The organism is Anabaena sphaerica FACHB-251, from assembly GCF_014696825.1.
Classification (GTDB): domain Bacteria; phylum Cyanobacteriota; class Cyanobacteriia; order Cyanobacteriales; family Nostocaceae; genus RDYJ01.
This window is the reverse complement of record NZ_JACJQU010000015.1, coordinates 57,672-115,342: the sequence shown is the minus strand read 5'-3', so window position 1 is coordinate 115,342 and position 57,671 is coordinate 57,672. Positions and strand designations below refer to the sequence as shown.

The 57,671-nt window shown below is 39.0% G+C and carries 47 protein-coding genes, 1 other RNA gene and 2 pseudogenes (2 of these 50 cut by a window edge); 31 read left to right on the top strand and 19 right to left on the bottom strand.

The genetic code is table 11. The features are described 5' to 3' along the window. The 10 genes from H6G06_RS20480 to H6G06_RS20435 form a co-directional block, all read left to right on the top strand. Positions 1 to 207 carry the 3' portion of a hypothetical protein gene (locus H6G06_RS20480; protein WP_190563509.1) on the top strand. Its footprint begins 273 nt before the window's first position, so the window shows 207 of its 480 coding nt (coding positions 274-480); its start codon lies beyond the left edge, outside the window; its stop codon occupies positions 205 to 207. A 69-nt stretch (positions 208 to 276) separates the two neighbouring features. Next, positions 277 to 936 (top strand): DUF1361 domain-containing protein, encoded by a 660-nt coding sequence (locus H6G06_RS20475; RefSeq protein ID WP_190563459.1) that lies wholly within the window; start codon positions 277 to 279, stop codon positions 934 to 936. Positions 937 to 1,395: 459 nt separating this feature from the next. Then, complete coding sequence (locus H6G06_RS20470) at positions 1,396 to 2,565, top strand: baeRF3 domain-containing protein (protein WP_190563457.1); 1,170 nt, start codon at positions 1,396 to 1,398, stop codon at positions 2,563 to 2,565. A gap of 478 nt (positions 2,566 to 3,043) precedes the next feature. Then, positions 3,044 to 5,635: a two-partner secretion domain-containing protein gene (locus tag H6G06_RS20465; RefSeq protein ID WP_190563456.1), complete on the top strand. Its 2,592-nt coding sequence runs from the start codon at positions 3,044 to 3,046 to the stop codon at positions 5,633 to 5,635. A 7-nt stretch (positions 5,636 to 5,642) separates the two neighbouring features. Further along, a complete protein-coding gene (locus H6G06_RS20460) occupies positions 5,643 to 8,201 on the top strand; it encodes a CHAT domain-containing protein (protein ID WP_190563455.1) in 2,559 nt (852 codons plus the stop codon). 318 nt (positions 8,202 to 8,519) lie between these two features. Beyond that, positions 8,520 to 8,753: a hypothetical protein gene (locus H6G06_RS20455; protein ID WP_190563511.1), complete on the top strand. Its 234-nt coding sequence runs from the start codon at positions 8,520 to 8,522 to the stop codon at positions 8,751 to 8,753. Beyond that, positions 8,641 to 9,696 (top strand): permease, encoded by a 1,056-nt coding sequence (locus H6G06_RS20450; protein WP_338422969.1) that lies wholly within the window; start codon positions 8,641 to 8,643, stop codon positions 9,694 to 9,696. Before H6G06_RS20455 ends, H6G06_RS20450 begins: the two co-directional genes overlap by 113 nt. 60 nt (positions 9,697 to 9,756) lie before the next feature. Further along, complete coding sequence (locus tag H6G06_RS20445) at positions 9,757 to 10,533, top strand: TIGR03943 family putative permease subunit (protein WP_190563454.1); 777 nt, start codon at positions 9,757 to 9,759, stop codon at positions 10,531 to 10,533. A 229-nt stretch (positions 10,534 to 10,762) separates the two neighbouring features. Next, a complete protein-coding gene (locus tag H6G06_RS20440) occupies positions 10,763 to 12,262 on the top strand; it encodes an Ig-like domain-containing domain (protein WP_190563453.1) in 1,500 nt (499 codons plus the stop codon). A 501-nt stretch (positions 12,263 to 12,763) separates the two neighbouring features. Next, entirely contained in the window at positions 12,764 to 14,401 is a 1,638-nt protein-coding gene (locus tag H6G06_RS20435; RefSeq protein WP_190563505.1) for a hypothetical protein, read from the top strand. Between the two features lie 14 nt (positions 14,402 to 14,415). On the opposite strand, the gene H6G06_RS20430 is transcribed toward H6G06_RS20435, so the two are convergent. After that, the gene (locus H6G06_RS20430) at positions 14,416 to 16,476 is read right to left on the bottom strand and encodes an NAD(P)/FAD-dependent oxidoreductase (RefSeq protein WP_190563452.1); all 2,061 of its coding nucleotides are present in this window, start codon (positions 16,474 to 16,476) and stop codon (positions 14,416 to 14,418) included. A 160-nt stretch (positions 16,477 to 16,636) separates the two neighbouring features. Between H6G06_RS20430 and H6G06_RS20425 the strand changes: the two genes are divergently transcribed. Continuing rightward, positions 16,637 to 16,870 (top strand): hypothetical protein, encoded by a 234-nt coding sequence (locus H6G06_RS20425; RefSeq protein ID WP_190563451.1) that lies wholly within the window; start codon positions 16,637 to 16,639, stop codon positions 16,868 to 16,870. 694 nt (positions 16,871 to 17,564) lie between these two features. Here H6G06_RS20425 and H6G06_RS20420 read toward each other — a convergent pair. Beyond that, positions 17,565 to 19,052 carry a glycosyl hydrolase family 57 gene (locus tag H6G06_RS20420; RefSeq protein WP_190563449.1) on the bottom strand — a complete coding sequence of 496 codons (1,488 nt, stop codon included), beginning with the start codon at positions 19,050 to 19,052 and terminating at the stop codon, positions 17,565 to 17,567. A 54-nt stretch (positions 19,053 to 19,106) separates the two neighbouring features. Between H6G06_RS20420 and H6G06_RS20415 the strand changes: the two genes are divergently transcribed. Beyond that, positions 19,107 to 19,685: a hypothetical protein gene (locus H6G06_RS20415; protein ID WP_190563447.1), complete on the top strand. Its 579-nt coding sequence runs from the start codon at positions 19,107 to 19,109 to the stop codon at positions 19,683 to 19,685. A 79-nt stretch (positions 19,686 to 19,764) separates the two neighbouring features. Continuing rightward, the gene (locus H6G06_RS20410) at positions 19,765 to 20,046 is read left to right on the top strand and encodes an AbrB/MazE/SpoVT family DNA-binding domain-containing protein (RefSeq protein ID WP_190563445.1); all 282 of its coding nucleotides are present in this window, start codon (positions 19,765 to 19,767) and stop codon (positions 20,044 to 20,046) included. Between the two features lie 258 nt (positions 20,047 to 20,304). Here the strand turns inward: H6G06_RS20410 and H6G06_RS20405 are convergent, their stop codons facing one another. Then, positions 20,305 to 20,637, bottom strand: a complete 333-nt coding sequence (locus H6G06_RS20405) for a DUF4258 domain-containing protein (protein WP_190563443.1) — start codon at positions 20,635 to 20,637, stop codon at positions 20,305 to 20,307. A gap of 593 nt (positions 20,638 to 21,230) precedes the next feature. After that, the gene (locus H6G06_RS20400; RefSeq protein WP_190563441.1) at positions 21,231 to 22,103 is read right to left on the bottom strand and encodes an SDR family NAD(P)-dependent oxidoreductase; all 873 of its coding nucleotides are present in this window, start codon (positions 22,101 to 22,103) and stop codon (positions 21,231 to 21,233) included. Between the two features lie 76 nt (positions 22,104 to 22,179). Between H6G06_RS20400 and H6G06_RS20395 the strand changes: the two genes are divergently transcribed. Next, positions 22,180 to 22,374, top strand: a complete 195-nt coding sequence (locus H6G06_RS20395; RefSeq protein WP_190563439.1) for a hypothetical protein — start codon at positions 22,180 to 22,182, stop codon at positions 22,372 to 22,374. Positions 22,375 to 22,629: 255 nt separating this feature from the next. On the opposite strand, the gene H6G06_RS20390 is transcribed toward H6G06_RS20395, so the two are convergent. Together H6G06_RS20390 and H6G06_RS20385 are read right to left on the bottom strand one after the other, a co-directional pair. Then, positions 22,630 to 23,274 (bottom strand): RloB family protein, encoded by a 645-nt coding sequence (locus H6G06_RS20390; protein WP_190563437.1) that lies wholly within the window; start codon positions 23,272 to 23,274, stop codon positions 22,630 to 22,632. Next, entirely contained in the window at positions 23,259 to 24,581 is a 1,323-nt protein-coding gene (locus H6G06_RS20385; protein WP_190563435.1) for an AAA family ATPase, read from the bottom strand. The genes H6G06_RS20390 and H6G06_RS20385 overlap by 16 nt, the downstream gene beginning before the upstream one ends. A gap of 221 nt (positions 24,582 to 24,802) precedes the next feature. Between H6G06_RS20385 and H6G06_RS20380 the strand changes: the two genes are divergently transcribed. After that, on the top strand, positions 24,803 to 26,707 hold the full coding sequence (locus H6G06_RS20380; RefSeq protein ID WP_190563433.1) for a GTPase family protein: 1,905 nt from the start codon (positions 24,803 to 24,805) through the stop codon (positions 26,705 to 26,707). Between the two features lie 153 nt (positions 26,708 to 26,860). Here the strand turns inward: H6G06_RS20380 and H6G06_RS20375 are convergent. Both H6G06_RS20375 and H6G06_RS20370 read right to left on the bottom strand, forming a co-directional pair. Next, positions 26,861 to 27,280: pseudogene (locus H6G06_RS20375) on the bottom strand (DUF29 family protein). Positions 27,281 to 27,378: 98 nt separating this feature from the next. Then, positions 27,379 to 27,702, bottom strand: a complete 324-nt coding sequence (locus H6G06_RS20370) for a slr1957 family protein (protein WP_190563432.1) — start codon at positions 27,700 to 27,702, stop codon at positions 27,379 to 27,381. A gap of 415 nt (positions 27,703 to 28,117) precedes the next feature. On the opposite strand from H6G06_RS20370, the gene H6G06_RS20365 reads away from it, so the two are divergent. The 3 genes from H6G06_RS20365 to ssrS all read left to right on the top strand — a co-directional run bounded on the left by H6G06_RS20365 (position 28,118) and on the right by ssrS (position 30,054). Then, on the top strand, positions 28,118 to 28,609 hold the full coding sequence (locus H6G06_RS20365) for a pentapeptide repeat-containing protein (RefSeq protein WP_190563503.1): 492 nt from the start codon (positions 28,118 to 28,120) through the stop codon (positions 28,607 to 28,609). Next, a complete protein-coding gene (locus H6G06_RS20360) occupies positions 28,606 to 29,799 on the top strand; it encodes a 5-(carboxyamino)imidazole ribonucleotide synthase (RefSeq protein WP_190563501.1) in 1,194 nt (397 codons plus the stop codon). Before H6G06_RS20365 ends, H6G06_RS20360 begins: the two co-directional genes overlap by 4 nt. A gap of 71 nt (positions 29,800 to 29,870) precedes the next feature. Further along, positions 29,871 to 30,054: non-coding RNA, 6S RNA (ssrS, locus tag H6G06_RS20355), on the top strand. Positions 30,055 to 30,124: 70 nt separating this feature from the next. On the opposite strand, the gene rsmH is transcribed toward ssrS, so the two are convergent. The 4 genes from rsmH to H6G06_RS20335 all read right to left on the bottom strand — a co-directional run bounded on the left by rsmH (position 30,125) and on the right by H6G06_RS20335 (position 35,020). Further along, positions 30,125 to 31,021: a 16S rRNA (cytosine(1402)-N(4))-methyltransferase RsmH gene (rsmH, locus tag H6G06_RS20350; protein WP_190563430.1), complete on the bottom strand. Its 897-nt coding sequence runs from the start codon at positions 31,019 to 31,021 to the stop codon at positions 30,125 to 30,127. Positions 31,022 to 31,099: 78 nt separating this feature from the next. After that, complete coding sequence (locus tag H6G06_RS20345; RefSeq protein ID WP_338422967.1) at positions 31,100 to 31,504, bottom strand: HNH endonuclease; 405 nt, start codon at positions 31,502 to 31,504, stop codon at positions 31,100 to 31,102. Positions 31,505 to 31,506: 2 nt separating this feature from the next. Beyond that, complete coding sequence (locus tag H6G06_RS20340) at positions 31,507 to 31,737, bottom strand: hypothetical protein (protein ID WP_190563428.1); 231 nt, start codon at positions 31,735 to 31,737, stop codon at positions 31,507 to 31,509. Positions 31,738 to 31,819: 82 nt separating this feature from the next. Then, entirely contained in the window at positions 31,820 to 35,020 is a 3,201-nt protein-coding gene (locus tag H6G06_RS20335) for a type ISP restriction/modification enzyme (RefSeq protein ID WP_190563426.1), read from the bottom strand. Between the two features lie 398 nt (positions 35,021 to 35,418). On the opposite strand from H6G06_RS20335, the gene H6G06_RS20330 reads away from it, so the two are divergent. The 4 genes from H6G06_RS20330 (at position 35,419) to H6G06_RS20315 (ending at position 40,349) form a co-directional block, all read left to right on the top strand. Continuing rightward, on the top strand, positions 35,419 to 36,603 hold the full coding sequence (locus H6G06_RS20330) for an NAD(P)H-quinone oxidoreductase subunit H (protein WP_190563424.1): 1,185 nt from the start codon (positions 35,419 to 35,421) through the stop codon (positions 36,601 to 36,603). Positions 36,604 to 37,263: 660 nt separating this feature from the next. Beyond that, entirely contained in the window at positions 37,264 to 37,812 is a 549-nt protein-coding gene (locus H6G06_RS20325; RefSeq protein WP_338422968.1) for a GAF domain-containing protein, read from the top strand. Positions 37,813 to 37,839: 27 nt separating this feature from the next. Beyond that, the gene (locus tag H6G06_RS20320) at positions 37,840 to 39,045 is read left to right on the top strand and encodes a class I SAM-dependent methyltransferase (protein ID WP_190563422.1); all 1,206 of its coding nucleotides are present in this window, start codon (positions 37,840 to 37,842) and stop codon (positions 39,043 to 39,045) included. A gap of 425 nt (positions 39,046 to 39,470) precedes the next feature. Further along, entirely contained in the window at positions 39,471 to 40,349 is an 879-nt protein-coding gene (locus H6G06_RS20315; protein WP_190563420.1) for an NAD(P)-dependent oxidoreductase, read from the top strand. Positions 40,350 to 40,405: 56 nt separating this feature from the next. Here the strand turns inward: H6G06_RS20315 and H6G06_RS20310 are convergent, their stop codons facing one another. The 3 genes and pseudogenes from H6G06_RS20310 to H6G06_RS20300 all read right to left on the bottom strand — a co-directional run bounded on the left by H6G06_RS20310 (position 40,406) and on the right by H6G06_RS20300 (position 43,720). Further along, the gene (locus H6G06_RS20310) at positions 40,406 to 40,933 is read right to left on the bottom strand and encodes a single-stranded DNA-binding protein (RefSeq protein WP_190563418.1); all 528 of its coding nucleotides are present in this window, start codon (positions 40,931 to 40,933) and stop codon (positions 40,406 to 40,408) included. A gap of 412 nt (positions 40,934 to 41,345) precedes the next feature. Continuing rightward, positions 41,346 to 42,179, bottom strand: a pseudogene (locus H6G06_RS20305) (capsular polysaccharide synthesis protein); the annotation flags it as partial. Positions 42,180 to 42,505: 326 nt separating this feature from the next. Further along, positions 42,506 to 43,720, bottom strand: a complete 1,215-nt coding sequence (locus H6G06_RS20300) for an FAD-dependent oxidoreductase (protein ID WP_190563414.1) — start codon at positions 43,718 to 43,720, stop codon at positions 42,506 to 42,508. A 793-nt stretch (positions 43,721 to 44,513) separates the two neighbouring features. Between H6G06_RS20300 and H6G06_RS20295 the strand changes: the two genes are divergently transcribed. Continuing rightward, positions 44,514 to 45,422 carry a hypothetical protein gene (locus H6G06_RS20295; RefSeq protein WP_190563412.1) on the top strand — a complete coding sequence of 303 codons (909 nt, stop codon included), beginning with the start codon at positions 44,514 to 44,516 and terminating at the stop codon, positions 45,420 to 45,422. A gap of 70 nt (positions 45,423 to 45,492) precedes the next feature. Further along, a complete protein-coding gene (locus tag H6G06_RS20290) occupies positions 45,493 to 46,485 on the top strand; it encodes a pentapeptide repeat-containing protein (RefSeq protein ID WP_190563410.1) in 993 nt (330 codons plus the stop codon). 67 nt (positions 46,486 to 46,552) lie between these two features. Here H6G06_RS20290 and H6G06_RS20285 read toward each other — a convergent pair whose 3' ends face one another. From H6G06_RS20285 to H6G06_RS20275, 3 genes are all read right to left on the bottom strand, one after another. Next, positions 46,553 to 47,893, bottom strand: coding sequence for a TldD/PmbA family protein (locus H6G06_RS20285; protein WP_190563408.1), 1,341 nt, complete (start codon positions 47,891 to 47,893; stop codon positions 46,553 to 46,555). Positions 47,894 to 48,076: 183 nt separating this feature from the next. Continuing rightward, positions 48,077 to 49,549: a TldD/PmbA family protein gene (locus tag H6G06_RS20280; RefSeq protein ID WP_190563406.1), complete on the bottom strand. Its 1,473-nt coding sequence runs from the start codon at positions 49,547 to 49,549 to the stop codon at positions 48,077 to 48,079. Between the two features lie 569 nt (positions 49,550 to 50,118). After that, the gene (locus H6G06_RS20275) at positions 50,119 to 50,613 is read right to left on the bottom strand and encodes a MarR family winged helix-turn-helix transcriptional regulator (protein WP_190563404.1); all 495 of its coding nucleotides are present in this window, start codon (positions 50,611 to 50,613) and stop codon (positions 50,119 to 50,121) included. Between the two features lie 111 nt (positions 50,614 to 50,724). On the opposite strand from H6G06_RS20275, the gene H6G06_RS20270 reads away from it, so the two are divergent. The 4 genes from H6G06_RS20270 to H6G06_RS20255 all read left to right on the top strand — a co-directional run bounded on the left by H6G06_RS20270 (position 50,725) and on the right by H6G06_RS20255 (position 52,991). Continuing rightward, on the top strand, positions 50,725 to 51,216 hold the full coding sequence (locus tag H6G06_RS20270) for a DMT family transporter (RefSeq protein ID WP_190563402.1): 492 nt from the start codon (positions 50,725 to 50,727) through the stop codon (positions 51,214 to 51,216). A gap of 20 nt (positions 51,217 to 51,236) precedes the next feature. Then, positions 51,237 to 51,710, top strand: coding sequence for a DMT family transporter (locus tag H6G06_RS20265; RefSeq protein ID WP_190563400.1), 474 nt, complete (start codon positions 51,237 to 51,239; stop codon positions 51,708 to 51,710). 100 nt (positions 51,711 to 51,810) lie between these two features. Next, complete coding sequence (locus H6G06_RS20260; protein ID WP_190563398.1) at positions 51,811 to 52,356, top strand: DUF1349 domain-containing protein; 546 nt, start codon at positions 51,811 to 51,813, stop codon at positions 52,354 to 52,356. 2 nt (positions 52,357 to 52,358) lie between these two features. Beyond that, positions 52,359 to 52,991, top strand: coding sequence for a uridine kinase family protein (locus H6G06_RS20255; protein WP_190563396.1), 633 nt, complete (start codon positions 52,359 to 52,361; stop codon positions 52,989 to 52,991). 252 nt (positions 52,992 to 53,243) lie between these two features. Here H6G06_RS20255 and cimA read toward each other — a convergent pair whose 3' ends face one another. After that, positions 53,244 to 54,863: a citramalate synthase gene (gene cimA, locus H6G06_RS20250; RefSeq protein WP_190563394.1), complete on the bottom strand. Its 1,620-nt coding sequence runs from the start codon at positions 54,861 to 54,863 to the stop codon at positions 53,244 to 53,246. Between the two features lie 163 nt (positions 54,864 to 55,026). Between cimA and H6G06_RS20245 the strand changes: the two genes are divergently transcribed. The 3 genes from H6G06_RS20245 to thiO all read left to right on the top strand — a co-directional run. After that, positions 55,027 to 55,365: a 2Fe-2S iron-sulfur cluster-binding protein gene (locus H6G06_RS20245; RefSeq protein ID WP_190563392.1), complete on the top strand. Its 339-nt coding sequence runs from the start codon at positions 55,027 to 55,029 to the stop codon at positions 55,363 to 55,365. Positions 55,366 to 55,381: 16 nt separating this feature from the next. Next, positions 55,382 to 55,837 carry a hypothetical protein gene (locus H6G06_RS20240; RefSeq protein ID WP_190563390.1) on the top strand — a complete coding sequence of 152 codons (456 nt, stop codon included), beginning with the start codon at positions 55,382 to 55,384 and terminating at the stop codon, positions 55,835 to 55,837. A gap of 169 nt (positions 55,838 to 56,006) precedes the next feature. Next, positions 56,007 to 57,671, top strand: partial view of a glycine oxidase ThiO gene (gene thiO, locus H6G06_RS27875; RefSeq protein WP_190563388.1) — the 5' portion only. Its footprint extends 339 nt past the window's final position; the window shows 1,665 of its 2,004 coding nt (coding positions 1-1,665); the start codon lies at positions 56,007 to 56,009; its stop codon lies off the right edge, out of view.

The following is a 57,671-nucleotide window of genomic DNA, read 5'->3' as shown; positions in this document are numbered from 1 at the left end:
TTTGATAATCTTAGTCAAGCGATCGCTACAGCAGGTCAGGCTCTGGGTACAACTAAAACAGCAGAAGCTTCCTCATCTGGGATAGAAAAAATCCGAAAAGCGAGAACAGACATAGATTCATCACTGACAGCAGCAGCTAAATCTGCTGGTAAAGAATCAGATGCTTTCGGGAATCAACTGAACAAGTACTGTAGTAAAACCCAATAAACATAATACCCATATCCCTAACTTCTCAAAGAAGTCGGGGATCTATAAATCCAATAACACTTATTGCGTATGAAAGCAGAATTAATTGAAGTGATAGCCAAAGTTACCCACTTATTACAAATCAATATACGGTGGATGACTTGGAACTTATTTCTGGCTTTTATTCCTTTGGCTTTGAGTGTTTGGCTGTTTCGCACTCAACGCGGACGCTCTTGGGTTTGGTGGCTTGGCTTCTTAGTGTTCTATGCCTTTTTACCTAATGCCCCTTATTTATTAACTGATGTCATTCACTTAATCGATGATATCCGCAATATTCAATCGGTGTGGATGATTACATTAGTATTACTTCCTGTTTATTTGGTAGTAATTTTAGCTGGATTTGAAGCTTATGTAGTCTCCCTCATCAATTTAGGTCACTACTTGCACCGTATTGGTAAGAGTAAATGGATTTTAAGTATTGAATTGATAACTCATGCTCTCAACGCCATAGGTATTTATTGGGGTCGTTTCTTGCGTTTTAACAGTTGGGATTTTATTACTCAGCCAGATGCAATACTGACTAGAGGTGTTGAAGAACTTCTTGGTAAACAACCCTTGGTAATTATAGCTATTACCTTTGTGATTCTTTGCGGGTTGTACTGGCTGATGAAACGAGTGACTTTGGGTTTTGTAAATAAAGATATCAATTCACAACCCAATCATTCTCATATCCATGATCATGGATCATAGACATAAACAAAATGTAAATGTGCTTTCTCCAGAACCATTGTAGAGACTTTCCATGTAACCTCTCCATATTATTTTTCACCACATATCAAATTACTAACATCATTAAGTCGGGTATGATGCCCGATGCACAATATATAGCAGGAGTCAGGAGTCAGGAGTCAGGAGTAAAATCCTTTTGTAGTGGGAGTTTCATTATCAATTGATGTCCTAACCACCCTGTCCATGGCTATATTTATCAAAACTCTATCTAAAGAAGGGAATAACACGGGCATAATTTCTTATCAAAAGAAAGATGCAAGTCTACCGCGTCAGAGGTTGAAATAAACATACAGCAGATTGCAGATCCATGAGGTACAGAATCTAAATTGAAACCTATACACAAAGCCAGTTTTACTCCTGACTCCTGACTCCTGACTCCTGCTGTATATTCTCCAAACTTTTGAACGTGGAACGAATAATATGGCATTGTTATCAATTGATGAACTCAAAACTTTAGTAGAAAATCCCCAATCCCCATCTGTATCTGTATATATGCCTACACAAAAAGCAGGGGCAGAAATTCGACAAAATCCCATTCGCTTTAAAAATTTAATTCGCGAGGCAGAACAACGCTTGGAAGCAATGGGGATAAGACACACTGAGGCGGTAAATTTTCTCCAGCCAGCCATGGAACTGGATAGGGGTAATTTTTGGGAACACCAAGATCAGGGATTGGTAATTTTTATTTCCCCTAATCTATTTCGTTACTATTGTTTACCAGTTGAATTTCCGGAACTAGTTGTTGTTAACGAGCAATTTCACATCAAGCCGTTACTAAATCTTATTAACAATGATGGAAAATTTTATGTCTTGGCTTTGAGTCAGAAAGATGTTAAATTTTTTGCAGGCACAGGGTATAGCTTGAATGAAGTGCAAGTGGAAAATATGCCACCAAATTTAGAAGCGGCTCTTTTAGAAGATAACATTCAAAAAGGGGTACAACATCGCATTGCTACATCTAAAGGGGGAACCGCTAATCCTTTTCAACACCCCGGTTCAGTTCACGGTCAAGGAAGTCCTGATCAAGATAAGCATCAAACAGATATTTTACAATTCTGTTACGCTGTTGATGAAGCATTGCATGAGAAATTAAGGGATGAAAAAGCGCCTTTAGTGTTAGCAGGAGTAGAGTATCTTTTCCCAATTTATCAAGAAGCAAATACCTATCCTCATTTGTTAGAAGAAACCATCAATGGTAATCCAGAAATTATCAATCTCGAACAATTACATGATGAGGCTTGGCGAATTGTTTCTCCTTCATTCCAGCAAGACAAAAAGGCCGCAATAGAACTTTATCAACAATTAGCAGGTGAAGGTACTGGAAAGGCTGCTAGTGATATTAAAGAAATTATTCCGGCGGCTTACTATCACCGAGTTGATTCTTTATTTGTCTCATTAGATGAACAGAAATGGGGAAAATTTGATCCTGAAAATACGACTGTGGATTTACACCCAGAGCCAGAACCAGATGATCAAGATATGTTGGATTTTGCAGCTGTTCATACACTATTAAATGGTGGCAGAGTTTATACACTTGAATCGGAAGAAATGCCCAATGGGTCAACAGTGACAGCAATTTTTAGATATTAATTACACATCCCCAATTTCTTTGAGAAGTTGGGGAGCTATCTACCGTGGTTGCGTGAAATTAAAAACCGTGATTAATTGCTTTGGTGAAAGGGCAAAGAAATACCAAAGCGGTGTTAGTAGATTTAGATACTCGTAAACCTATCGCCATAGTGAAAACAAGAAGGATATAATATAGCTGTAGCTAGGATAATTAGGACATGATTAGTCCTTGAAACCAAAAAATAACAAGGGTTTTACTCTTGCATGAGAGCAATATTGCCTCTTGCCTTCTGCTATAAATACGCGAAGTATTGATAGGTTGGGGTATACGGATAATATTGAGCTAATCAACCTGTACAACTGTATAAGTCGATTGGGCTTGAATCTATCTAAAAATAGAAGCAAATTTGCAAGATAGAATTGAGCAAGAGAGTGAATGGACAATTGTTGATTCTACAGATGTTTCGTGGATTCTTACTAATGAACAAGCGACTAATTAATGGCTTTCAACAACACCTTTGTAGAGCCAATGAATAACCAAACTAAAGTCACTAATAAATCTACCTTTTCATTTTTAATCTTGTATTTTATAACATTGCTGATTTCCCCCTTCTTTACCAAAAAAGCTACAGCCCAAATACTTCCTGACAATACCCTTCCAAATAACTCTCAAGTACAACCAGGTTGCCAAGTCTGTCAAATTAACGGTGGTACAGTTAGAGATTCAAATCTATTTCACAGCTTCAAAGAATTTTCTATATCCACAAACGGACAAGCCATATTTAATAACGGCTTAGAAATTCAAAACATCCTGATCAGAGTTACAGGTAACAATATTTCTTATATTGATGGTTTAATTCGTGCTAATGGTAGTGCCAACCTGTTTTTTATTAACCCCAACGGGATTGTATTTGGTAACAATGCCACTTTAAACATTAATGGTTCATTTGTAGCGAGTACAGCGAACAGCATCAAATTTGCAGATGGTACACAGTTTAGTAACAAAGCTGCTCAAAGCACACCCCTATTAACTATTACTACTCCTATCGGCTTGCAATTTGGCACTAATCAGGGAAAAATTCAGGTACAGGCTAAAAATGGATTACAAATACAACCAAATCAAACCTTAGCTTTAGTCGGTGGTGATATCAACTTAGAAGGTGCAATAATCAAAACAAATGGAGGCAGATTAGAATTAGGTAGTGTGAAAGAAACAAGTTTAGTAAAACTTACATCTACCAATCAAATATTTTCCTTAAATTATGATGGCATCAATAAATTTGGCAACATTCAACTGACTGCTAAAACCGATGTTGATACCAGTGGCATCGGAGGGGGAGAGATACAGATACAAACTGGTAATCTGCGAATAAGTGAAGGGTCGCGCATCACATCTTCTACCAGGGGATCACTACCAGGAGGTAATATAACAGTTAATGCCACTGATACTCTAGAAATTATTGGTACTGGTGAATTTGAGGAAAAATCGGCAAAAATTCTTGATCCCAGCCCTGAAATTTATCAAGGTCTAGATGGTTTTTTTATCTTAAGTAGTGGTGCTAGAATTAGCGGAGACCTGAACATCAATACAGATAAATTGATCCTCAAAAATGGAGCTATTATAATGGTTTCTGTTTTTGAACAGGGTAAGGGAGGCGATATAAATGTTAGTGCCTCTAATTCAGTAGAAGTAAGTGAATCTTTATTGGTAACAGCAAATCCGCTGGCAAGAGTTGGAGATGCTGGTAACATCAGTATTAAAACAGGAAATTTGCTTCTTCAGAAGCGTGGGATTATTGCCAGTACTTCTTTCGGTACGGGGAAAGCTGGTGATATTAGCATTTATGCTTCTGAATCACTAGAGCTAACTCCTGGTCAATCTTTTTTGCAACCAAGTATTGATAAACTTATCAACACTAATATCAACTCTTCTACCTTGAGTAGTGGCAAGGCTGGTAATGTAGAAATAAATACCAGAGAATTAACTTTAAGGGATAAGACTAATATATCAGCCTCCACTTTTGGCTCTGGGAATGGGGGAAATTTGACAGTCAATGCTTCTGATATACAACTATTTGGTACTGATAGTCATGTATTATCTAGTGGCTTTTTTGCCAGTTCTGGTTTACGTGCAACTGGGTCGGCAGGAGATATAAAAGTTAGCACTAGTACCCTGCACATCCTAGATCACGCTACAATCACTGTGGAGGCTTTAGGAACTGGAAATGCTGGGAGTCTGAGCTTAAAGGCTGATTCTATCCTCATGGAAAACTTTGCTACTATTACTGGTAATAGCCGCAGCAATACCACTGGTCTTAATCAAGAACAGGCTAGTATTAATTTGAACTCTCAAGCTTTGATTATGCGTAATGGCAGCAAAATCACTACTAATGCTACTGGTAACAATATCATTGGTGGCAATATCACTATTAATACTGCTGTTTTAGCAGCTTTAGAAAACAGTGATATTACTGCCAATTCTACTGATTTTCGTGGTGGTCAGGTGAAAATTACTGCTCAAGGTATCTTTGGTACACAGTTTCGAGATCAGGTGACTCCAGAAAGTGATATTACTGCGACTGGAGCCAGTGCAGAGTTTAGTGGTACGGTAGAAATTAACCAGTTGTCAGCTGACCCCAATCAAGGCTCAATAAATCTCTCCACAAGTGTAATTGATACTGATAATCAGGTTGCCCAGAGATGTGGTGCTGGTAGCAAATTCGCCAATCAAGAAAATAAATTTACAATAATTGGTCGTGGTGGATTACCATCTAATCCCAATGATTTACTGACGGGGATAACAGCATTAGTTGATTTAGTAGAACTAGTGCCAGAAGCGAGGACTGAAGAAAGCAAGCTCTATCAGCTTTTTTCACAGGATAGTTATTTTCATCATGCGGCACTAGTGCCTAGTCACGAAAGTAACAAAGATATGCAACCTGTAAGTGTTACTAGCAATCTGCCGACAGAAATTGTAGAAGCGCAAGGATGGGTTGTTGATGTCAAGGGACAAGTTCACTTGGTTGCTCAAGCTGCTAATGTTTTACCCCATAGTCCGATTTTAGCTGAGACGGCTTGTTCTACACGTTGATGCAGATATGATTATCAAGAACGTAATATCTAAGTATTGTTGTTTAGGATTATTAACCCTGGTATTGATAGTCTTACAGGTTAACTGGAATCTTCCTATTTCCATACAAACACCCGTATTCGCTGCTGTCACTACAGAAACCACTTCCCCTACTTCCTTAGTACAAGCTGGAAAACAACACTACCAAGCAGAACAATTTACAGAAGCGATCGCACTCTGGCAACAGGCATCAGAGATATTTGGACAAAAAGGCGATACAGTCAACCAAGCAGTGGTCTTGTGTAATTTAGCCTTAGCATATCAGCAATTAGGAAAATTAAAACCAGCACATCAGTTCATATCTCAAAGTATAAATTTGCTAAGTAGAGGTGCGATTTCCCCAAGCACTTTAGCACAAGCTTTGAATATTCAGGGAAGTCTGCAAATGTCTCAGGGAGAGGCAGAAGAAGCACTTACCACCTGGGAAAAAGCCACAGATAACTATCAAAAATTAGGAGATGAAACAGGAGTCAATCGCAGCTTACTTAACCAAACTCAAGCTTTGCGAGTATTGGGATTATATCCCCGTGCGAGGAAGATTTTAGAACAGGTAAATCAAAACTTGCAATCACAACCAGACTCTGTATTAAAAGCATCTAGTTTGTTAAACTTGGGTGATACTTTGCGGGTTGTGGGTGACGGGGAAAAATCCCAAGAAGTTTTACAACAAAGTTTAGCGATCGCTAAAAAATTCAACTCATCACCAGAGATTACTCTGGCATTCTTGAGTTTAGGTAACACTGCCTTTTCTCAACAGCAAAATCAACTAGCTTATAATTATTATCAACAAGCAATTACTACATCTACTTCACCTACTATAAAACTCCAAGCTCAACTCAATCAATTACATCTGTTATTAGACACTAAAAAATCGACCGAAGTTAAAGTTTTAATTCCTCAAATTCAACCCCAGTTAGAGAAATTACCCCCCAGTCGCACCAGCATATATGCACAAGTAAAGTTTGCTCAAGGCTTGCAAAAAGCTGGAGAAAAACAACTTGCGGCTCAAATTCTTGCTACAGCTATCCAACAAGCTAAAAATATAGATGACAACAAGGCAGAATCTTACGCCCTTGGTTATTTGGGTAAACTTTACGAACAAAATCAACAATGGAATGAAGCACAAAGACTAACTGAACAAGCATTAATTTTAGCACAAAGCAGCAACGCGGCTGAAATTAGCTATCTTTGGCAATGGCAACTAGGAAGGATTTTCCAAGCTATCGGTAACTCAGAAAAAGCCATTGATGCATATAACCAATCAGTAAAAACTTTAGCTTACATCCGTAAAGATTTAGTTGCAGGAAATAACAATCTACTATTTTCTTTCCAAGAAAGTATAGAACCAATTTATCGAGAGTTAGTTAGTTTACTACTACAACCTCAAAAAAGCAAAAATGTAAAAGATATTAGCCAGACAAATCTGCTCAAAGCCCGCGATTTAATTGAATCCTTGAAAGTTGCCGAATTGGATAATTACTTTCAAGAAGATTGTCTGAGTGGGAAGATATCTAAAGTTGAGCAGTTAGATCCGCAAGCTGCAATTATTTATCCGATTATTTTGAGAGATCGCTTAGAGGTGATCCTATCTCTCACCAATCAACCTATACGCCACTATACTACTAATATTCTTCAGTCAAAACTAGAAAATATTTTGCTGCAAATGCGATCATCCCTCAGACCAAATTTAGGGAAGCAAAAACGTTTAGCGATCGCCCAAAAACTATACAATTTACTCATCCGCCCCACAGAAGCAGACTTAGCAGCCAATAACACCAAAACTTTAGTATTTGTCCTCGATGGCGTGATGAAAAATCTGCCAATGGCAGCATTATATGATGGAAAAGAATATCTGATAGAAAAATACAGTCTAGCTCAAACACCAGGGCTACAACTACTTTCCCCCCAACCAATACAAAAACAACCTCTGAAAATCCTGATTGGTGGCATCAGCGAAGCCAGACAAGGTTTTTCTCCATTACCAGGCGTAGGTTTAGAAGTCAAAGGTATCACCTCAGAAATTCCTACTCAAATCCTATTTAATCAAACATTCACCAGTACAGATATTCAAAATCTCATCCGTGCAACTCCCTTTCCCATAGTCCATCTCGCTACTCACGGTCAATTTAGTTCCAATGCACAAGACACCTTTATTCTCACCTGGGATAATCGTCTTAACGTCAAAGAATTAGGTGAATTACTGCAAAATAGAGAACAAGATAGCAATAATCCCATTGAATTACTAGTTCTGAGCGCCTGTCAAACTGCCAAAGGAGACAACCGCGCCCCACTAGGAATAGCAGGTGTAGCCGTTCGCTCAGGCGCACGTAGCACTTTGGCAACACTATGGTCTGTAGATGATGCTTCCGCAGCTGAGTTCATGGTCGAATTTTACCGCCAACTCGTCCAGTTTAAAGTCACCAAAGCTGAAGCCATACGCCTTGCTCAAATAAAACTACTAAAACAACCAGAATACAGTAATCCTTTCTATTGGGCACCATTTGTACTCTTGGGAAATTGGCTTTAATCAGTTATCATTTATCGCCGTTCTGTCACCTGTTACCTAACTTTCAGGCTTTGAGTAGGTTTGAGTAGGTTTAGTTGAGCAGTTAAGATGTAGCCAGGATAATTAGGACATGATTAGTCCTTGAAACCAAAGAATAACAAGGCTTTTACTCTTGCATGAGAGCAAGATCGCCTCTTGCCTTCTGCTATAAGATGTAGAGTTTGGGGATGATATTGACACTCTCCTGGCTAAAGATCTTCCCACAAGCGTCTTACTAGAGAGGAGTGATTGATCTAGCCCATGGGAACTATCTGTGAGAATCAGTTCATCTAAGGCATAATGATGTTTACTTTTCCCGCTTTGCTTTTGATCCCCGGTGGATCACCATTTGATCTGCATTTGGATAAAATGACTAGGCATAACCCTAAAACTCAAAACCGCTTCCTCCTGCGACATGATGATAAATCAACTGAACAATGGTTTTACCCTATTTCTGAGTCTGCTAGTAGAGGCAATGCCTTTTTTGCTGCTAGGGGTGTTATTCTCCAGTGTGCTGTTATTTTTTATCGATGAGCGCAAATTGGTAAAGATAATGCCCAAAAATCCCCTACTGGGGGCTTTATTTGGCAGTATGATTGGCTTTTTGTTTCCCGTGTGCGAGTGTGGTAACGTGCCTGTGGCGCGGCGGTTATTGATGCAGGGAGTACCCACACCAGTGGCAATTGGCTTTTTACTAGCAGCACCGACAATTAACCCAATTGTGATTTGGGCAACTTGGACAGCATTTCGAGATCAACCAGAAATAGTAGTGTTAAGAGTCGTATTGTCCTTAGCGATCGCTACGATTATCGGTTTTGCTTTCAGCTTTCAACAGGACCTAAGTCCTTTCTTGCAACCTGCTATAACTCGTTATCTTAAATTTAACCCCCCAGCTAAACCAGAACCTAAACGCAAGGGCAGACTTTACCAGGTAGAAGAAGAAGCAGCGGTTAATACTCTTTTACAATCAGGAACTTATATTCTCGGTGGCAAATCAGGTATATCCACAAGGATAGGTGGAAATTTAACCCAGACAGATAGCACAACTTCCAGCCAAAATAAACCTTTTGCAGATAAACTCCGTCTAGTATTGGATAATATCATCCAGGAATTACGAGAATTAGGGGGTGTGATGGTGATAGGAAGTGCGATTGCTGCGGCAATTCAAGTCTTAGCTCCTCGTGAACTCATCCTCAGTTTAGGTGCAGGTCCCATCACCTCAATTCTTGCCATGTTGGTACTAGCCGCAGTAGTATCTATCTGTTCCACCGTCGATGCTTTCTTTGCCCTATCTTTCGCTTCAACCTTTACCGGTGGTTCTTTGTTAGCATTTCTAGTATTTGGTCCAATGATTGACATCAAAGGTGTTGGTTTGATGTTATCAATTTTTAAACCTAAAGCTCTATTTTATCTATTTGCTTTAGCCGGACAATTGACACTTTTATTTACCTTATTTTTGAATATGCACGTCATGTAATTTTGGTAAATTCTCAGTTATCTCGGACAACTTATAACTGACATAATGACTTAATAAATAATGACTTCAATCCCAAATTCAAAACCCAAAAAAGCAAATATATTACTCCCCTGGCTAGATGTCTTGGCCATTACAGCTTGGGGAGTTTTAATGCTGAAATACTGGCTCACAGGCAAACTGAATTTATTGATTCACCCTGATTACTTTTGGTTAGTAATTTTGGGTGCTATTGGTTTGCTAATTATTGGTTTTTTCAAGGGCTTACAACTGTGGCAAAAACGCCGTCGCTATGAAGTACCGAGTAACCAGCAGCATATAAATCTATTTCCCCCTGGTTGGGGTAGTGCTTTACTGTTAACCACAGCAATTTTAGGATTTATAATTACTCCTCGTGTATTTTCCTCTCAAACAGCACTGGATCGGGGTGTAACCGAGTTACTGGGAGCAACACGCACTCAACCCCAGTCTTTTCGTGCTACTGTGCGCCCAGAGGAGCGATCGCTCATAGATTGGGTACGCACACTCAACGTTTATCCAGAACCCGACGCTTATACAGGGCAAAAAGTCAAAGTCCAGGGATTTGTCATCCATCCCCCAGAACTAGATAAAGACCATTTGGTATTAGCGCGATTTGTGATTACTTGTTGTGCCGCAGATGCCTATCCAACCGGATTACCTGTTCAACTTCCAGATAACCGCGATAAATACCCACCAGATACCTGGCTAGAAGTAGAAGGACAGATGATCACAGAAAACGTTGCCAATAAACGCCAACTGACTATCAAAGCTACCTCCCTGAAAAAAATTCCCCAACCCAAGAATCCATATAGTTATTAGGTGACAGGTGACAAGTGACAGGGAATAAATTGGTGTGTACTTCATTAGACTGGGAAACGCTATAAGTAGGTTGGCGTTAAAAATTGTCGTTATGACAAGGGAACAGGGAACAGGCAAGAAGTTTTGGGCAATTTTACTTTTCATTACATACTACTCTTCGAGAAGCCGCTCCGCGTCTACGCTTTTTCTCTTCCCACCTACTTAACTAATAACTAATGACAACTGACTAATGACAAAATCCTATAAATCTATCCAACCACTAGATCGTGTAGCGATCGCCCTAATGCTTGTATTGTGTTTGCTGATTGGGTTTATGATCTGGCAAGGTGATGCAGTTAAGCCCATTGTCCGCAATTTTAACTGGGAAAATCAACAGATCGGCGCTGAAGACACGGCTTTTACCCTCACCTTTAGTCGTCCAATGGACACCAAAAGCGTAGAGGATAATTTAAAAATCGATCCCCCTCTGGCAGGTAAAATCAGCTGGGCAGGACGACGGATGGTTTACACACTGCTAACACCAGCACCCTATGGCACAAATTATAAGGTCATGTTACAAGGAGCTAGAGATAAATTTTCCCAAACACAAGGAAAAAACAGGCTAATTCAAGCCTTTACAGGCAGCTTCTCCACTCGTAATCGTGCCTTACTTTACATAGGAGCTAATCAAGAAGAACAGGGAAAGTTAGTCATCTACAACTTAACGCAAGAACAAAAAAAGGTACTTACCCCCAAAGACCTCATTGTTATGGACTTTGAGCCATTTCCAGAGGGAGATAAAATATTGTTCTCTGCTCGCTCCTCTAAGAATCCAGACTTGCTTTCAGCCCAACTCTATACAGTGACAACAGGCATTGTTAGCAAAGTCGGTGAACAACCAGAACCAGCAGGTAAACTTGACCTGATCTTAGATAATAAAGACTATCAAAACCTAAAATTTGACTTATCCCCTGATGGGGAAACAATAGTTGTCCAAAGAGGAAAAAGAGATAATCCAGGCGACTTTGGGCTGTGGCATTTGTCAGCAACCAGGGATAGTTCAGGAGAAAAACCCACCCCAAAACGCTTGGAAAGCCAACCCGGAGGAGACTTTCTCATTACACCAGATAGTAAAGCCGTAGCAGTTGCCCAAGGACAAGGAACAGCAATTTTATCCCTACAAGGAGATACAACTAAACCCCTAGATTTTCTACCGCAATTTGGCTTAGTCCAAGCTTTTTCTAAAGATGGTTCACAAGCAGCGATGGTCAAATTTAATACTGATTACACGCGAGATTTATTCTTGGTTACAAACCAAGGTGTGCAGAAACAACTATTAAAAACAACAGGTTCAATTCTCGGTTGCAATTTTGATCCAGCCTCACCCACCCTCTACTGCTTACTCACACAGCTAGTATCACAAGAACAATATATAGAACAGCCTTATTTAGTGGCGATTAACCTCAAAACCCAAGAACAGAAACCACTGTTGATGTTACCTCCCGCTCAACGCAATGTGAAAATGAGTTTAGCACCCGACGGTTTAGCTATATTGTTAGACCAAGTAGTACCAGTAGGAAACACCACGGCACCACTACCAACCAACACCTTAAAAACTGATAATGGAGAGCCGATTGCTACTAGTAGTCTGTGGTTAATGCCTCTTTTACCCATCGCTGACCAAGCAAACCTAGAAATCAAGCCAGAACAACTTCCCTTAGTTGGCTTTCATCCCCACTGGCTACCGTGAATTGGGGAGCAGGGGTGCATGGGAGCAGGGGAGCAGGGGAGAAATCAATTAAAAATTAAAAACCTTTTGCCTTCTGCCTTCTGGCTCCTGCCTCAATCTTGTAAAATTTAATACATTTTTCCGGATAATCTCTACCAAATTGCAGTAGCTAAATGGATTGCGTCTGCATCATAATATTTTTTAGTAACTTAATATAACTTTTAATAAACTTCAAGTGGGTTCACACCCTCTACCCCTTGGAAGCAAAAAGACTACATCATATAGAAGGTTGACGCAGAAGAACCTAAAAATTAGAGGCAAAAAGAATTAGATTCTGTGAGCGTTCAACTTTTTTGGTTGTTGCCTCCTGCCTAGCTGCCTTCTTGTACTAGCCAGTCATGCTGAAAGAGAGTTAAACTTGGCTTCTAGAGGAAATGCTGATTCCCTCGCCATTGAATGCAGTTGCTCAATAATGCTGACATGAGCATTGCTGAATATTTTTATGCAGGTGGGTCAAGAGTGATGAATATAGCTGACACCTCAAACAACGGCACTGTGATTGAACCCCTAAATTTTGCAAATTCGCCTCAATCAGAGCAGGCGAATTGTCCCTTTTACTCAGTTCTGCACGATGAAAATATGTCCGTGACTAATTTACCACTCCTGAACCCAGCAGCCGATGTCTACGACGGGCTACACCTACAGCAGTGTGAATCCGCAGTTGTAGATAATGTAGATAACTCGAAAGAAAATACCCAAAAAGACTGGATTGCAGAACCTGACAGTGAGAAGCAAGCCCTGGTAGATTCAGAATTTCAGAAGTTGCTGACTTTGAATGAAGATTTACAAACAGCTAATAGTGATTTGTATGCCCAAGTTGAGCAGCTAAAACAAGAATTAGCTGAAGCAGAAAAGATTTTGCAATGGCAAAAAAAACGCTCCAGTGTCACTGATTCCATGCTGAATCAACAAACGCAGGAACTAGCAGCCGCTCAAGACCAAATACAGTCTCTTTTCCAGCAGTTAGAAACGGCTGTCCAGACTGTTCAAAGTCAGGAGATGTTCATTGAAACGCATAAATCACAGTTACAACTTAGCCAACAACGAATAGCCCAATTAGAACGGGAATGCACGCTGCTGCAAACTAACTATGGTGAACAATCCCAACAGTTATTACAATCAGAAAATACTTGTCGGGAATTGCGTACTAGACTAATACGGCAACAACGTCAGACTTTGCAATTTAAAGCAGCACTAGAAAAATGTCTAGATACTCCCGTACCGAACTATGACACTCTAGAGGATAGTGCCTATCATCCCCATGATGTAACTGGTGGACATACAAGATTTTCGAGAAAAGCTCGGTCTTTGTTTCCCCATGCACAGCCCATTAAGCCATGGTCAGCAGAAGCAGATTCCCTCAGTGATATTTGTAGCGATTTACGTCAACACGTAGATAATTCCTGGCTAGAACCCTCAACCCCATGCGCTGACACAAAAATTTACTCTACTCCCATTTCTGAACCTGCGGAAAACTCTTCAGATGTGAATGATACAGAAACGCCAACACAGTCAAGTCCCTCATTAGAAGTTGATGAATCTGCTGATGGTGTTGGAAATGTTTCCTATCCTGGGTCATCAAATTCAAATTTAGACCGGCAATTGGAAAACCTGATCGAAATGTTTTTTGCTTCCCAGGTTGCACCATCAACTCCACCAGCAGTCAATGATACAAAAACTAATCCGGCTGATGGGCTAATGTGGGAAACCTTAGCATCGAATCTTGAGGAAAATGAAACACTGGAAACAGTCATAGAACAGCAATTGGGATCGGAAAGTAATCCCCCCAATCCTAGCTGCGTTTTCCGGACAGCAGAGTTTACGCTTTCATCAAGCAATGAATCACCCATAAATGCGTCTTTGTCTTCTCCAGAAAAAGATCTCAATACTGCCGAAACTGGCGATTATTGGTCAGAATTGCCCATAGATCATTTCACTCCAGAACCATTAGGTGAATATCAGCTGGATCAGAAATCACCTTCACCATTGATTTATCCTCAGCGTCCACCCAAGGGAAGGAAATCTTTAGCATCGGTGGAACTACCAAATTTCCGCACCAAGGGTAATCAGTCAAAGGTTAATGGAGAAGAATCTAAATGACCACTGACCGCTGATTAATGACTAGTTTGAGTTATTGCTTTTGGGTTAACGGTAACTACTTGATGGCGCAATCGTGGTTTGCCAGTAGAAATGGCGTAATTGGTCGCCAAGAGGTTTAACCACAATCCTGGATAGCGGGGTTCTAGCCAAGCTTGGCTCCACTTCAGGCATAGAGGGAACCATTTACCCAGAAAAGCACTGACTAGGGCATGACTAGTAAAGTTGACATAATTACTCAACCACCGTACTAAATCCTTAAACCCAGCCATTTGCCAAATCCATATTAATAAGGCGGGATTTTTCCTAGCTGCTTTGAGTGCTAACCGATTAAAAGTTAACCAATCGCAGCGATCTTTAATGAAATTATCTGCGACTTCTGGAGGTTCATCTGCTAATAAGCCAAAGAAGGTATTAAGCATGGCGTTCACTCGTTGGGGTGGGATAAATTTCCCTGTGGGAACCATCATTCCTTTGGAGAAGAGCCACGTCACAGAAACGTTACTTTGGTAAGCACGAATTTTATTTAAGTGGCGGAAACTCAACAAGTCGTGTTTGAGAGCGGTGTTTAAAAGAGTGGTTAAACGTTCTAAGTTACGAACGAGGGAACCAAAACCGGTGAAAACAAGCGGAGATTGCAGGGAAGCAGCATCACCAATGGCGATTAATCTATCAAAGGCAATGGTGCGATCGCTACCACTTACACTAAAATGCCCTGGTATATAGCCAAATGTCGGTTTTTTCCACACTAGCTTGTCCATATCGCAGCGCCGATACTCTGGCAAAATCGTGAAAAAGTCCTCATACATCTCTAGTAAAGAACCGGGATTTTTAACATTCACCTCATGATAATGAAATAAATAAATTGTCAGTTCTTCCTCCACCCCAGGAAACAATTCCCAAATCAACTGTCTACCTCTCGAAATATCCCCATGACTGTAAAGAACATCCCCATACTGTGCATCCCATACACCAGGAGCAAATCCTTTATCTATAACTGCTCCCACGGTTGGACAAACACTATCAAAAGCCCGACCGCCATTTAATTGCCAAGCGATAGGAGAAGCAGTACCCATTGCATCCACCAGTAATCTTCCACTCACTTGCTGTTCATCACCAGTAGATAAACGTTTGACAGTAAGGGTAACTTGTGTGTTGCTGATATCCGCCCGGATAAATTCTGTCTCGTCCCAGATATCACCACCGGCAGCTTTGAGTTTTTCCCCGCATATTCGCAGCAACTTATCTGAATCTAAAGCGATATTTAGTACCGTTGGCGTGTGCAGAATTGGCGCTTTTAGTTGCGTCGGATTATTAGCATCAAAAAATTTATTGAAGCCGTCTTTATACTCTCTAGCAATAATGCTTTCTAACTCAGCAGTTGTCAGCAAACCCAGATTTACCAAAGTTTGAATTTCATCACGAGAAATATTCCATTCCCGGTTCATGCGTCCAAAGGGTAATCTTTCCACCAGCAGGACTTTATAACCCAATTTTGCCATGACTGCGGCATGAATTGAGCCTAAAGCCCCACCAATGTAAATCAGGTCATAGCTGTTCTCTGTTGTCTGTTGCTGGGTTTCTTCAAAAAACAGCACTTGACGGGGCTGCTGAGGATTTTTCACCCCTTCACGCCAACGTTGTTCCCACCAGTAAGCACGCTTAAGGTCATATTCCCCGTTGGGCATTTTCTGAAAATACTTGACAGTTAGGGGATAATAAGGTTCTAGCTCTGCGAAAATCGATTTTTGGGCATCAATCCTTGGTGGTTCTGGGTACTGATGAGGAAAGCGGCTGCGGATTCCTGTAGTTAGGCGTTGCAGAATTGAACCCTCATTAGCAAAGGGTCTATCCGCCCAACGGAACACTTTCAGGTAAGTAGTGCGCTGTACCGACCAAACAAATACAGAAAGTTCGTCTGGTAAACTTTCCGTGTTCGAGACAACAGGGTTTATCAAGCGAAACCCGTCTGCGGTAAGCAATTTTTCTCCATACCCAGGTGCAAAATCTACTTGTAGCCAGCTGCGGACAGCGCCACTATCGGTCGTAGGAATTTCTAAGTAAAGAATTTCTTTCATTTGCTGCTGACATCTCCCATTGATTTACTCACTAAGAATGATTTGACAAAGACAGAAAGTACGTTAGACTCCGCCCTATCAGTTGTTGAAGATTTAATTAAGAAATTTTAATAGTTTGTTAAATTTATTATTCATTTTGGAACTTTTGTAAACCTATGCCATGAATTATCCTATCCCAGACAGTCCCCAAGAAATTGCTGAACTCCGACAACAACCAGTGGATGAAGAAGTGGTAGCTGCGGTAATTGCCGGAGTAGTCAAGCTTGTGCGCGCTCAAGGTCAATCTCTAGAAGATTTAACTGCCCAGGTCTTAGAGGATGACCAGATGTTAGATCGACATCAGCGACGCTGGTTGAGTAAGTTGGTTGCCCAAGCGTGGGAAAGTTTCCCATAATCCTCTGAAGGCAGGAGGCAAGAAGGTCATTTTCACTATGCTGCATTAGTGCCAAAAACTTGAGCAGGATTCTATAAGTAAGTGGGCGTTAAAAATTGTCTTTGTGACAAGGGAATAGGGAACTCTTAACGGGGAACGGGGAAGAGGGTTTGGGTGAATTTACTTTTTGTTACATACTACTCTTCGAGAAGCAGCTACGCGTCTACGATTTTTTCCCCCCGACTTACTTAGTTGATTTTTAGGATGTACAGGATGATGTTTATAAATTGGTGGTGAGGGTTTTTTGGATGTGGGTGAAAATGATGATGTTGATGGTTGAAAATTTTACTATATATGCGCCCACAGATTCCCACTTATAACATAAGTGTATAATATATGTTACGCCTTGTCAAGTCTTGAAGTGAAGTTATAGCTGCGATCGCTGATGGTAAATTGAGCGTTAGGCAGTGTTAGTCTGTGGACTGGTTAGTGCCGACACTTCCAGGAGTTCAGTGAGCGTAGTCGAACTGGTGAAGCAGGAAGTAAACAAAGCTCAAAGTAGATTTGAGTAGGTTTTAGATAAGGGAACGACAATCAATAGCTTTTCTGACATCAATAAAGCTGACATTGATCCCACCCTACAAAGTAAGAGAAATGAAGCAGCTAGTACAGATAAAGGTGATCAAAAAGATTGTAGGGTGTGGGGAGGGAAGGATTAAAGCAAATTTTGTCCACGTTGGTAAATTTCCCTTGCATAATCGGTCCAAGCACCTTGTCCCCAATATCGAAAACAGCTTGTTTGCAGCAACAAGTTATGTAATAAATTTTGACGGTAGTGGGTTTGTCTGGTGACAGGTTCACCTGAGTTATTTGCCAATAATTGGTCAAACTTCTCATGAAATGAATTACTTAATTCATACATGGGAGATAAAACATTTTCATATCCTTGAACCCAACTAATATGATTAGTCCATGATGCGCCGTCAACATGGAAATTAGAGTTAGTTGTCTTGATTTCTTGAATGGCATTTTCAATAGCATCTGGTTGATGATTATCTGCGGAAATTCGCCGCCAAATTTGATGCTGTCCGCTTGGCTGACATTGGGGAAAGTCTTCAGATTGACAACCAGCATCTGCTAATAATTCTAGATATTCTGTACCACAGACACCGACAACGCCAGTTTTACCTCCCCCATTTTGCAGCATATCCCACCAAGCTTGTTTAAAGCCGTTGGGAAATTCATTCATCATCACACCACCGTTTTCACCATCACCTATTTGGCTAACAATTGGCGGTACTAAAACATTACCTATTTGTTGTTTAGATAAAGTTTTGGCTTCATAATATGGCTGCATTTGGGCAACTAATTTAGTATCTGATCCTTGGGTTTTAATCAAAGCTGTAATACTAATTGTTTCCCCTTGGGAATTACGAGCAATTAAACGATGCGGTAAATGTTTATAAGTCAGAGGTTCACCAGTAATTGTCTCTACAGTATGTTCTTGCACTAATAACCAAAGATAACCACATTCTTTGAGGGCTTTGATAAATGCAAATAAGGTGTCTGGATGATTTGGGAGGTGCATTTCTGGGGGTGAAAATCCTTTGACTCTTGCTAGTGCTTCCCATCCAAAAATTGCAGCAAAGTGATGTTGCCAAGCAATGATGTGTAGTTTAATATCGGCTATGGGTGTGGAAGGAATGACAGCATGACTCCACATTGTTCCTAACCATTCTACATAAGGCTGATAGGTGGGATCACAAGTGATACGTTTCAGATTTTCCAAGATGTCACTTCGTCCCATTTGCCCAAGTCCCCACAAAAGATTACCAGAATAATCCAACATGATGCGGGGATTACAACCTTGATGTACTAATTGGGGAATAAAATCTCCCATGCGACTGTAACAATAAGCAAAGGGTCCAGCGTTGTGGTTATCTCCTTCGTGCTGATGTTCAAACATATATTGCAGGTTGCTGATCAGTGAACCACCATGTCCAGCTGGTATAGTAGGCTGGTGCATATGCAGAGCGATCGCAAATACTGCTTTTACATCTGCTAATTTAATATTAGTTGTTGGTAAAAATACAGGCTGATTATGGTTGACTACAGAAAGAACTTCTGTTTCCCAACCAGATATATTTGGTAAATCATCAATGATTTCCGGCAAATTGGGCAGATTATTAGGTAATTGAAACATTTCTGGTTACTCTGGAACGATGTATAACTATCAATCTTGCACTGATATTTAGGAATGAATACCCCAAGTCACGCTATTTTAAATCTGGTGATTTTTAATCAACAAATACGAACTCAAGCAAGTCAGGCTATTCTCGTCGGTGCAGTCCTTCCAGATATTCCCATCTTTGTGTTCTATTTGTTGATGAAGTTTGTTTACCGTTTACCAGAAAGCAAAATTTGGTCTGAGGTTTATTATCAACCTTTTTGGCAATTTATTGTGAGTACGTTTCATTCGATCCCTTTGGCATTGTTGGGGGTATTAATTGCCCATATTGCTCATTGGCAAGTAATTGAGGTGGTTTTTATAAGTATGGTGTTGCACTCGTTGTTAGATTTGCCAGTTCATAATAATGATGCACATCGTCATTTTTTTCCCTTCAGTAATTATCGTTTTATTAGTCCGGTTTCCTATTGGGATGTTCATCATTATGGACGCATTGCTGCTTTGGTAGAAATTTTGCTGGTTTTAGGGGCAACAATTTATCTATTTTCCAGTATTCAAGCTTATTTAGGTGCTGGTTTACTGGTTGCAGTCAATGTATTTTATTGGTTTGGGTATTTTCGGTTTTATGTGAGAAGGAAGACTAATTAATTGCAAAATTCAATATGTATTATTATATCAACGTACTATACTAGATAGTAAAATAGATAAAATAAGGGAATATCAAGCTATGACACTTGCTAATTCATCAATTCCTCAACATTACACACTTGATATTGAACCGGAAGGACGTTTAACTTTACCCAAAGAGATCCAAGCAATACTCAATTTAGAATCTGGTGATAGATTAATTTTAACGCTTGAAGATAATGGTAAACTCCAATTAGTTAGCCTCAAACAACAAGTTAAAAAATCAAGAGGTTTATTAAAAGATAAATCACCTGATAGAAACTTGGTTAATGAACTCATCCAAGAACGCAGACAGGAGTATTTAGCGGACAAGAGTATTTAAGTGAATAAATTTGTGTAACAATTAATCGGTTTTGCTTTATCAATAACAAATAAAGGCATTAACTATTTTTTAATTTTGACCATGCATCCTCAATAAGTTTGATACTTTCTAAAGGATAAAAACACTCTAAACATTGAGAGCATACATAAGCATCTAATTTTAATTTACTTCTAATATGCCCATGTGAAATCGTTTCAGTAACTATTTTTCTAGTGATTCGCCCCGCACAAACGGGGCATTTTTCAAAAGGCAGCAATACTACATCCTCGTGTAAATATGACACTTAGTCCAACGATTAGAATCAGGATTGTATAAGGTAATCAAAGAAATAAAGCCAGTTACTTCATTGTAAGCCCAAATAGTATATAAACGCTGACCAGACTTACTTTTGCCAGCAATACTGCAAGTTGGCAAAGGAGAAGAAGACTGATTAACTTCAAAAATATAACCTGTAAATACGCAATTGAAAGCATCATGCCGAAAAAATCCGCGCTCAAGCAACATAAATTCAGCATGACGACTGAAAATTACTTTTCCAGTATTAATAGCTTGGCAAAAAAGATTGTGAAGATTCTGGCTTGCATTTCCCATTTTTATACCCCACTTTTTGCGAACATACTAATCCCTTGGTTTAATTCAAAGAATTAGTTACAAAGTGGGTATGAGAACTACATAAATTTAGCCCTTCTGAATCAATATTTGTTACATATCAAATGTAGCATTACTCAAAAAAATGTCAATACTTAAATTTCATAAACTAATACGGTATAAATATTACCATTTTTCTGTGTACACACAAGTCGGAAGTTGTGTACAAATCTAGATTTTACCTTCCTTTGATTTGCTCATTAGGCTTGATTTTAGATCAAAACGTTTTCCCACAGCCATAATACCCCACCCCTAGCCCCGCAAGCGAGGAGGGGAACTGGATTTATCAATTAAGTTCTTTCTCGTTGCTGAAAACTCCCTTTGGGTAAGGATGTGTGTACAGTAAAGAAAGAGGTTCGACTATATTCAAAACGGCTAGAAACTTAACTTTTTTATAATACAAAAACCTGGTTTTAAGCCTCTCCCCGTTGCGGGGAGAGGTTTGGAGAGGGGTTCCATATTTGGTTGAACTATGAACCCTTTGCAGTATAAGTTGTCGAACTTGCGTTAAACAAAGTCTCTACATTCTTCATTCCCTACTTACGAGCAGATCCGAATGCCAGCCTATTTCTAGATAACAACGAATTGCGAAAATGTTGGATTTTAGTAACAAAATTCGTGATGAAGTTGGTTTGAGGCTGTTTTTTTGGTGCTGCTAGTTGTAACACTATTTCTAGCAACCAAGGGGCAATATTTTGACACCAAACTGCTAAATGAGATTGCCAACCAACTAATATTTCTGATGAATCTTTTTGCAGTCCAATTATTAGGGCTTGGGCTACTTGTTGCGGTGTCATGGGGGTGACTCCACGAAATAGTTTTAAGTCGCGCACCATGTCTGTGTCGGTGAGGGTGGGAAGTAAAGCCACAACGCGGATGTTGTGTTCTGCTAGTTCCCGACGCAAAGCTTGGGTAAATCCTAAAATGGCAAATTTGGTGGCTGAATAGGTGGCCATTGTTGGTGCTGCTACTTTCCCCATCAGACTGGAAACGTTGACAATTGTTCCCTCTTTTTGACTGGCCATGCGTCGCGCTATCAAACTGGTGAGGTTATACATTCCCAACAGGTTGACGGAAAGTTCTTCTTGAACTTGGGGAAGTTTTGTTTGCAGAAATGAGTTCTGGTATGCTACTCCTGCACAGTTGACGAGTAAATGAATCGGTCCGTAACTGCGCCAAAGTTGGGCGATCGCAATATTTACGTTGACTGCTTGGGTTAAGTCTAAGGCGATAATTGTGGTTTCTGTTCCCAATTTTTCGATTTCTTGGGCAACTTCGGCTAATTTTTGGCGATCGCGTGCTACCAAGATCAGCCGCTTTACTCCTTGCTGGGCTAATTCTAATGCGATCGCTTTTCCAATTCCACGGGAAGCCCCTGTGATTAGCGCAACTTTACCTTGAATATTCATCGGTTTTCACCTCCAAATTTTCCGCCTTCCCTTTTCTTTGTTTGCAATCTTTGGGTAAGACGATTTGTGAATGATAATGCTGGTTCTACGAGATTTTGCTGCTACTCATTTGCAATACCCCTCCATTGCTGAAAAAGCAGAAATTTCTCGTTGGTACAATAGTTTCGTCAAAACTGACGTTCATTGGCAGTGTGGATACAGCGCATCGGTTTTACCTCTCTTTGATCCGAGCATTCACCAGTATGTTGCCACTACACACATTAGCAACTAAATCAAGAGATTGCAATCTTTTTTAATAAGAATTTCTTAACAATTCTTTACAAAATTATATATATAGGGGTATTTTAGTTAGATAAGGTTTTATTAATACCACGCGATCCCCGTGTTGATTCCCTGACAATTAGTTGCATGGAATCTGATTTCAATGTTAATTAAACGAAGGTAAACGCGGATAAACGCAGATGGTATTAGATAAATTTATTGATTTGATGATTCTAAACTCAGAACAAATGGGTATAAGAAAGTTTTATTGCTGACTGCTGCTGTCTTTTAAACCTAATAAACTACTAACTAATTTAGGTAAATCACTACAACAGGGATTTGAATATTCATATAATTGCTCACGTTCTATTTGCTTGGCTATTTTCTCAGCGCGTTGAATAGCTGTTTCAGTTAATGATTGTAATGGTTTGGGATAAAGAGATATTGATTTTTCATATTCAGGTATATATTTATTTAGTAATTGAATTAACTTCTCACGGTTTATTTGTGATAAATGGTCTTGAAAATGAATTAAATACCAAAGTTCAAAACAAGGATTTGTAATTGCTAATTTTATTTTTTGGCTGTTAGCTCTATTAATGGCTTTTTGCCAATTATTCCTACTTATTTCAATATGTTCATCTCCATCAAAAACAGCCCAAGCAGTATCATTAGTAGTCCATCTTTTCTCATTTTTCATCTGCTGTCGTTCTTCAATGAGTCTTTCAATGATGTTACCTGGATCGGTTTTACTTTGATGAGGTAATATAATAATTTCTAAAGTTGGTAAACGTAATTCATTGCGGATACTTTTAAAATAAACTGGTTCGGTTTTACTACCTTCACAAGCAATGAGTATTTTTTGAGTAATTTTTCTGCTAGGTTGACGACGTTCTAACTTTCTTGCCATTCCTCATCACCCTGTAATATCATTTCTTCATCTGATGGTAAAAATGGAACTGCTCCAAAGCGTCCATCTAAATAAGCTTTATCAATTGCTAAATCATTGCGAACATGGAAATCAGTTAAAGGATATAATTCTGTACTATGATCTGGGCGTTTTTGGGTAAACCATATTTGGTCACGTCGTAATAAGTTATTTCTTTGTAATGTATTATCATGGCTTGTGAAAATTAGTTGAGCATTGTTAGGATTAGTTTTGGGATTTTGGAAAATCTTGATAATATATTTTACAATATTTGGATGAATATTCGTACCTAATTCATCTACAATTATTAATAAACCTACTCCTAAACTAATTACTATATGAAACGCTAAATGAAACAAGCGTTGTGTTCCTAATGACTCTTCATCTAAAGTCCAGTAAATTTCATCCCCTTCATTGGTGTTATGTACAGCATATATATTATATTCAGAACTATCATCATATCTTTTTCTAATTTCTATTCTAGATATCCCAGTATCAAATTTCTTTACAATCCTTAATGCTTGTAAAAAAACACGATTATTATAATTAGAAATATCTTTCATTAATTCTTTAATGACACTAATTGCCATTTCTTCATTACCTAAATGAATACCAACTATGCGAATATTTAACCACTGTATTAGAGATTTGATTATATTTACTTCTAGTTTGAGTAACGTACTTATAAATAATTCATTTTCTCTAATGCTTTGCTGAAGTTGATTATGTGGACCAGCAAAATCATCGCCAGTTTTCCAGATAAATTTTTTGTTATTTTCATCCCATTGACGATGGAATAAACGCCGAGTTCGCTTTGTTTTATGTAAAGCATAATCTAATTTTTCTGAGATGATACGATTTTGATTAATTTCTACTGAATAAGTATAAATATTATTATCAAATAGAGTTCTTAATTCAAACTTTGTAGGTTTTTGAGCAGAGATACTATCTAATTTAAAAGAATCTAGCTTTGCGTATTTAAAAACTTTATGTATTCCTATTGCTTGCGTTTCTTGTATACCACGAGACATTATTATTAATAAATAATCTAAAGCTTGAATAACATTACTTTTACCTGAAGCGTTAGCTCCAAAAATTGCTAAAACAGGTAAAATCTCCATATCCCAACCTTCAACATAATACCCAGATGCAATTTCATGATCTGATTTTATCCCTTTGCGTTTACTGCTTTCGCTGGTTTTACGACGACTGGGTTTTTGAGCGATCGCACTTAGGGTAACAGGTTCTTTAATTGAACGGTAGTTTTCCACTGTAAAATCTAAAAGCATAATTTAAGCCACAAGACGCAATTTTTTGTGATTTCTTCACATAAATCCTATCGTAATTCCTAAAAAATCTCCACTTTCAGCACAACTTTTTATATTAACTTACACCTACTGCGGACTATTACCATCAAATAATTACACTTTGTTACACACAACCAACTATTACACAAGTATTAGCTTCAAAATAGAAATATACAAAACACCACAAACACAGGTATCAAAATATGGTACGTTTAAAACCCTGGCAATGGATCATTTTAGTCTCACCAATAGCGATAATTATCACCTTCCTACTCATATCCGCAGGAACACAAATTCACGCTTGGGGATTAAGTTGGATATGGGCTGTTTTTACTGTTATCTTTGTAGGTTGGCGTTGGTTGTTAGTAAAATGGACTAAACCCGCAGTAAATCAAATTGAAGCTGTTTTTGCCCAAGTACGGGAAGAATTGGAATCTAGCAGCGAAAATCAAATAGATGTTTCCACAGGAAAAGACAAAACCCAGCAAATAGAAACCGCATTACAGAAAGTTATCAATGATGCTCAAAATGATCGTCCAATTTGGGAAGATTTGCAAATTTTTTGGCAAAGATGTCAAGATTTAGTAGTAGCGATCGCTCACATTTATAATCCTGAAGTAAAATATCCCCTTCTTAATATTTACATTCCCCAAGTCTATGGATTGATTCGCGGAACAGTCGATGATATGAATAAATGGATGCAGAAATTATCCCCTGTTCTTAATCAAGTTACCGTCGGACAAGCTTATCAAGCTTACGAAGTTTACCGTAAATTAGAACCCTCTGCTCGTAAATTTTGGCGCGTTTGGAATTGGGCGCAATGGTTCTTAAATCCTGTTGCGGCTGTGGCTAAAAAAGCTAGTGAAGGTGTGAATAATCGTGCTTCTCAAGAATTACTCATAAACTTAAGTCAAGTATTAAGAGAAGCAGTTTTACGGAACTTATGCAAACAAGCGATCGCTCTTTACGCAGGGACAAAAATTGAATTACCTACCCCCACCCTACCCCAACCAAAAACCCAAACCCTACGCGACATTCTTACCCAAGCAGAACCACTAGAAAAAGTAGCACAAAAGCCAGTTAATCTTCTCATTGTCGGACGTACAAGTGCAGGTAAAAGTAGTTTAATTAATACACTTTTTCAAAGTGAACTTGCTGCGGTTGATGTTTTACCTAGCACAGATAAAATTAAAACCTATCATTGGCAAACAGACACCGGAGAAACTCTCAATCTCTGTGATACTCCCGGTTATGAACAAGTAAAACGTGATGATTTGCGAGATTTAGTGATTGATTATGCTACAAAAGCAGATTTATTATTATTAGTTACTCCCGCACTTGATCCCGCTTTACAAATGGATGTAGACTTTCTCCAAGATATAAAAGCAGAAGTCGCAGATTTACCCATCATTACCATTGTTACCCAAGTTGATAAACTCCGTCCTATTCGCGAATGGCAACCTCCTTATAATTGGAAAATGGGAAATAAACCCAAAGAAATTTCTATCCGAGAAGCGACAGAATATAGAAATCAAATGTTAGGAGAATTTGCAAATTTAGTTTTACCAATCGTTACCAATGACGTAAAAACTGGACGTAATTCTTGGAATGTAGCCGAATTATCTTTAGGATTATTATCAGCAATAGATCCGGCTAAACAATTACGTCTTACTCGCTTTTTACGCAACCTAGAAACCCGCATTACCGAATCTGCGAAAATTATTGATCATTATACATTTCAAATGGCAACAACCCAAGGACTTACCGCACTTTTGAAAAGTCCAGTTTTGCAATTTGTTTCTACTTTATCAACAGGTTCACCAACCCTTGCTTATCTATTAGCAGAACAAATTCCTGTAGAACAATTACCCATAGTTATTGGTAAATTGCAAATGGCTTATGAACTGTTCCCATTGTTAAATACAGATAATTCTAAATCACGCCATTTTGATTTACTATCTCTTTGGCCTTTGTTGTTAGAAAATCCTGGTACACCAGACCGCAATGCTTGGGCTTTTGGTCATGCTTTAATAGAATATTGGACTCAGAATTTAACCATTGAACAACTGCGGGAAAGATTTGATTATTACATCAGGAGTCAGGAGTAAGCTTTTATCTCGTTTTATCTCGTTCCCAGTCTCTGACTGGGAATGCTATCATAGAGTCTCTGAAGGCAGAGCCTTCTAAAATTCATTCCCATACAGAGTATGGGAACGAGAAATACAAAGTATGGAAACGAGAAAAGAATTACAGAAAAATAATTAAAATATAAAATCTAAAGCTTGCTTGATGATCAATTCTTGGTCTATCATATTTTTTAAAGTTAATCCATTATAAATTCCGCCAAAGGCTTCTAATGCCGCATTATCTAATGCTCGATCATAAGCTTCTAACAAAATCTCCTCTAGCTCTTCTTTATGCAAATAATAACCTCCAGATTTTCGGCGCTTGTTAACTCGAATAATTGCATCCGTAGCATTACGAATAGAAACATCCTAGAAATTGGTTGTGCGTTTTTCTGAATGTTGTTTAATTAAGTGAACTAACAAAATGACACAATAACTATAAATTTTATTAATTTTATCTTCTTTGCTCATTTCCTCTAATTCATCTATTAAATTTAGGGCAGCTTCTAAGTTGCCAGTAATCACTAATTCTCTGAGTTCTAATAATTCTTCCATAATTCACTGTGGCGTTGTTAATAAAATTAATAACTGCTCTCTTTTTACTCTGAAAGAAAGCAGTTTTCCCAAATACAAAAAGTGCCAAATTTAAGAATCTACACATCTTCCGGTTCAAGTTGTGCTACTGTCACTGCATTAAACGCAAAAGCAAAAACTAAAGGCATCGGACACTTTAAAGCAAAGGTATAAATAACTGATAAAATGGTAATAACTACCGCCGCTATTGACCAGTATAGCTCCTGATTTGTTAAACCATTCTGTTCTTTAATTACTCTCAAAACATGAACCGGAATTGGTTCTGGCATTACTCCACCAGGAGGAAACGCCCAATAGTTATCACGGCGTTCTACAAATAAATCTGTCCAGCCGTTTTCCATGCACCAAGCTTCGATCCATTCGATAGAGTAATGATTGATCATGAGGATACCAATTCCAGTTGTTAGTTTGAGTAGTTAGTGAATATAGATTTATCGGAGATTCCTGACAAGCTAAGAAATGCTTAGAAGATTAACGCTAATTTCATAATCGTGAAATATACTTTAGCCGTTGATATTGTTCCCCTTAATTAAAAGACTAACAGGCAACAGCGATTGTTTGCAACAAACTACAATAAACTTTACTTGAAATGATTAATATCAATAAATGTAAATTCCAGGGTAAGTAACTGCTAACCTCTTAAGGAATAATTAATTTATCAATCTTTCGATAGAATTTAAAGAATCTTTTCCAGAAGAAAACAAAATTTAATTACAAAATATTAAGCAAAGCAGATGTTCTGATCAAGATAATGAGGTAAACTAAAATACATAAGAAATTACAAATGGTTAAGAAATGATGTATTTGCAGCAGGGGATAGCTTTGCTTTTAGGAGTTATGATCTGGTGTGTGGCATCTCCAGCACTAGCAACAGACTGGACTCATCCCCTATCATTTAGCAACGCGGAGTTAGGAAGACACGATTTTTCAGGACAAAGCTTACAAGCTGCGGAATTTTCTAACGCTAACTTAGAGATGGTTAACTTTGCTGGTGCTGACTTGCGGGGAGCAGTTTTGAGTGCTTCAGTGATGACACAAGCAAATTTACATGGAGCCGATTTAACCAATGCAATGGTTAATGAAGTAAAATTGAACGGGGCTGATTTAAGTGATGCCGTTTTGTTAGAAGCTCTTTTGCTGCGTTCCGTTTTTACTGATGTCAACATCGCAGGTGCAGACTTTAGTGATGCAATTTTAGATAGAGCGCAAATTAAAGAGCTATGTCAAAAAGCCAGTGGAGTAAATTCTAAAACTGGCGTTACAACTCGTGAGTCGTTAGGATGTCGATAAAGCGTATTGGTATAATTGGTGGTGGACAACTGGCCTGGATGATGGGGGATGCGTCCACAAAATTAGGAGTGGAATTAATAGTACAAACTCCTAGTAAGAATGATCCCGCTGTATCTATTGCTGAAGATACCGTTTTTGCCCCAGTTGATGACGCAGCAGCAACGGAAATTTTAGCTAAAAAATGCGATGTCATCACTTTTGAAAATGAGTTTGTTAACTTAGATGCTTTATCTTTGTTAGAGAACCAAGGCGTTTGTTTTCGTCCTAGATTAGCAGCTTTATCTCCTTTATTAGACAAATATCATCAACGTTGCTATTTACGAGATTTAAAATTACCAGTTCCCCAGTTTTTCGCTCTAGAAAAATCAGAGGATATTGAATCAAAAATAGAATATTTAGGTTTTCCCATTGTAATCAAAGCCAGACGACATGGTTATGATGGACAGGGAACTTTTATTATTCATGATTTAGCTACTTTGTCAACAGTAGTAAATCAAAGTGCTACACAATTTTTAGCAGAAGAATTTGTACCTTTTACCAGAGAATTAGCTATAATTGCAGCGCGTTCTGTGAATGGGGAAATTGTCACTTATCCAGTGGTAGAAACCCAACAAGAACAACAAGTTTGTCGGAGAGTAATTGCACCAGCGGATATTACACCCGAACAAGCAGCAGAAATTGATGCGATCGCCCATACAATATTAAATAGTCTACAAGCTGTTGGCGTTTTTGGCATCGAGCTATTTATCACCGCTGATGGAAAAATTCTGATCAACGAAATTGCACCCCGAACTCATAACTCTGGGCATTTTTCCTTAGATGCTTGTGAAACTTCTCAATTTGAACAACACCTGAGAGCAGTTGCTGGTTTACCTTTGAACGATACCAGTTTAAATTGTCCTGGTGCAGTCATGGTCAACCTGTTAGGGTATGAAACATCACACAGCGATTATCAAAATCAACGCCAAAAATTAGCAGCTATTCCCCACGCTTACCTGCACTGGTATGGCAAAACATCTCGTCCCGGACGTAAACTAGGACATATGACAGTCTTGTTAGAACAGCAAAACCGAGACGTTATAGAGTCTATCATCCAGACCATAGAATCTATATGGTATCCTGCTGAGGTGACAGGTGATAGTAAAGAGGCAGGGGAGCAGGGGGAAAAGATTTATACTAATGCCCAATGACTAATGACTGACAACTAAAAAATTTTTCACCCCCCACTACACAAATTGTATTTGACAGTTATAATGAATTAGTTGCACTACGACGTTGGTGACTGCCCTCAAGTTTTTTGATCTATGTCTTTAAAGAAAAGGGAGCTAAATCGTTCTTGTGGCAGTATACCGGGCTTGTACCCGGAAACTTTAAACGAGCAACACCCGTTCCCACCTGGTTTAACCAGGTCATAAACTTAGGTAAAACGGCGTTGTGGTGAACTTAAAAATTATGCGCTTTCAGATACCCGACTTCTCTAAGAAGTCGGGTATCTTGTATCTTATTTGTATCTTATTATTTCTTTTCTGCTATCCTCAATTTAGCAGAACGAGAACGGGGATTTTCTTTTATTTCCTCCTCTGTAGCAATAATTGGTTTTTTGGTCAACACTCTTAATAATTCTGAATTTCTTAAACCGTGTTTGACTGGCCTATCTTCTAAACTGTGAAAACTAATAATTGCAATTCTTCCCCCAGAAACTAGCGCGTTAGGTGCTTTTTCTATCAATGTTTCCAACACCTTTAACTCATCATTAACTGCTATTCGCAAAGCTTGAAAAACACGAGTTGCTGGGTGTATTCTTCCATAACGATATTTAGGAGGAACAGAATAAGCGATCGCATCTGCTAATTCTGTGGTAATTTGAAATGGACGCTTTTCTACAATTCTTCTCGCTATTCGTCGTGAAAGTCTTTCTTCACCATATTTAAAAAATATATCCGCTAATTCTTGTTCATCCCACTCATTAATAATATCAGCAGCAGTAAGAGACTGTTGCTGGTTCATTCGCATATCTAAATTAGCGGTATTTCTAAAACTAAAACCTCTTTCTGGGTTATCTAAATGATAAGAACTCACCCCCAAATCAGCTAAAATACCATCATAAGTATTTGCGGGAAACTGATAATTAGCAAAATTGCTATGAATAAACTTTACCCTATCCCCAAACTCAGCTAAATTTTGCTTTGCTGCGTTTAAAGCATCTTCATCTTGGTCAACAGCAGTTACTTTTACATCTTCAGCAGTTTCTAATATTAACCGACTATGACCACCACCACCAACGGTTAAATCTAAATAATTTCCACTTGGTTGAATATTTAAACCTGTAATAACTTCCTGACTCAGAACAGGAATATGGGAAAATGTAACTTCTTCTAAATCTAATGGGGTTTGTAAATCTGATTTGCTCATTAAGTTATTGATAATAAAAATTAAGCATTTTTTATTCTTGTTGACATGGATTATCTATAGGTGGATGCCAACCTGCTGTTAACCAAAGTTGACGAGGATTGAGAATAAACCCATCATCATGATTTTGACATTAAAATCAAAACAATTACAAGTTGCACGACCTATAGGAGTTGTTCCAATAATATTTAACCCATTTTTTGTCCATATAAAATGTTCTGACCACTTTTGATTTCTAGGATTAAATAACGGAACTTCTGCTTGTGTTTCTGTATCAATCCCAGTTCTAAAATTATACCGTCTTTGATTACAACGATGACAAGCTAAAGCTAAATTATTGAGGTCATCTGATCCTCCTAAAGATTGGGGAATAATATGATCAATGGTAAATTGTGTCGCATTTGAGCGTTCTGGTGAGTGACAATATTCACACAAATATTTTGCCCTTTTACGGACATTTAACCGAATATAATTATTAATAACCACAATTAAGAAGCAAGTTTAGCGTTGATAAAACTGAAGATTTTTTCTAATTCCAATAAACCAGCTAATTCTGCTTGTTCATCTGGATTGAGTAAATTTTCTTTATTCTTTTCTAAGAGTTCCTCTAACCGAATCTGTAAATCTTCTGTAAAAGAAAAAGGACGAAATTGATCTGCAAGATTCAGGTTTATTCCATTGGGTAGCCAAGATGATGGTTGTTTCATTAATTCTTTCATAGATATTTCATCCCTCTTTCATGTTCTTAGTCCGCGTAGCAGCGAATTATATTTATTCGCTATGACTTTTTGATAGATAATCTCATTCTAACGGAAAACCCCCATATTCTTCAATGATGTTATCAATATCTTTCATGATCTTTACAGTCTCCGATATGATAGAAATAATATTTTGATAATGGCTAATATCATCAAAATTTAACTCTCTCCCTTTTCTATCTTTCAGCCATTTTTGACAAACTTGATAACCACCTATATAAAAATTCCATATTTGTGGAGTAACTTGATCGAAATACTGTTCAGAGTTTATCCAAACTTGTTGATCATTTTCATTATATTTAACTTGTTCCACAACATTAGAACCAGCAAGAGGATAAGTAGAAATTTCTAATCCGGTTTCTTTCATTAGATGTAATTTTACTAATTTATCTCCTTTTTCGACTAACTCCCAAAAAAGCACAGAATTGTAAGTTAAAGGAACACGGGGAAAATCAATCTTCAAAAATTCAGCGTAGCGTTGACGGTAAGCAGGAGAATGAAAGACAGCGTAAATGTAATTTAAAATATCCTCTGGTCCAAAGGTTTTAGATTTATTACCTTTTCCATCAAAAATAAATTCTAAACCTAATTTTTGGGAAAGTTTTGTAATAAATTCTGGTGATAAATTTGGTCTACGTCCTCCTGGTGCGTTAGTGGGTTGGTGGTCAAATAAAGTTGGGGTATCGGTTGGATAAATATAAAGAGGGAAAGTATTAACACCACCTCTTCTAAAAATATTAGTATCCATTACATTTTCAAATGCAATAATTAAAGACCATAATGGGTCATTTACAGCAATTCCCTGACGACCTACGCCTAACCCCACATTTTCATGATTAATCATGTGACGCATTACACTATATCCTGCACCACCACGTTTGATTTGAATGAGATTTATTTGATATAAAAGCCATCTTTTATCAAAAGCTCTGTAAAGATAGGGAATAATATTATCTTTCCAGTTAACTGATCTAATTTTCGCTCTCTCTCGACTTGTATTCCAATAATCATCATTACTCAATTGATATTTTTGATTGATTTCTTCATCTGAGTATTTATATTGAGCTAAATCTTCTATTCTTTTTATTAAACTTGAATTATCAATATCAACTAATAATTTATCTCTATTTGTTTTCACTCCAGTTAGATTGATGGGTAAAACTTCAGTTATTTTCCAGCATTGCTCATATTCTGGCAACAACTTTGTATTTTGAAAATTGAATAAATAAAAGGGCGAAAGTGGCTCTAATTGTTTCCAGTTTGTTAAACTAATATCATTCTCAGCTAACCAATGATATTTACCCCCAACTAATTCTTTATTATCATAAACCTCCCTCATACCCCATAAATCAGCATGATAAACCGTTGCTAATTTTTGCTTACTATTTTCATATTTAATAAAAATACTGATTGCTACACCTTGCTGAATATCAAAAACATTTTTATCCTGTGAACCATCAGGACAAACTTCTTTTTTCTTACTATTACCATGTAAATCTAAAACATAAATCTCATCAAAAGTTTGCATCAAACTTTGACGCATACCTCGAAAAGTGGGATTATCTAAATAACCATGATTTGTAATTAAAGCCACAATCCCATAACCAGTTTCTGAAACTCGATGTTGAGCAAAACGAATAAACTTTACATAATCATCTAATAAACTTTGCGAATTATATTCTTTGAGTGGTTTACCATCAATTTGATAATAATCTCTTATTAATTTCACAATCCAAGGATCGGTATTTTCTGAAACCGCAGAATAAGGAGGATTTCCTACAACCACCATTACAGGAACATCTTGTTTTACATCTTTTGCTGCTTCTGCTTCATCTCTAATTCTGTGCATAAAACCATCAGCAGCAGGAATCTGAAAAGCTTCTTGTAATGTATTAGTTAAATAAATCCTTAACCGTTCATCAGAACTAAAATCATAACCCAACTCTTGCAACTGTAAACCTAATTTCATATGTGCTACAGTATAAGGTGCCATCAACAATTCAAAACCAAATAATCGGGGTAATAAATGTTGACTAACATAACTTGACCACATCCCCTTTTGAGATTTAAATTTATCATAAATAAAATCAATCACACTGTGCATAAAAGTTCCCGTACCCACCGCAGGATCTAAAATCAAAACTTGATGAGTTTCTATAGTTCCCTCACCTTTGGGATTAGGGACTTTAATTTTTTTAGAAGCTGCTAAACCTTTACTAATATTAAACTTATGTTTGAGAATATAATCCACACTTTTAACAATATAATCAACCACAGGTTCAGGAGTATAATAAACACCTCTTGATTCTCGCATTTTGGGATCATATTCAGCCAAAAATGTCTCATAAAAATGGACAACAGGATCTTCTCTGCGGGTAGGTTTACCAAAATCTTTGAGAATTTCTGTCATTTCCGTTTGTTGCAGAATATTCGCTAAATTATCCACAGCCCAACTAATTCTTTCATCTAAATCAGGTCCTGCTATTTGTCCAAAAATACTCCTTAAAAATGGGTTAGTCTTAGGTAATTTAAAAGCTGCTGTTTCCCGCGAAAAAGTATGAAGATTATCAGTATTACATCGCGCTGCAAATAACCCATAACAAATAGTTTGGGCGTACATATCCGCAAATTGTTCGACTGTCAAATCTTTAATTAATACTCGTTGAAATGACTCTAACTGCTGACGTAACATTCCCCCTTTATCTACATCATTTAACGCCGTTTTAATTGCATCTCTCATTAATTGTGCTAAACTAGCCATGCGTTTCGCTAAATCCTTTGGTGTTGTAACTTGGGGAACTTTAGCTAATAAAAATTGCCGTAAAAGTTGGTCAACTTCCTGTATTCCTTCTTTATCAACTTTGATTTTTTTGTTTTTATCAATAGTTCCTAAAGAAGCAGATAATCTTAACTCACCTTGAACATACCAACGAAACTCTAAATAATCAGTTAAAATCAAATTACCCAAAGCCTGAAAATAACGCCCTATTTGTGCAGTTTTTTCCACCTTCTTGAGAGAAACCCCAATATCTTTAGCCTCAATATGTCCAACTTCTAAAACACCATTTTTTACCACAAAATCAGGCGCACCACAAGCAATTCTTTTCGGTTCATTAATCGCTTGAATTCCAGAATCTACAGACTCAATTAACTTCTGCAAAGCTGGACGATAACTATGCTCAGTAGCATTTTGACTTTGATAAACTTGATTAACTTCTTGAAAATAAACTTGCAAATAATTCATAAATTAAATTACAACTATAAAAAACTCTGCTGCTCTTACTCTGCGCCTCTGCGTCTCTGCGTGAGATATATAAATTAATTAGCCCAACGATAAATTAAACATATATTAATCCCAGCAAAATTACCCAAACCTTCATAAAACTTAGATTCAATCAACACCACCCATGAAATATTGCACCCACTACTACCCCAAAGAGAGATGAAAAAAATCCAGAGTCTCAATTCCTTAAATTGCCCGATCCCTATAATAATTGAAGAAGCTGGACAAAATAAAACATCAAGTACAACTCCAACCCTGCTATCCTGACAAGCTGAAATTTAGCAGATGCGATTTACTGCATCTGGTTAGCATCTTGGCGGTTCAATACAAATTGTTGACAACGGGAGAACACCACATCTATGAGTAGAATAGAAACCCGCACTGAACCAATGGTGCTAAATATGGGTCCTCACCACCCTTCAATGCACGGGGTTCTGCGGCTAATTATGACATTGGATGGCGAGGATGTCGTTGACTGTGAACCAGTCATAGGCTATCTGCACCGAGGAATGGAGAAAATCGCCGAAAATCGTACCACAATCATGTATGTCCCCTACGTCAGCCGTTGGGACTACGCTGCGGGGATGTTTAACGAAGCGGTTACAGTCAACGCACCTGAAAAACTAGCAGGTGTCGCCGTTCCCAAACGCGCCAGCTACATCCGCGTCATCATGTTGGAACTCAACCGCATCGCTAACCACCTACTATGGTTTGGTCCCTTCCTTGCGGACGTTGGCGCACAAACTCCCTTCTTCTACCAATTCCGGGAACGGGAAATGATTTATGACTTGTGGGAAGCGGCCACAGGTTATCGGATGGTAAATAACAACTACTTCCGTGTGGGTGGTGTAGCTGCTGATTTACCTTATGGTTGGGTAGATAAGTGTTTAGACTTCTGTGACTACTTTTTACCCAAGGTTGATGAATACGAACGCTTAGTCACAAATAACCCTATCTTCCGTCGCCGTATTGAAGGTATTGGTACAATTACCCGTGAAGAAGCTATTAACTGGGGGCTTTCTGGTCCAATGTTACGCGGTTCTGGCGTGAAGTGGGACTTGCGGAAAGTTGACCACTACGAATGTTATGATGATTTTGACTGGGATATACAGTGGGAAAGCGCCGGCGATTGTCTCGCCCGTTACATGGTACGGATGCGGGAAATGCGCGAATCCGTGAAAATCATTAAACAAGCCATTCAAGGTTTACCTGGTGGACCATACGAAAACCTGGAAGCCAAGCGGTTAATGGCTGGGAAAAAATCAGAATGGGATGCTTTTGATTATCAGTACATTGGTAAGAAAGTTTCACCTACCTTTAAGATTCCTAAAGGTGAAATTTATGCCCGTGTTGAAAGCGGTAAAGGTGAACTGGGAATTTATCTGGTTGGTGATAACAATGTCTTCCCCTGGCGTTGGAAAATTCGCCCCGCAGACTTCAATAACCTGCAAATTCTGCCTGGTTTGTTACGAGGTATGAAGGTGGCAGATGTTGTGGTGATTCTGGGCAGTATTGACGTAATTATGGGTTCTGTTGATAGATAAGCCTGATTATTACGCCCTGTTGGTTTATATATAGACGTGTTCAGTCGCGTCTCTATATTTTATTTATATCCGATCCCCGGCTCCTTAGAGAAGTCGGGGATCTTTTTATATTCTGCTTGAAAGTTTATATAGGGCTTGCTGATAGCGTGGCGTAAGCCATGCGGACAAATTTTCCCATAGTCAGAGGAAAAATGCGGACTTTTGGGACTCCCCCAGTCAAAAACCTTGCACTTTTTGAAACTAAAAAAGGATAACAGCTTTATCTGGTATTCCTTTTAGATTTCTTCAGCAAGCCCTAAGTAGGTAGGCGGGAAAATTTCAAGGTATGTCATTGCGAACGGAGCGTAGCGGAGTGAAGCAACCGCAAGGGTTTTGATGATTTTACATTTTGTTACATAGTTAGGTTTATTTGTGCCTACCTACTTATATAAAGTTATTTTACATTTTATCAAGTAAAATTTATCTGTTTAAATTAAAATTAACTTTTGAACAGAATTATTTTAGAAGTTTAATTATGATGTGCAATTTTTCCCTAAGCAACAGAATTTCGCATGATAAAAATTCTTTAATCACAAGATAATGATTTTCGCCAAAATGTCTGATAAGTTATGATATAAATCACCAAAATTTTGATGTAGCTTTTACCTGAAACCTGTGCAAATTCATTCTCAAACTCAATGTGAACGTATTCAAAATCAACATCACAATCAACCACCTATTGAACAGGGGTTACAAATTCTACTCAACCGTCTGGTGAACAAGATGGGTCGAGATAAGTTAATCCGAAAAACCATATATCAAATTAGAGAAACACTACAGGTTGACCGCGTAGTTATTTATTACTTCTACGAGCAATGGCACGGTCAAGTAACTTTTGAATCTTTAAGTTCACAGAAATTATCCATCTTGGGTTCAACAGGGGCAGATAATTGCTTTAATAATGAGTATGCGGCATTGTATTTAGCAGGAAGGGTAAAAGCGATCGCTGATACTGAATTAGAACCCATCCATGCTTGTCATCGAGATTTCCTCCGCAGTATCCAAGCGCGTGCTAATTTAGTCGTACCAATTATCATCCCCAGAGGTTTATGGGGACTACTAATAGCGCACCAATGCCAAAACCCTCGTGTATGGTCACAAGCAGATATTGAAATCATGAAAACCGGATCGCAAACCCTAGCAACAGACTCTAATATTTTAGGTAGTTAAGCTAGAGAGTTAAGCTTTGAATATCTTATGGATTCTAACCCCGCACTCTGTACAGCTATAGCCAGTCGTATAGCCACAAGTTTCCAAAAGCGCATTACCTTTGCCGAATACATGGACATGGTGCTATATCACCCAGAACAGGGCTATTATGCCAGCGATGCTGTGAAAATTGGGTTTCGGGGCAGCGATTTTTTTACCTCTGTCAGTTTAGGGACCGATTTTGGTGAACTACTAGCAGCACAATTTTTGCAGATGTGGGAAATTTTAGGGCAACCAAAGCCTTTTCATCTCGTAGAAATGGGAGCAGGTCAAGGTATTTTGGCATCTCATATTCTCAACTACCTAAAACTACACCATCCAGATTTTTTTGCTGCCCTAGAATATATTATTGTTGAAAAGTCCTCAACCTTAAAACAAGAACAACAACAGCGTTTACAGGAGTTTGCTGTCAGTTGGTGTAATTTGCCGGAAATAGCCCCAAACTCCATCACAGGCTGTTTTTTTTCTAATGAGTTAGTAGATGCCTTTCCCGTGCATCAGTTCACCTTAGAAGCGGGAAAATTGCAGGAAATTTATGTAACTACAACCCAGAACCTCACCCCCCAACCCCCTTCCCTAGTAGGGGAGAGGTCAAATATCGAATTTATAGAAGTAGTGGCGGAACTATCTACACCGCAGTTAGCAGAATACTTGGAATTAGTGGGAATCGATATAAGCCAAAGTGCCTATGATGACGGTTATCGCAGTGAAATTAATTTAGCTGCTCTTGACTGGTTGGGTATAGTGGCAGACTGCTTGCAACGCGGGTATGTGTTAACAATTGATTATGGCTACCCTGCCAGCCGATATTATCACCCCAGGCGATCGCAAGGAACATTACAGTGCTACTACCATCATCGTCATCATGATAACCCCTACATCAATATTGGGCGACAAGATATCACCGCTCATGTTGACTTCACAGCTTTAGAAGTATGGGGTAAAAGGTACGGCTTAAATCAAGTGGGTTGGACACAACAAGGTTTATTTTTGATGGCATTGGGTTTAGGCAAACGGATTGCAGCCCTTTCCTATCAAGAACAATCTATATCACAGCTACTAAACCGCAGGGAGACATTACACCAATTGATTTCACCGGAAGGATTGGGTAACTTTGGGGTTCTAGTTCAAAGCAAGGGATTGACAGAAACACAAAGCAAGCGATCGCTCCAAGGATTAACCATACCAGAGTAGGGGTGATTGGGGACTGGGGACTGGGGACTGGGTAAAAACTAAATTCTTACTATTGCCTTTTGCCTTTTGCCTCCTGACTCCTGACATTAAAACTATATTTGGTGAATCTTGATATCCGTCTTTATTGGACTAGGATAACAGTGATTACTTTAAAGTTAAAAACCTTGGGAAAGCAATAACTATGACTGCTCATGACCTAATTGTGTTAGTAACTCTACTTAGCCCCGGACTCTTACTTTCAGTTGTGATTATGGCAACTTTTGCCGCAGGCGGCTGATTTATAGGGGTTGGGGACTGGGGACGGATAAGAGAGCAGGGGTGCAGGGGGGAAATATCTTCTTCTCCTAACTCCTGACTTCTGACTCCTGACTCCTGACTTTTGCCTATTCCCTCTTTACTTACGATTTACCAAAGGAAAGTGAAACATGAAGGTGGCATTTCTGGGAACTGGATTGATGGGACTACCGATGGCTCAAAGGTTATTAGCTGCAAATATAGAGCTAATTGCTTACAACCGCACCCCAGAAAAATTAGCACCACTACAAGCAGCAGGGGTAGAAATTGCCACAAAACCGCGTCAAGCAATTCGTTCTGCTGACTGTATAATTCTCATGCTATCCAACGCCGCAGCTATTTATCATGTCTTGCTCACAGATACTTCTTGGCATACTTTATCAGGACGCAGCATCATTCAAATGGGGACCATTACCCCCCTAGAAAGCCAAGAAATCAGAGATGCGGTAGTTGCAGCAGGTGGTGAGTATATAGAAGCGCCTGTACTCGGTAGTATTCCAGAAGCTGAAACTGGCAAATTAATTGTCATGGTAGGTGGTGAAAAAGAACAGTATCAACGCCATGTCAAGTTACTGCAACATTTTGGACAAGATCCTGTATACATAGGTCCTGTAGGCTCTGCATCATCCCTAACTCTAGCACTCAATCAACTCATTGCTTCCCTCACTACTAGCTTTGCGCTGAGTCTAGCTTTTGTCCAGTTGCAAGGCATTGATGTAGACTTATTTATGCGAATCCTGCGCGATAGTAAACTTTATGCGCCTACCTTTGATCAAAACCTGAAACGGATGTTAGATGGCAATTATACCAAGGCCAACTTACCCACCAAACAATTGATCAAAGAAATAGATTTATTTATCTCTGAAGCTAAATCCCTTGGTTTGAATCTCAGCAGTATTGAGGGTGTAAAACACATCTTACAGTCAGCAATGAAAATGTCCTATCCAGAAGATGATTACTCATCTGTTTTCCCCGCTATTCGAGAATGGGGTGAAGCCAGCGGGGAATAGATCAAGTCAAAAGTCAAAAGTCAAAATTAAAAAACTTTTGCCTTTTGCCTCCTGCCTTAAAATGGTATATCGTCTGGATCGGGTTCTGCTTCTGTTACAGGCTGATATGATGGACGTTCAAAAGTTATAGGTTGATAGGTGGGTTCGGGGGTTGTTGGTTGGGGTACGGTACTTGTAACCGTTGTAGCTGGCATTGGTGCTGGTCTGGTTGATTGATATGTCTCTGGGGGACGCTGTGCTGCTGGTGCAACCGTGGCTGCTGGTGGAGGACTCGTCTGCACACCTTGTCCGATACCATGAATTCGTTGCACTGTCAATTCAGCACGTTTTTCTTTAAAACCTTCGGGACGCTCAAAAGTATTCATCCCTAAGCGGCCTTCGATAATTACGCGATCGCCTGGATGATAAGTTTGATGAATTTCTTTCGCCAAATTACCCCAGCCTACCACTTTCAAGGGATGTGAAGGATCATCTGGCCGCAATCCTGAAACATGGACTATCATTTCTGTAACTTCCAACCCGTCTGGTGTATGACGCAGTTGGGGAGCATCATAAATTTCAGCCATTAAAATACAACTGTTCATATATTTTATTTCCTCCTAATCGAATTATTGCCTTTTTGGGCTGACCACCATAATACCAATTTGAAAAATGATTGTGACAAATGGTTCTACAAAACCCGGACACAGAAGGGTATTCTCAATCAAAAATCTAAAATCCAAACTGCTATAACAAAAGTCAAGCGAGAACTATGAACAACTATTAAATAGCTGTTCAGGAACTGCGCCTGACCAGAACGAGCATTTTATTCTGCATGAATAGTACAATTATACCATTAAATCCCAAAACTTGCACTCTAAGTTCGTAGGACTTACGCACGATGGGGCTGAAAACCTGATTCTTGCGTAGCGGTAATTCATATAGCTTGCTTCCCGAAGATATATTACCGCTACTTTCGTTCTGTTTTGCGTAACTCCTGGTTCGGTAGAGCCATTTTTAGTTAACCTCTTCCAATAAATAATACAAAATAGATGAAGAAGAATAATTATCTTCTTTAAATTTCTTCCAACTTAACTTATATACTGGGTCAATTCTACTATCAATTCGTTCTTTAATTTCTGTTGTCAAATGGCGAAGCAACCCATATTGACCCAGCATATCGCCAGTATTGTAATATGGTTTCATTTTTTTATATAGTTCCAAAAGTTCTCTATCTGAATTGATTAAACTGGCAAAAATGAAGTGCAGAATAAAATAGGGATAAACTTTAAAAAATTTCCTGACAAGCCATGAAGACCAAAATCGAGTTGTTTTATACTTGCGATTTAAAAACGACTCCAAAAACTTAGTTCTTTTCTGAGCTATTGTACCACTATGATAAAACTCATTTTCATAATAAAAAGAAACGAACCTTTGAGTCATTTTTACAATGATAGGATTAGACGGTTCAGCCGCAAGAAACCAACTAAAAATCCATCCGTGTCCTCTTGTTTTGTAAATAAAGGCGAAAAAGCCAGCTTGAGTATAATCTCCTAACCAGTTGTCTAAAGGTACTCGACAGAGACTAGTTGCGTCAGCCCAAACACCTCCATATTTTGAGAGTAATTCAAGTCGGAGAAGATCCGATTGGTGATTTTTGGATAATTGGCACAATTTTTCTTTCGGTAAAGAAGGAGTAATATAATCTGTTAGATTGTTTTCATCTAAAAAAATAACCTCCCAGTCAGGGTTATATTTCTGCCAAGATTCGTAGCACTTTTTAACAACCAATGGTGCTTCTGAAAGTCCTTGGTACCATAAAAACCATATTTTTTTCGGTATAGTCATTTCTTTTACCGTGTTTGACGATTATGAGATGTAGGGGTATAGGGAAAAAACCTGCTGATTACTTATGTCCCCTGCCTCCTAACCCCTAACTATCAACTTACGTTACCTACAATTTACCACTACCTGTAGTAACCTGCAATACTAATCGCTCAAACCTGGAATCATATCAAGTCCGGCTAATTAGTGATAATGACTGCTTTCCTCTTACCTATTCCCTGCCCTCACGGATATGATAACTATTCAAACGGACTTGATATCAAGACTTCTTGAAACCAGTATTGTAAAACTTCGCCCAATCCATCGACAAATATTGCCATCTATAGGCAGAATTAAATCTGAACATGAACCGGAAAAACACCCAAGGCAATTAACCGCGCAGGAAGATCCCGTAAAATAGGTAGACGTAACAAAAAAGGCGGCTGAAAAGTTTGATTTTCAGTGAGAATAGGGGCAAATATCTGCTTTTGGATCAAAGTCTGAAATGCTTGAATTATACGTGTAGGTAAATCTCGATGCTGCTGAACTTTTACTAAATCGCTGATTTCGACATGATGATTTTTCAAGGTTTGGCTCAGTAGATTTGCGGCAACAACAGCATCTTGAATTGCATAATTGATACCCACACCACCCACAGGAGACATGACATGGGCGGCATCACCAATAAGTAGCAGTCCCGGACGATACCAGCGTTTAACGCGACTTGACTCAACAGAGAGAAAAGCTATCTGTGACCAATCTTGTAAAGTTCCGATGCGATTATTTAATTCTGGTACTACCTCAACGAGAGAATTTTTTAACTCTGCCAAACCAGCAGCACGTAATTTTTGATAACCACCTTTGGGGATCACATAACCAAGTTGCCATTCTTCTCCCCGATCTAGCATCACCACAATTTTACCAGCACCGAAGCGCCCCATACCTCCTGCAAATTCTTCTGGTTGACGAGGTAAGCGAAACCAGAGGACATCCATAGGTGGTGAAGTTTCAATAGATGTAAAACCACCTAATTGTCTTAATTTGGAATGACGGCCATCTGCACCTACTGTCAGTGTAGCTCTGACTTCATGCCAACCACCCTGTCCACGATAACGTACACCTTGAACTACCCCATTTTCCTCCATTAATTCCTGAACATTTGCACCCATGACTAAATGAAAATTCGGGTATTTTTGGGCTTCTTGGATGATAAATTCCAAAAATCGCACCTGGGGAAGCATCATGATATAGGGATAGCGGGTTTTTAGATGACTAAAATCGGCTAAAGTAACAGTATCTTGGGGAGTTTTTACACTGAGGCGGTGCATTTTCGTGTGGGGTAATTGCAAAATGCGATCGCTCAAATTCAACTCTTCCATTATCTGCATTACCGATGGGTGAATACTATCACCCCGAAAATCCCGGTCAAAATCTTTATGTGCTTCCAGCAACGTTACCGCAATACCTTGACGAGCTAAGAGTAGAGATAATACAACTCCAGCCGGTCCACCACCAACAATACAACAATCGGTAGTTTGTATGTCTACAATATCATGATTATTATTCATAAAACCTCCTGAAAACTAAGCAGGGTAAGTTTTTGGGTAGACATAGCACAAAAATTGCTCATTTATTTGATAAGTAGGTCAACATAATTAAACATAAAATGCCCAGAAGATTGATTCCTGAATTCTTTGAGAAGTTGGGGGTCTGGGTACTATGTTTTTTCAGTTGAGCTACTTCTTGGAAATCTTGTAGAGATGTATCATCAACCGTCTCTACCATTAAAATAACTCAAATTTTCAGAACTCAGCCCTCTGTAAATTGAAAAGCTTGCGGTGCAGACAGGGTATGGGGTTGCAGGTTCGGGAAAATATAGCATTCCTCACTCAATCATAAGCCTTTCGGGTACACTCTGCTCCCGGCTTAATCCGTGCGTTAGCACTGCGTGAACAACAAAATTCCCCCACCCAAGATCAGCGACTTCTTTAAGAAGTCGGGGATATCATAGTATTGCTATATTTTTGCTATTTTGGCTCTTTTAAAAGGATATTTAGTTCAGGAGGCAGGAGATAGGAGGCAGGAGGCAGGAGGAACCCACATTTAAAAACGTAGGACTGAAGCAAGGACGCTTTGTATTTCGTGCTACGTATCTCGATACAATTCTTTTTTTAAACTGGGCTTTAAACCCAGAACTAAAGTTTTTATTCATACTTCTTTCCTCCTGCCTTCTTTGTAAATAAGGGTTTTTCGTAACAAAACATTACTTTTACTGAAATAATAGAAAACTTTTGCTACCCACTGGAGCGCAAATCCAGTTATAATTTATTGCTGTCTGATACCTGTGCCGGAGCTTTACTGATGACCACTCAATCTGCCCTCAATGAAGTAGCTAAAAATTTAGAACAGCATGAAAACTCAACCCGGATTAAAAAATTAATATATTGTGCTTGTACAAATAATTGGCAGAATGATCAAGATATCCTAGACAGATTCAAATTAACAGAATTAATTCAGGAATTGTACAGTTTTAACCCAACCATAGAACATTTGAATTATACTTTCTATCAAATTGTCAATACCCTAAGTAAACCACGCGAATACTCTCTAGTTGCCAATATCATTTTAAATGAAATAGAGAAATTATATGTAATCAATGAGGAATTCACAGGAATAATATTTAATCAACCCTACCCACAAGAATCAACAGGAATAATATTTAATCAACCTCAGCAAGAAATATCGTCAAATCCTCTCGATGAATTTACAGGCTATCAAATCAAATATGAATATAATAAATTTGATTTACGGCAAAATATTATGCAGTATACTAACCCACTCAGAGCTAAATTAGTCTTATTTTTTGCTTTTTACAATAAGATTGATTTCTTAGAAGAGGACTGGAACAAACTGAGAGCAGAAGAACTGGATGGTTTATTGGAGAAAGTATTTGATTCTTGTGCCACTATCAGAGAACTGGAATCTAAACTAAATAATGCAGTTATATCTCTAGGTAACCAGTATGAAGACTCTCAAGCCGCAGGTGCAATCATGCAATCTATGCAGGGTTTTTATGGCGATATTTCATCAAATCAAGATCAATATCAACCGCCGAAAAAATCCTCATCTGAAGAAACTAGTACCATCACTAATGCTTATCATCAAATAACTTCATCTGATGATGATAGCGATATCTATGAAAATGACAAAGATAGTACTTGTCAACTTATAGCACCTCCTACACCATATCCATTCAATAAAAAACAATAAATGACAATTCTAAACCATTCTTGAGTCTAGGAAAATTTGAAAAACTTTATAGTAATTGCAAGGGAAAGATATGGATGCCAATGAACTTCTGAAGAGATATGCAGATGGAGAAACAAAATTTATCGAAGCCCAACTCAGTGGCGTAAATCTATTTGGTGCAGACTTGATAGGTGTAGCCTTAAATCAGGCAGATTTGAGTAATGCTATCCTAATTTTTACCTATCTCAGTCGAGCAATTTTGAATAGAGCAAATCTAACTTATAGCAACCTCAGTGGCGCTAATTTAAATCAGGCAACTTTAATCAATGCTAACTTGCATGATGCTGATTTGCATGGTGCGAGTTTACAGGGTGCTAATTTGCAAAATGCTAATTTAACCTTAGCGGATATGCTAGATGCTAACTTAATGAATGCCGATTTGCGGGGAGCTAATCTCAGTGGTGCTAACCTCACAGGTGCGTGTATGCGTGGTGCTAACCTGCGAGAAGAAAAGAGAGTTTTCACTGCTATTTTACTGGGTGCTAACCTACATAAAGCTGACTTGCGCGGTGCTGATTTAACAGGTGCTAACTTAGCTAAAGTTAATCTGAGTGGTGCTAATTTGACTGAAGCAACGTTGCGTGGCGTTAATCTGAGTGGTGCTAACTTGAGTGAAGCAATTTTAAATAATGCTTCTCTGAGTGATATTAATTTAAGTGGCGCTAATTTATCAGGTGCTAATTTGATGAATTCTAGACTAGAACGTGCAAATCTGATAGATGCCGAACTTACAGATATTAATTTGTATGGTGCGCTGATTGCAGATGCTAAACTGACTAGAGCGAAAATGAATGGAGCAAACCTGAGTTTTGCTAGACTCAGTAGAGCAGATTTAAGTCGCGCTATCCTGCGGGGAGCTAACCTCATGGAAGCAGACTTAGTTGATGCCTATCTTGCTAAAACAGACTTGACAAATGCTAATTTAAACAAGGCAAATCTAATTAGAGCAGAAATGAGTACCGCAAATCTGATGGGTGCTGATTTGCGGGAAGCGGTAATGCCTGATGGCACAATTAAATATTAATCAGGGAACAGGGAACAGGGAACAGGTAATATTTATCTGACTCCTGACTCCTGACTCCTGCTGTATATTACTCCCCAGTAATAGAGAGTTCACTTACCCAAATTCTGGGACAAACTCCCCCAGGTGTTAACTCGGCTTCTTTTTCTACATAAACAATAGATTTCAAGACTTCCAAGAAATCACCAGCTACTGTTGCCGACTCAATACTGGTTTTCTCACCTTTGTTAACTAACCAACCATCAAAAGGCAAAGAAAACGAACCTTGTAAAGCCTTAACACCTGCATGGAGGGCTTGTAAATCATCAATTAAAATCACATTTTCCGCAGTTTCTAAACTCAATTCTTTCTCTGCTGTTCCTGCTGCAAAAACATGATAAAAATTGGGACCCACGCTCACCTTTGCCCCAATACTAGCATTACCCGTAGGTTGAGCATTTAACCGTTTTGCAGTTCCCGCACTGTGGAGAAAACTGGATAAAACACCACTTTCTATCAATTTCACCTGACGGGTAGGAGTACCTTCACCATCAAAACTTTCTGCCCCCACATTAGCCGGATGTAGGGCATCATCGTAAACTGAAAGTAAAGGTGAAGCAATTTGCTTACCGATATCATCAGCTTTTGACAAACTTTGATTGTCAAGAATACTTTGGGCATTAAATAAATTAGAAAACGCACCCAATAAGCTCAAGAAAGCTTCAGGAGAAAAAACCACCTGATATTTACCAGTTTTGATTTTTTCATAATGCAAATGACTGATAGTTTTCTCGGCTGTTTCTTGAATGCAACCTGAAATATCTAAATCCGCTACACTTTCCTTGACTCGATAAGCACCAGCACTGCGGGGTTTTTTCCCTTCTTCCTCAGTTTTACTGTAAAGATAAACTGAAGCCAAGGAATGAGATTCGGTTCTTAAAGCACCATCACTATTGAGATAAAAACGGTCAATATCTCTTTGTGCTAAACCATTATAAGGCACTCCTTTAATAGCAGGATGAGCCGCTAAAAGTTCTTTTTCTGCTACTAATAGTTTTTCGATTAGTTCAGCAACAGGTGCTGGAGATGCTTTTTCTTTGGTGTTGTTTTCGATGGGAATTGTTGCTTCTGGACTAAAATCAGGAACGTTTTCTTTCACACCAAAAAAACTAGCTTCGTAAGCAGTTTGTAAAGCTAATTCTAATCCTTTGGGGTCTACATCTGTGGTGCTAGTAACACCCATTGTATTTTCTTCGTTCCAAACCCGAACTGTTACCCCAGAACGGTTGGAAGCTTTAACTTGTTTGGGTTCTCCCTGGTCAACTTGAACGCTGGTATCATCTACGGTTGAACCGTAAATGTCAAATTTTTTAATGCCTAATTTGGCAGCGTTTTCTTGGGCGTAGGTTGCGATTTCTTCTATTTTTGGCATGATGCGATTTTGGATTTTAAGATTGGAGTTTCGCGCAAAGAGGCAAAGGAGCAAAGGCGCAAAGGAATAAAAGAATTAATTACCAGTTTCAGATCCCTGACTTCTAAGAAGAATATAATAATTTGTTGAAAGATCAAAAAAGAAGTCGGGGATCTTTTTGTTCACAGGATCTAAAATCTAAAATTATCTTCCGCCAACGGTGATGGAATCAACTTTAATATGAGGTTGTCCTACTGTGGTGTAAATACTGCCACTAACAGAACCACAAAAACCGGGAGCTAGTTCTAAATCTTGGGAACACATGGAAATTTTGTTCATAATTTCCTTGGCTTCACCGATGAGAGTAGCGCCTTTTAATGGTTTGGTAATTTTGCCGTTTTCTATTAAGTAAGCTTCATCAACGCTAAAGTTAAATTGACCTGTTGCACCAACACTTCCGCCACCCATTTTTTTGCAATAAATACCTTTATCAACGGAAGCAAATAAATCTTCATTGCTGTATTCGCCGCTATCAATATAGGTGTTTCTCATGCGACTAGCAGCCGCAAAAGTGTAATTTTGACGGCGACCGCTGCCAGTTCTGGGGTGTCCGGTTCTCACTGAACCAGTTCTGTCAGCAAGGAAGTTTTTGAGAACGCCTTTTTCAATTAAGAGAGTTCTTTGGGCGGGCATTCCTTCGTCATCCATATCAATTGTTCCGAAGGCATTGTCAGCGCGTCCTTCATCCCAAGCTGTTAAACTTTCATGGGCGATTTTTTCGCCTTTTTTATCAGCAAATGGAGTAGTTTTTCGTTCAATTTGGGTAGTTTCTAATAGATGTCCGCAAGCTTCATGGAAAATTACTCCGCCAAAATGATTGGCCATAATAATGGGGTAATTACCTGACTCGACATAATCTGCATAGAGCATTTTACCCGCAGATTCGGCGATGTGTTCAGCAGCTTGTTGATAATCCCAAGTTCTCAGGAAGTTAGCATCACTGGTATTACCTGCTCGTTCAGCAATAGAAGAACGGTTAGCACCATCAGCACAAAGAATATTAAAGCCGACGGACTGGGTAAGGCGAATATCACGGGCAAATGTGCCATCACTACCAGCAACTAATACTTCTTGCCAGTCACGGAAATAAGAAGCGCGGCGTGATTGGACGTGAGTAGCTTTTTTGTTGAGTTGGGCAGTACCATCAAGGAGAATTTCTCCCATTTCACGGATAGAACTGCACAGAGGTAGCCAGCCATCTTTACCACGTTTGATGGCGTAGTCTCTGAGTAGTTCTAGGTTGATTTCGGGGATGAAAGCACCAGGTCCGGGTAGTTGTAATCCCAGGATAGACAAACCTTTTTCTAAGGCTGCTTTCAAGCCTGCAAATGTCAGGTTATTGGTGCTAACGTAACAGTCACCTTTGCCGCGAAATACTCTCACTCCTGCACCAGTAGCTAAACTGGGTGAGATACTGGTGATGGTGTCGTCTTCAGCTAAACAACTAATGTAGTTACGACGTTCTAAAAAGAATTCTACAAAATCAGCACCAGCGGCGCGTCCTAGTCCCAAAAGGGTAGCCAGGGGCGCTTCCCAAGTGTCATCGAAGCGTTCTGTTGTGGATGAATACTGTAAACTTGGGAGTTGATTGGAAAGAAGTAGGGTATTTGTAAGCATGAATAGCCTCGTCTGCTGGCGTTATCAGAGATGTGACTGAAAAATCCTGGTGTGTTTAGTCTAACAAATCCATCAAAGCCGCTGTGGGCATTTAGGCAGTAGAGGTTTCCTCACCCTCTTATTCTGGGTGTTAGTAAGGAAAGTGAGAAGGATGAGAATCTTCCATTAATATCTGAATCAGGGTTATTAAGATTAAAGGATTAATAGGATTTAGCATTTATATTTATTTTTATACTATTCATTTTCATACAGTATATTATATTGTCTGATAGCGTAGCGTGGCGCAAGCCATATCAGGATTTACAGGATTAGAGGATTTAGAGAACTTAATAGAATGATTGATCCTGTTTTAATATCATTCTCCTATTCAGGGGAATCCAGAAAAATTTCCAGCTTAGATCCAAAATCGGGTTTTTCCCTCACTTTATTATTAAATAATGTTTCGCCAAAAGTATGGGAATCTCGGCTCAATACTTTATAGATTTTGAACAGTCATGGAAATTTTATTCCTTGCCACACTCCATCAGCATTGACCGACACTATTCCCTACTCTAGTTTTCCTAGATTACTTATTCCTGTTCAAGTAACATAAGTAGCTTACGCAGCCTGGGGATGAATAGTTGCAATTCATCAGCCGTGAATTGAGATAACAGTTGTTTCTCTTTCTCAAACAGAATAGGCATCACAGTATCCGCAAGCTGTATTCCTTTAGGAGTCAGTTGCACCATTACACTGCGCCGATCCTCTGCATCACGGACACGGGTTACTATCTGATCTTGTTCTAGGCGGTCAATCCGGTTTGTCATTGCGCCTGAAGACAGCATGAGCAAACTATAAAGTTCAGTAGGTTTCAAGCGAAAAGGTTGTCCCTGTCGTCGCAGTGTGGCTAACACATCAAATGACCAGACGTTCAAGCCATACTCAGCCAGTATGCTTTCGCGGTGCTTTTCCAGAAGACGGGCAATTCGTAGTACACGCCCAATTATCCCTATGGCTGAAGTATCCAACTGCGGCAATTCCTGTTGCCATTCCTCAAGAATGATGTCAATTCGATCTTTGTTCATATTGCCATTTTATCTTGACATCGAGATTCTTGACATTTATCTTTATTTTAAGTATCTTGATATCAAGATATATTTTCAAGAACTTTCTATCCTCCACACAAAACAACAGCCATGACACCCATACGTCTAGGTTTTCAGGGATCTGTTCCTAATGGTCAAAGCTACTTATATGTGCTGTTGGCATTGGTGAATGGTGCTATATTGCCAATTCAAAGCAATCTCAATGCTCAATTAGCGCGATCGCTCAATTCTGTACCCCTAGCCGCAGATATTTCTTACCTTGTCGGCTCAATTGCGTTGATTAGTTTGTTATGCACAGGTTGGTTTGGTCATCCAGATTGGTCTGCTTTAGCCAAAGCTCCCCGATGGACTCTGATGGGTGGTTTATTTGGAGTTTGGTATATTACCGCCAGTGCTTACTTCACATCTATTTTGGGGACTACCTTAACTCAGGGGCTAATTATATGTGGACAAGCAATTACTGGTTTGGTGACTGACCATTTTGGCTGGTTGGGAGTGAACCGCCGTCGCCTCACAGCTAATCGTCGTCTAGTTATAGCACTGTTAATTGTAGCAATTTTTTTACTTTCGCTACCAACCTAATACTTTTCAGTATCATCATTATGGATATTTTATTAGCATTGCTTGGCGCTGGTTCGGCTGGTGGTTTTTCAACAATTGGAACAGCCGTCAATGCCCAATTAAAGATAATACTCCACTCTCCAATAGCCGCAGCAACCATTAATTTTTTAGTTGGGTTTAGTATCCTGACATTGCTGCTAGGACTTGGTATTTTCAAACCCTGCAATCTTGACTTACTTTCTATTACTCCTTGGTGGGCATTTTTAGGCGGTTTACTAGGTGCAATTTTTGTAACCTTAAGTACCTTAATAGTTCCGAAATTGGGTTTAACCACCACTACTTTAGTTGTAGTATTTAGCCAAATGTTTATGTCAATGGTAATTGATCAGTTGGGATGGTTCGCTGCTATTAAATATCCGATTACCACACCCAAAATATTAGGAATTGCCACATTAGTAATAGCGATTGTAATTAATCAATTGGACAGAAACTATTCTCATAAAAACGTCCAGTAGTGCCTTAGAGCAGTTTGAACAATCGTTATATTTTTTTAAACTCATCTACTCACGGTAAAATTACACAAATTATTCCCTTACATCTAAAATAGCAAAAACTATGGAATGGCTTAATCAACCTGCTAATTGGTCACACTATGACCAGCAAATCATCGTTACAACTGCACCAAAAACCGATTTTTGGCGGATAACTCATTATGGTTTTATTCGTGATAGTGGACATTTCTACTTTGAGCGAGTGAGTACAGATTTTGTTGTTGATGTCAAGATAAAAGGCAAATACAAAGACTTATATGATCAGGCAGGAATTATGATTCGTGCTGATGAAAAACATTGGATTAAAACTGGAATTGAATATGTAGATGGAGTACAAAATCTGAGTGCTGTGGTCACTCATCACTATTCAGATTGGTCATTCACACCTTTGTTAAATCCTCCTGATATTTTTCAGCTACGGGTTGAGCGATGTCAAGAGGCTATTCATATCGCTTATTTAGATGAAAATTCTCGCTATGTTCCCTTGAGAATGGCTTATTTTCCAGTCGAGCAAGATATTCAAGTCGGAATAATGTGTGCATCACCACAAGGAAATGGATATGAGGTAATTTTTGAGGATTATCAATTAACAAAAAAAGGTGAAAAATAATCATGAATATTCAAGATTTAGCTGATTCTATCCTCCAAAAGCAATCAGAATTGTCAGTAGATAGAGGTTTTTTAGTTGCTGTCAGTGGGATTGATGGTTCTGGTAAAGGTTATATTACTGAAAAATTAATAACTGCTCTCAATCATCAAAATGTTAATGCTGTCTCAATTAATTTAGATGCTTGGCATAAGTTACCAAGTGAGCGATTTAATTCTGAAAATCTAGCCCAGCATTTTTATCATCATGCTTTTCACTTTGATGATCTATTTCAGCAATTAATACTACCATTAAAAAATCAGCGGATGATTAATTTAACGACCGTTTTAACAGGAATTACAGGTATATCACAAACCTATAATTATCAATTTGAAAATGTGGATGTAATTGTGCTTGAAGGGATATTTTTACTGAAGCGATCGCTCCAACATTTCTATGATTTTAAGATTTGGATTGATTGTTCATTTGCAACTGCTTTGGAGAGAGCAATCCAGCGAAATCAAGAAGGCATTCCATTAGAACAGATAATTGATGATTACCAAAAAATTTATTTTCCTGCCCAAAAGGAGCATTTGTCAATTGACAATCCTAAATCAATTGCAGACGTGATTTATATTAATGATTTCAAGTTGGTTTAATTTGTGTTTTAACAGGATAACTGGATTTGGGTAGGTTGTCAAAATATTCAGTGGCTGATTTCCTTCTTACGTAGTTGTGGTTTTGATATTTATATTTCCAGGTGCAAGATGTGAGTTGAGGCGATCGCAATCAAACCTACAGACTAAAATCCTGTAAATCCTGATATGGCTTTCGCCACGCTACGCTAATCAGACAATTCAAATTCTTAGTAGAGACATTTAAAAAAACGTCTCTACAAAATCTCTAAACGGCTAAACCTTCACAGCCTTTTCAGCTTGAAAATATAACAACAAACCATATTCCAAACCTGCAACTACAGCCTGATAAGAAGCTTCCAAAATATTTGTAGAAACTCCTACAGTTGTCCAACGTTGTTTACCATTTCCCGATTCTACCAAAGCGCGTGTTTTTGCCGATGTGCCTGTATTACCGTTGAGAATTCTGACTTTATAATCTGTCAACTCAAAGTCAGCAATTTGCGGATAAAAGTTCACTAAAGCTTTACGCAAAGCAGCATCTAAAGCTGCTACCGGACCATTACCTTCTGCTGCTTCGAGAATATTTTTACCATTTACACCTACTTTCACTGTAGCTAAAGAATTAGTAGTTTCTTTCACCTCCACTAAATCACAATGTACTTGAAAACCTTTAACTTCAAAAAACTGTTGTCTCAGTCCCAAAGCTTCATACATCAACAGTGCAAAACTAGCTTCTGCGGCTTCAAATTGATAACCTTCACTTTCCAATTCTTTCATCCGTTGGAGAATGTGTTTAGTTTGGGGATCATGTTTATCTAATTCCATTCCCAAAGTCCGGGCTTTAGCTAAAACATTACTTAAACCAGACTGTTCAGAAATGACAATGCGACGACGGTTTCCTACTTGTTCCGGCTGAATATGTTCATAAGTCAATGGGTTGCGTTCGACCGCAGAGACATGAATCCCACCTTTGTGAGCAAAAGCCGAACGTCCGACAAAAGGAGCGTGTTCATCAGGTGCGAGATTGACAACTTCGCTGACAAAGCGACTGGTTTCTGTAATTTGATTTAGCTGGTGTTCAGCGATACAGCTATAACCTAGCTTTAACTGTAAATTAGGAATCAGAGAACACAGGTTAGCATTACCGCAGCGTTCACCATAACCATTTATAGTACCTTGTACCATCTTTGCCCCTGCCATGACTGCTGCTAGAGCATTAGCAACCGCCATTTCTGAATCATTATGAGTATGTATTCCTATTTGGGAAATTGGTGATAAGTCCCCAGTTACCTGCACAACATCTTTAACAATTTGCGTAATTTCATGAGGTAAAGTTCCGCCATTTGTATCACATAGAACCAACCATTCAGCCCCTGCTGTTGCTGCTGCTTTTATTGTCTGTAAAGCATAATCAGGATTTTGCTTATAGCCATCAAACCAATGTTCAGCATCATAAATCACACGCCTTCCTTGAGAACGTAAATACTCAATGGTGTCGCGGATCATGGCTAAATTTTCATCTAGACTGGTTTTGAGTCCTTCAATCACGTGCAGATCCCAAGATTTACCGAAAATTGTTACCCAGCGCGTACCTGCTGCCAAAATCGCTTGTAGCATGGGTTCATCTACGGCTTTGGTGTGGGGACGACGAGTGGAGCAGAAGGGTACTATTTCGGCTTGTTTGAGGGGATTTTCTTGGAGTTGCCAGAAAAACTGCACATCTTTAGGATTCGCTCCTGGCCAACCGCCTTCAATGAAGGGTATCCCTAGTTGATCGAGTCTATGAGCAATGCGTAATTTATCTTCTATAGACACTGATAGTCCTTCCCGTTGAGTTCCATCGCGGAGAGTAGTGTCATAGAGCCAAAGTTGAGGAGAAGGAGTTGTGGTCATAAGTTCAGGAGTGAGGTGACAGGTGACAGGTGACAGATGACAGATGACAGGTGACAGGGGTGAGATGGGGGGAATAATATATTACTTTCTGCCTTTTGCCTTTTGCCTTTTGCCTTTTGCCTTTTTCCTGTTCCCTGCTGTAATTTAGTTTGGTAATTTAAATATGCCCAAGGTTCTAGCTCAAGGTAAATTAATTGAGTGTGAAAGCCAAGCCAATTTAAGGAAAGTGCTGCTAAAAAATGGTGTAGACCTCCACAACGGTGGTTCTAAGGTAATAAATTGTCGAGGTCTTGGCAGTTGTGGTACTTGTGCGGTTAAGGTAGAAGGCGAAGTGTCCGCAGTGAATTGGCGTGATCAAATGCGGCGTTCACTTCCTCCCCATTCTCCTGCATCTGACTTGCGTTTAGCTTGTCAAACTCAGGTTTTAGGTGATGTGAAAGTAACAAAATTTGATGGATTTTGGGGTCAAGGGTCTCAATTAGTTTGGACACCAGAAGGTTAAAAAGGAGAGAAACAAGATGGGTAGATGGACACCCTTAATTTTGATGGCTGGAGGCGTGGCAATTTTGCTGGGTACGTTGCTTGGTATTAACTTTCCTATGGGTGGACAACAAACCGCCAACGTCCCCCCAGGAAGGCGAGCTTCAAGCGTCCTCCCAGCTAATATTAATGTTAATAGCACTGCTACTAGGGATGATGCTGAAGCTGCTACCAGAAATAATTCTGAAACTTCTACCAGAAATAATTCTGAAACTTCTACCAGAAATAATTCTCAAACTACCAACAGGAATGACTTTGCTGATGATACTCGCCGCACCAGTGTAGCTCAAAGTAATGCTACTACTGAGTCAACAGGAACTACTGATAGTACACAAGGCTCAAATACTACTGATACTTCTACTTCCACAACAGATACTAGCTCAAGTTCAGGTGATATTAATCAAGACAAAGAACCTATTCGCGCTTTGTGGTAAGGGACTGGTGACTGGGGACTGGGGACTGGTGACTGGGGACTGGTGACTGGGGAATGGGAATATGAATAACCTAATTACCCATTACCCATTCCATTACCCATTACCCATTACCAATTAACAGTCCTGATAGGTTATTAGTTATTTACTAATGACTATTGGCTATTGACTGATGACTAGCGACGTTTTGATTATCGGTGGTGGCATTATCGGGTTGGCTTGCGCTGTGGAACTGAAGTTGCGCGGTGCAAATGCTACTATAGTTTGCCGTGATTTTACAGCCGCAGCCAGCCACGCGGCCGCAGGAATGTTAGCGCCTGATGCGGAAAATATCGCCAATGCAGCGATGCTGTCTTTGTGTTGGCGATCGCGTGCTTTATATCCCGACTGGATCAGCAAATTAGAAGAATTAACAGGTTTAAATACCGGTTATTGGCCTTGCGGCATCCTCGCACCAGTATATGAAAAAGTAGGGGAGCAGAGGAGCAGGGGAGCAGGGGAGCAGGGGGGCAGAGGAGAAATATCAATTTCCCAGTCTCCAAGCTTTTGGTTAGATAAAGTAGCCATTAACGAATATCAGCCAGGTTTGGGATCTGATGTAGTAGGGGGCTGGTGGTATCCTGAAGATGGCCAAGTTGATAACCGTGCTTTAGTCCAAGTTTTACGGAATGCTGCTGTGTCTTTGGGTGTGGAATTCAAGGATGGGGTGACAGTAGAAGCGATCGCTCAACAGCAAGGACAAGTTATAGGTGTCCAAACTAACATGGGCTTGCTTCGGTCTGACCATTATCTTTTAGCTGCTGGAGCTTGGGCAAATCAATTATTACCTTTACCAGTGCGTCCCCGCAAAGGACAAATGTTGCGGTTGCGAGTACCAGACTTTGTGACAGAGTTACCTTTAACGCGGGTGTTATTTGGTGAAAATATTTACATTGTCCCCCGGCGTAATCGCGATATTATTCTAGGGGCAACCAGTGAAGATGTGGGTTTTACTCCCGATAACACACCAGCAGGAATTCAAAGTTTACTAGAAGCTGCAACTCGTCTTTATCCCCAATTAGCAGATTATCCCATTCAAGAAATGTGGTGGGGTTTTCGTCCTGCTACCTCCGATGAATTACCGATTTTAGGCGATAGTCATTGTAAAAATTTAACTTTAGCTACTGGTCATTATCGCAATGGAATTTTGCTTGCACCAGTCACAGCCGTGTTAATTGCTGATTTGATTCTGTCACAAAAAACCGATCCCCTTCTAACTAATTTTCATTATTCGCGTTTTCAACACCAGTCATCTACAACAACATCCATGCTGACTCATCCTGCTAATTTCACTAACGGACATAGTAAAAATGTATATCTACAACCTGCGGAACTGAAACTACAAGATTCAGGATTAATTATTGCTGGTAAAACCTTTCAATCTCGCTTGATGACGGGTACTGGGAAGTATCGCAGTATTGAGGAAATGCAAAAAAGCGTTGTTGCTAGTGGTTGTCAAATTGTGACGGTAGCTGTGCGACGGGTACAAACTAATGCACCTGGACATGAAGGTTTAGCAGAAGCGTTAGATTGGGGTAAAATTTGGATGTTGCCTAATACTGCTGGCTGTCAAACGGCGGAAGAAGCAATTCGGGTGGCACGGTTGGGAAGGGAAATGGCGAAGTTATTAGGACAGGAAGATAATAATTTTGTCAAGTTAGAAGTGATACCTGATACTAAATATTTACTTCCCGATCCCATTGGCACTTTGCAAGCTGCGGAACAGTTGGTAAAAGAAGGTTTTGCTGTATTGCCTTATATTAATGCAGACCCGATGTTAGCCAAGCGGTTAGAAGAG

Coding starts and splice junctions, on each gene's coding strand:
- H6G06_RS20475 (WP_190563459.1), top strand. CDS start 277: ATGAAAGCAGAATTAATTGAAGTGATAGCCAAAGTTACCCACTTATTA.
- H6G06_RS20470 (WP_190563457.1), top strand. CDS start 1,396: ATGGCATTGTTATCAATTGATGAACTCAAAACTTTAGTAGAAAATCCC.
- H6G06_RS20465 (WP_190563456.1), top strand. CDS start 3,044: ATGGCTTTCAACAACACCTTTGTAGAGCCAATGAATAACCAAACTAAA.
- H6G06_RS20460 (WP_190563455.1), top strand. CDS start 5,643: ATGATTATCAAGAACGTAATATCTAAGTATTGTTGTTTAGGATTATTA.
- H6G06_RS20455 (WP_190563511.1), top strand. CDS start 8,520: ATGATGTTTACTTTTCCCGCTTTGCTTTTGATCCCCGGTGGATCACCA.
- H6G06_RS20445 (WP_190563454.1), top strand. CDS start 9,757: ATGACTTCAATCCCAAATTCAAAACCCAAAAAAGCAAATATATTACTC.
- H6G06_RS20440 (WP_190563453.1), top strand. CDS start 10,763: ATGACAAAATCCTATAAATCTATCCAACCACTAGATCGTGTAGCGATC.
- H6G06_RS20435 (WP_190563505.1), top strand. CDS start 12,764: ATGAATATAGCTGACACCTCAAACAACGGCACTGTGATTGAACCCCTA.
- H6G06_RS20430 (WP_190563452.1), bottom strand. CDS start 16,476: ATGAAAGAAATTCTTTACTTAGAAATTCCTACGACCGATAGTGGCGCT.
- H6G06_RS20425 (WP_190563451.1), top strand. CDS start 16,637: ATGAATTATCCTATCCCAGACAGTCCCCAAGAAATTGCTGAACTCCGA.
- H6G06_RS20420 (WP_190563449.1), bottom strand. CDS start 19,052: ATGTTTCAATTACCTAATAATCTGCCCAATTTGCCGGAAATCATTGAT.
- H6G06_RS20415 (WP_190563447.1), top strand. CDS start 19,107: ATGAATACCCCAAGTCACGCTATTTTAAATCTGGTGATTTTTAATCAA.
- H6G06_RS20410 (WP_190563445.1), top strand. CDS start 19,765: ATGACACTTGCTAATTCATCAATTCCTCAACATTACACACTTGATATT.
- H6G06_RS20405 (WP_190563443.1), bottom strand. CDS start 20,637: ATGGGAAATGCAAGCCAGAATCTTCACAATCTTTTTTGCCAAGCTATT.
- H6G06_RS20400 (WP_190563441.1), bottom strand. CDS start 22,103: ATGAATATTCAAGGTAAAGTTGCGCTAATCACAGGGGCTTCCCGTGGA.
- H6G06_RS20395 (WP_190563439.1), top strand. CDS start 22,180: ATGCTGGTTCTACGAGATTTTGCTGCTACTCATTTGCAATACCCCTCC.
- H6G06_RS20390 (WP_190563437.1), bottom strand. CDS start 23,274: ATGGCAAGAAAGTTAGAACGTCGTCAACCTAGCAGAAAAATTACTCAA.
- H6G06_RS20385 (WP_190563435.1), bottom strand. CDS start 24,581: ATGCTTTTAGATTTTACAGTGGAAAACTACCGTTCAATTAAAGAACCT.
- H6G06_RS20380 (WP_190563433.1), top strand. CDS start 24,803: ATGGTACGTTTAAAACCCTGGCAATGGATCATTTTAGTCTCACCAATA.
- H6G06_RS20370 (WP_190563432.1), bottom strand. CDS start 27,702: ATGATCAATCATTACTCTATCGAATGGATCGAAGCTTGGTGCATGGAA.
- H6G06_RS20365 (WP_190563503.1), top strand. CDS start 28,118: ATGTATTTGCAGCAGGGGATAGCTTTGCTTTTAGGAGTTATGATCTGG.
- rsmH (WP_190563430.1), bottom strand. CDS start 31,021: ATGAGCAAATCAGATTTACAAACCCCATTAGATTTAGAAGAAGTTACA.
- H6G06_RS20340 (WP_190563428.1), bottom strand. CDS start 31,737: ATGAAAGAATTAATGAAACAACCATCATCTTGGCTACCCAATGGAATA.
- H6G06_RS20335 (WP_190563426.1), bottom strand. CDS start 35,020: ATGAATTATTTGCAAGTTTATTTTCAAGAAGTTAATCAAGTTTATCAA.
- H6G06_RS20330 (WP_190563424.1), top strand. CDS start 35,419: ATGAGTAGAATAGAAACCCGCACTGAACCAATGGTGCTAAATATGGGT.
- H6G06_RS20320 (WP_190563422.1), top strand. CDS start 37,840: ATGGATTCTAACCCCGCACTCTGTACAGCTATAGCCAGTCGTATAGCC.
- H6G06_RS20315 (WP_190563420.1), top strand. CDS start 39,471: ATGAAGGTGGCATTTCTGGGAACTGGATTGATGGGACTACCGATGGCT.
- H6G06_RS20310 (WP_190563418.1), bottom strand. CDS start 40,933: ATGAACAGTTGTATTTTAATGGCTGAAATTTATGATGCTCCCCAACTG.
- H6G06_RS20300 (WP_190563414.1), bottom strand. CDS start 43,720: ATGAATAATAATCATGATATTGTAGACATACAAACTACCGATTGTTGT.
- H6G06_RS20295 (WP_190563412.1), top strand. CDS start 44,514: ATGACCACTCAATCTGCCCTCAATGAAGTAGCTAAAAATTTAGAACAG.
- H6G06_RS20290 (WP_190563410.1), top strand. CDS start 45,493: ATGGATGCCAATGAACTTCTGAAGAGATATGCAGATGGAGAAACAAAA.
- H6G06_RS20285 (WP_190563408.1), bottom strand. CDS start 47,893: ATGCCAAAAATAGAAGAAATCGCAACCTACGCCCAAGAAAACGCTGCC.
- H6G06_RS20280 (WP_190563406.1), bottom strand. CDS start 49,549: ATGCTTACAAATACCCTACTTCTTTCCAATCAACTCCCAAGTTTACAG.
- H6G06_RS20275 (WP_190563404.1), bottom strand. CDS start 50,613: ATGAACAAAGATCGAATTGACATCATTCTTGAGGAATGGCAACAGGAA.
- H6G06_RS20270 (WP_190563402.1), top strand. CDS start 50,725: ATGACACCCATACGTCTAGGTTTTCAGGGATCTGTTCCTAATGGTCAA.
- H6G06_RS20265 (WP_190563400.1), top strand. CDS start 51,237: ATGGATATTTTATTAGCATTGCTTGGCGCTGGTTCGGCTGGTGGTTTT.
- H6G06_RS20260 (WP_190563398.1), top strand. CDS start 51,811: ATGGAATGGCTTAATCAACCTGCTAATTGGTCACACTATGACCAGCAA.
- H6G06_RS20255 (WP_190563396.1), top strand. CDS start 52,359: ATGAATATTCAAGATTTAGCTGATTCTATCCTCCAAAAGCAATCAGAA.
- cimA (WP_190563394.1), bottom strand. CDS start 54,863: ATGACCACAACTCCTTCTCCTCAACTTTGGCTCTATGACACTACTCTC.
- H6G06_RS20245 (WP_190563392.1), top strand. CDS start 55,027: ATGCCCAAGGTTCTAGCTCAAGGTAAATTAATTGAGTGTGAAAGCCAA.
- H6G06_RS20240 (WP_190563390.1), top strand. CDS start 55,382: ATGGGTAGATGGACACCCTTAATTTTGATGGCTGGAGGCGTGGCAATT.